Origin of the sequence: Streptomyces sp. NPDC093586 (genome assembly GCF_044764905.1) — a bacterium.
Taxonomy (GTDB): Bacteria; Actinomycetota; Actinomycetes; order Streptomycetales; family Streptomycetaceae; genus Streptomyces.
In genome coordinates, this window is record NZ_JBIWJA010000014.1 from 57,311 (window position 1) to 111,697 (window position 54,387).

Here is a 54,387-nt window from a genome sequence, read left to right on the forward strand (position 1 = left end):
AGGACGACGGCGGTCTCCCGGTACGTGGCGCCCTGACCGCCCCGCGCCTCGGGCACCAGGAGCCCGGCGAGGCCCATGCCCTCGGCCAGCGTCTTCCACAGGGCGCGGTCGTGGGGTGTGCCGGACTCGGTGCGCGCGATGACGTCCGCCGGGTCGCAGTGGTCGGTGAGCAGGTCCCGGACGGCGGCGCGCAGCGCCTCTTCCTCCTCCGAGTAGAGCAGATCGGGCTGTGCGCTCATCGGGCCAGGTCCTTCCAGGCGACGTCCTTGTCGGTGCGCGGTTCGGCGGGCAGGCCGAGGACGCGCTCGGCGACGATGTTCAGCAGGACCTCGCTGGTCCCGCCCTCGATGCTGTTGCCCTTGGAGCGCAGGTAGCGGTACCCGGCGTCGCGGCCGGTGAAGTCCACCAGCTCGGGGCGGCGCATGGTCCAGTCGTCGTACGACAGCCCCTCCTCACCGAGGAGTTCGACCTCCAGGCCGCTGATCTCCTGGTTGAGGCGGGCGAAGTTCAGCTTCATGCCGGCGCCCTCGGGGCCGGGCTGGCCGGCCGCCAGCTGCTGGCGCAGCCGTACGCCGGTGAGCCGGGCGACCTCGGCCTCGACCCACAGACCGAGCAGCCGCTGGTGCAGGTCGTGGGTGCGCAGCTCGGGGCGTTCCCGCCAGGTCGCGGCGATCTTGCCGATCATGCCGCCCTCGCGGGGGATCGGGGTACCGCCGATGGCGACGCGTTCGTTGTTCAGCGTGGTCTGCGCGACCCGCCAGCCGTCGCCGGTCTCGCCGAGGCGCATCGAGTCGGGGATGCGGACGCCGGTGAGGAAGACCTCGTTGAACTCGGCCTCGCCGGTGATCTGGCGCAGCGGCCGGACCTCCACGCCGGGGTCGGTCATGTCGCAGAGGAAGTAGGTGATGCCCCGGTGCTTGGGCACGTCCGGGTCGGTGCGGGCGATGAGGATGGCCCAGCGGGCCAGGTGCGCGCTGGAGGTCCACACCTTCTGCCCGTCGACCACCCAGTCGTCGCCGTCGCGGACGGCGCGGGTGCCGAGCGCGGCCAGGTCGGAGCCGGCGCCGGGCTCGCTGAAGAGCTGGCACCAGACCTCCTCGCCCGTCCACAGCGGGCGCAGCAGCCGGCGCTTCTGCTCCTCGGTGCCGTACTGGAGGATGGTGGGCGCGGCCATGCCGAGGCCGATGCCGATGCGCCGGGGGTCGTTGTCGGGGGCGCCCGCGGCCGCCAGTTCGGCGTCGACCACGGCCTGGAGGGAGCGGGGGGCGCCGAGTCCGCCGAGGCCCTCGGGGTAGTGCACCCAGGCGAGCCCGGCGTCGAAGCGGGCCCGGAGGAAGTCGAGGCGGTCGGTGCCGGCCGGCGGGTGGGCGGCCAGCAACTCCTGTGTGCGTCGGCGCAGTTCGTCGGCGTCGGTCATGCGGCGGCTCCCTTCTCCAGGACGACGGCCACGCGGCCGGTCGTCTTGCCGTCGGCCACCCGCTGCACGGCGTCCGCGGCACCGTCGAGCGGCACCCGCTCGCTCACCAGCGGCTTGACGGCGCCCCGCGCGGCCAGTTCGGTGAGCTGCTCGTGGCAGTGCCGGACCAGTTCGGGGTTCTTGGTGTTGTACAGGCCCCAGTGCAGGCCGAGGACGGAGTAGTTCTTCACCAGGGCGTGGTTCAGCGCGGGGCTGGGGATGGTGCCGCTGGCGAAGCCGACGACGACGATCCGGCCCTCGAAGGCGACGGTCTTGGCGGACTGGGTGTAGGCCTCGCCGCCGACCGGGTCGTAGATCACGTCGGCGCCCCGGCCGCCGGTGGCCTCCTTCACGGCGGCGACGACGTCCTCGCCGCGCCGGTCGATGACCACGTCGCAGCCCAGTTCGCGGGCGACGGCGGCCTTCGCGGCGCCGCCGACGACGCCGACGACCCTCGCCCCGGCGGCCTTGCCGAGCTGTACGGCCGCGCTGCCGACCCCGCCGGCGGCGGCGTGGACGAGCAGGGTCTCGCCTGCCTCCAGCCGGGCCCGGCGGTGCAGGCCGAACCAGCCCGTCTGGTAGCCGATGTGCAGGGCGGCGGCCTCGGCGTCGTCCAGGGCGTCCGGCGCGGGCAGCAGGGCGCGGGCGTCCGCGAGGGCGTACTCGGCGAAGCCGCCGTGGGGCAGCGCCGGGTTGGCGATGACGCGGCGCCCGTCCTCGGTCTCGGCGCAGACCTCCACGCCGGGGGTGAACGGCAGGGGCGGCCTGACCTGGTACTGGCCCCGGCACAGCAGGGCGTCCGGGAAGTTGATGTTCGCGGCCCGGACCCTCAGCAGGACCTGGCCGTCGCCGGGCGTCGGGGGCGGCACCTCGCCGAGGCGCATCACCTCGCTCGGCTCGCCGTTCTCGTGCACCTGCCATGCCTGCATGCGGGGCCTCCACGCGACTGTCGGTCCGGGTCCTTCCGCATACTAAGCGGTCGCTTGCCGATCAGGGAACAGGTGGGAACCGGCCGTCCGTCACGGCTGGGCGGGGCGTGCGCGTACGTGCATGCGCTCCCCCTGCGGACCGAACAGGCTGAGGAACTCGACCGGCCCCTCCCCCGTCGAGCCGAACCAGTGCGGCACCCGGGTGTCGAACTCGGCGGCCTCCCCCGCGCCGAGCACCACGTCGTGCTCGCCGAGCACCAGGCGCAGCCGGCCGGAGAGGACGTAGAGCCACTCGTAGCCCTCGTGGGTCCGCAGGTCCGGCTCCTCCTGGCGCTGCGGCTCCAGCACCTTGAACGCCTGGAGCCCGCCCGGCTGGCGGGTGAGGGGCCAGTGGGTGCGGCCGTGACGCACGACGGGCCGGGAGCGCACCCGGGGGTCGCCGACCGGCGGGGCGCCGACCAGCTCGTCCAGCGCCACCTGATGGGCCCGGGCGATCGGCAGCAGCAGCTCGAGGCTCGGCTTGCGCAGCCCCGACTCCAGCCGCGACAGGGTGCTGACCGAGATACCGGTCGCCTCGGACAGCGCGGCGAGGGTGACCTCGCGCTCCTTGCGGATCTGCCTCAGCCGCGGTCCGACTCCCGCGAGTACGTCGTCTGCAGTCATGGGTCCATTCTTGCAGAACCGGCAAATGCATTTGCGCATTCGGCGGTCTCGGGGCGACCTTCTGACCAGGAGGTGGTCACCATGACCGAGAAGCAGGACCTGTCCGGGACGTACGACGTGATCGTCGTCGGCGGCGGGGCGGCCGGACTGTCCGCCGCGCTCGTCCTCGGCCGGGCGCGGCGGCGCGCCCTGGTCGTCGACGCCGGCGAACCGCGCAACGCGCCCTCGGACCACATGCAGGGGTATCTGACCCGGGACGGCATGTCGCCCGCCGAGTTCCTGGCGCTCGGCCGGGAGGAGATCGCGCGCTACGGCGTCGAGCTCGTCCGGGACCGCGCGGTGGGGGTGGCCCGGGGCGAGGACTTCGCCGTGGAGCTGGCCGGCGGACGGACGGTGCGCGCCCGCCGGCTGATCGTCACCACGGGGCTCAAGGACGAGCTGCCCGGCGTCCCCGGGGTCGCGGAACGCTTCGGGCGGGACGTGCTGCACTGCCCGTTCTGCCACGGCTGGGAGGTCCGCGACGAACGCTTCGGCGTCCTCGCGACGAGCCCGCTCAGCGTCCACCAGGCCCTGATGGTGTCCGGGTGGTCGGACGACGTGACCCTGTTCCTGCACACGGTCGCCGAGGACGACCTGTCCGACGACGACCTGCGCCGTCTCTCCGCGGCCGGGGTGAAGGTGGTGCCCGGCGAGGTCGCGGGGCTGCGGGTCGAGGACGACCGGCTCACCGGCGTCCGGATGACGGACGGCTCCGTTCACGACCGCTCGGTGCTCTTCGTCGCCCCGCGCGCGGTGCCGCAGACCGGTCTGATGGAGCAGTTGGGCGCCGAGCTGCAGGAGACGCCGTTCGGTGCCTACCCCGTGGTCGACCCGACGGGCCGGACCACCGTGCCCGGCGTGTGGACGGCCGGCAACGCGCTGGGCTTCGCCGAGCAGGTCGTCCACGCGGCCAGCGGCGGCTACCGCGCCGCCTCCGCGATCGTCGGCGACCTGATCATGTCGGACCTGGACGCCCGCGCCGACGCGTAGGACGCGGGGCGCGGCGCGCACCGGTCCCGGCATGCACGGCGGGGGCGGGGGCCTCGGGAGAATCGCCCGGCGCGGGACCGGCCGGGGAGCGGGCCCCCGGGGACGCGCCGCCCCGGCCACGCCCCGAACGGCCGGCGCACGGCGCCCCGGTCCTGCGAGTCCCGCCCACCCCGCCGCCCGCCGGGCCCGGGCCACCTGTCATCCGCGCGACGGGGGGCACGCCCCGGAGACACAGGTCGCCGGGGACGGCGGAGCGGTGGCGGCCCGCGGCGAACGGCGGCCGCGAAGGCTGTACGGGTGTAGGCCCCGCCCCCTCGGTGCACCCTGACTGCATGCTGCTCGCCCGGTTGGCCCAGGTGTCCCGGGAGGTCGCCGCCACATCGGCGCGGTCCCGGAAGACCGCCCTGCTCGCGGAGTTGTTCCGGGAGGCGGAGGCGGAGGACGTGCCGGTCGTCATCCCGTACCTGGCGGGACGCCTCCCCCAGGGCCGGATCGGCGTCGGCTGGAAGGTGCTGGGCGAGCGGGTCGCACCGGCCGCCGGGCCGAGCCTGACCGTGCGCGAGGTGGACGCCCGGCTCACGGAACTCGGCGCGGTCTCCGGGGCCGGCTCGCGGGCCGAGCGGTCGCGGCTGGTCGGCGAGCTGATGGGCGCGGCCACCGAGGACGAGCAGCGCTTCCTGCTGGGGCTGCTCACCGGCGAGGTGCGCCAGGGCGCCCTGGACGCGGTCGCCGTGGAGGGGCTGGCGGCGGCGACAGGGGCTTTGGCGGCGGACGTACGGCGTGCGGTGATGCTCGCGGGCTCGCTGCAGGCCGTGGCCGGGGCCCTGCTCGCCGACGGACCCGGCGCCCTGGCCCGGTTCCGGCTCACCGTCGGCCGCCCGGTGCTGCCGATGCTGGCGCACAGCGCGTCCTCGGTCGCCGAGGCCGTCGGCAGGCTGGGCGGCTCGGCCGTCGAGGAGAAGCTGGACGGCGTCCGCGTCCAGGTGCACCGCGACGGCGGCACCGTACGGGTCTACACCCGCACCCTGGACGACATCACCGGCCGGCTGCCGGAGGTCACCGCGGCCGCCCGCGCGCTGCCCGGCGAACGGTTCGTCCTGGACGGCGAGGTGATCTCCTTCGACGGGGCCGGCCGTCCCCGCTCGTTCCAGGAGACCTCCGGACGCGTCGGCTCCCGCACGGACGTGGCCACGGCCGCCCGGGACGTCCCCGTCTCCGTCGTGTTCTTCGACGCGCTGTCCGTCGACGGCCGCGACCTGCTCGACCTGCCGCTGACCGAGCGGCACGCGGAACTGGCCCGGCTGGTCCCGGAGCCGATGCGGGTGCGCCGCGTCCTGCTGGCGGGGCCCGACGACACGCCCGCGGCCGAGGAGTTCCTCGCCCGGACGCTCGAACGCGGTCACGAGGGCGTCGTCGTCAAGGGGCTCGACGCCGCCTACAGCGCGGGCCGGCGCGGCGCGTCCTGGCTGAAGGTCAAGCCCGTGCACACCCTCGACCTGGTCGTCCTGGCCGCCGAGTGGGGCCACGGCCGCCGTACCGGCAAGCTGTCCAACCTCCACCTGGGCGCCCGCACCGGGGACGGCTCGTTCGTCATGCTCGGCAAGACCTTCAAGGGCATGACCGACGCGCTGCTGACCTGGCAGACCACGCGCCTGCGGGAGCTGGCCGTCGAGGAGCACGGCTGGGGCGTGACCGTACGCCCCGAACTCGTCGTCGAGATCGCCTACGACGGCCTCCAGCGCTCCCCCCGCTACCCGGCCGGCGTCACCCTCCGCTTCGCCCGCGTCGTGCGCTACCGCGAGGACAAGCGCCCCGAGGAGGCGGACACGGTGGAGACACTGCTCGCCGCCCATCCCGGGGTGGCCCCGTGAGGCGCAGCGCGGGCCTGCTGCTGCACCGTCCCGGCGACGAGGGCACCGAGGTGCTGCTCGGTCACATGGGCGGCCCCTTCCACGCCCGCCGCGACGCCGGGTCCTGGACGATCCCCAAGGGCGAGTACGGCCCGGCGGAGTCGGCCTGGGACGCGGCCCGGCGCGAGTTCGAGGAGGAGCTCGGGCTGGCGCCGCCCGACGGCGAGGCCCTACCGCTCGGCGAGGTCCGCCAGTCCGGCGGGAAGGTCGTCACGGCGTGGGCCGTCGAGGCCGACCTCGACCCCGCGACGATCGTCCCCGGCACCTTCCGCATGGAGTGGCCGCCGAGGTCGGGCCGGATCGGGGAGTTCCCCGAGCTGGACCGGGTGGCGTGGTTCACCCTGGAGCGGGCGCGCGAGGTGATCGTGACGGCGCAGACCGCGTTTCTCGACCGGCTGGCTGAGCACTCGCACTGACGGGACCCGTCCGCGTTGCGGCACCCACCGTCGCGGGTCAGGGTCGGAAGCACGAAAGCGCACCCAGGGAGGTCGGCCATGCCCATCGCGACGGTGAACCCGGCGAACGGCGAGACGCTCAGGACGTACGAGCCCATGGGCGAGGAGGAGATCGAGCGCCGGCTCCAGCTCGCGGAGGCCACCTTCCGCACGTACCGCACGACGGCGTTCGAGGAGCGGGCCCGGCTCATGCACCGGGCGGCCGACCTCCTGGAGGCGGACCGGGACGAGATCGGCGAGGTCATCACCACCGAGATGGGCAAGCCGGTCGCGCAGGCCCGCGCGGAGGCGGCCAAGTGCGCCAAGGCGATGCGCTGGTACGCCGATCACGCCGCGGAGCTGCTCGCCGACGAGGAGCCCGCCGAGGCGGACGTGAAGGACTCCGGCGCCTCCCGCGCCCTGGTGCGCTACCGGCCGCTGGGCCCGGTGCTCGCGGTGATGCCGTGGAACTTCCCGCTGTGGCAGGTGATCCGCTTCGCGGCGCCCGCGCTGATGGCGGGCAACGTCGGCCTGCTCAAGCACTCCTCGAACGTCCCGCAGACCGCCCTGTACCTGGAGGACCTGTTCCACCGGGCGGGCTTCCCCGAGGGCTGCTTCCAGACCCTGCTGATCGGCTCCGCCGCGGTCGACGACATCCTGCGCGACGAGCGCGTGCGGGCCGCCACGCTCACGGGCAGCGAGCCCGCCGGCCGCGCGGTCGCCTCCACCGCCGGGGAGATGATCAAGAAGACGGTGCTGGAGCTGGGCGGCAGCGACCCGTTCGTCGTCATGCCGTCCGCCGACATCGACCGGGCCGCTCAGGTCGCGGTGACCGCGCGCACGCAGAACGCCGGGCAGTCCTGCATCGCCGCCAAACGGTTCATCGTGCACACGGACGTCTACGACGCCTTCGCCGAGCGCTTCACCGAGGGCATGAAGGCGCTCAGGGTCGGCGACCCGATGGACGAGGAGACCGAGGTCGGGCCGCTCTCCAGCGAGCAGGGCGTGACCGATCTGGTGGAGCTGGTCGAGGACGCGGTGCGCGGCGGCGCGCGGGTGCTGTGCGGCGGCGAACGCCCCGACGGGCCCGGCTGGTACTACCCGCCGACCGTGCTGGCCGACATCACCCGCGAGATGCGCATCCACCGCGAGGAGGCCTTCGGCCCGGTCGCCACGCTGTACCGGGCGGCCGACCTGGACGAGGCCGTGCTGATCGCCAACGACACGGATTTCGGGCTCAGTTCCAACGTGTGGACCCGTGACGACGCCGACGTGGACCGCTTCGTCCGGGACCTGGAGGCGGGCGGGGTCTACGTCAACGGGATGACGGCGTCCCACCCGGCGTTCCCGTTCGGCGGGGTCAAGCGGTCGGGCTACGGGCGTGAGCTGTCCGGGCACGGAATCCGCGAGTTCTGCAACATCACCACCGTATGGCACGGGGCGTGAGGGTTCCGGGGCTACGATCCCTTTTTGTGACCCGCGAAGTGACCCTGCCTCTGATCGTCGACGACCGCGGCACCCTGCAGGTGTCCGCGGCCGACGTGAGCAAGCTGCTGCGCACGGTGGGCGGCCGGTGGCTGCGGCTGGTGGAGACCGGCGAGGAGGGTCTGGACGAGGACACGGTCGCGGCCCTCACCATCGAACTCGCCAAGCTGGCCGACCGCATCGACGTGGCGTGCATCGCGCACAGCAGCGGCCAGTCCTCCTGACGCCGCTCGGGCGCCGCTAGCGGATCGGCATACCCGACAGGGTCCGCGCGATGACCAGCCGCTGGATCTCGCTGGTCCCTTCGAAAATGGTGTAGATCGCGCTGTCGCGGTGCATCCGCTCCACCGGGTACTCCCGGGTGTAGCCGTTGCCGCCCAGGATCTGGACCGCCTGGGCGGTCACCTTCTTCGCCGTCTCGCTCGCGAACAGTTTGGACATCGATCCCTCGGCCGCCGTGAACGGCTTGCCGTTGACCGCCATCCAGGAGGCCCGCCACACCAGCAGCCGCGCCGCGTCGATCGAGGTGCGCATGTCGGCGAGCTGGAAGGCGACGCCCTGGTTGTCGATGATCGGGCGGCCGAACTGCTCACGCGTCACGGCGTAGTCGAGGGCGACCTCGTACGCGGCACGGGCGGTGCCGACCGCCATGGCGCCCACGGCCGGGCGGGACGCCTCGAACGTGGCCATGGCCGCGTTCTTCACGCGCTCGCCGCCCTTCTCGGCCTTCTCCCGGGCGCGGGCGAGGCGCTGGTCCAGCTTCTCCTTGCCGCCGAGCAGGCAGGAGCCGGGGACACGCACGTCGTCGAGGACGACCTCGGCGGTGTGCGAGGCGCGGATGCCGTGCTTCTTGAACTTCTGGCCCTGGGACAGCCCCGGCGTGTTCGGCGGGACGATGAAGGAGGCGTGGCCCTTGGAGCCCAGTTCCGGGTCGACGACCGCGACGACGACGTGGACGTTGGCGATGCCGCCGTTGGTCGCCCAGGTCTTGGTGCCGTTGAGCACCCACTCGTCCTTGGCCTCGTCGTACACGGCCCGGGTGCGCATGGACGCCACGTCGGAGCCGGCGTCGGGCTCGGAGGAGCAGAAGGCGGCGACCTTGACGTCACTGGCGTCACCGTACATCTGGGGGATCCAGGTGCCGATCTGCTCCTCGGTGCCGTTGGCGAGGACGCCGACGGCGGCGAGGCCGGTGCCGACGATGGACAGGGCGATGCCGGCGTCGCCCCAGAACAGCTCCTCCATCACCATGGGGATGCCGAGGCCGGTGGGGTCGAAGTACTGCTGCGCGTAGAAGTCGAGGGAGTAGATGCCGACCTTGGCGGCCTCCTGGATGACCGGCCAGGGAGTCTCCTCACGCTCGTCCCATTCGGCGGCCGCGGGGCGGATGACGTCGGCGGCGAAGCCGTGCAGCCAGTCCCGGACCTCCTTCTGTTCGTCGTTGAGCTCCATGGTGAACTCGGCCATGTCCCCTCCAGCGGCGCACGTACGTGTTACTAACGGTAACGGGAGTCTGTTACCCGCCGGTAGGAAAAGTCAACTCCCGACGGCCGTCGCCCTCCCGTTCGATGCCGACCGCCTGTCTGGTGTTAGTTTGCGCAGGCGTCACCGAAACACCACGGGTGGGGAGAGCACATGGACACCACGCAGCGGACCGATCAGCAGCGGTCCGCCGACCGCCGACGGCGCGAGCTGCTGGAGGCCGCCGACCGGGTGGTGCTGCGCGACGGCCCGCAGGCCTCGATGAACGCCATCGCCGCCGAGGCGGGCATCACCAAACCGATCCTCTACCGGCACTTCGGCGACAAGGGCGGCCTGTACGCCGCTCTCGCCCAGCGGCACACGGACGCCCTCCTCGCCTCGCTGCGGGCCGCCCTGGACGCCCCGGCGGACCGGCGCGAGCGCGTCGAGGCCACGCTCGACACCTATCTGGCAGCCATAGAGACCCGCCCGCAGGTGTACCGCTTCCTGATGCATCCGTCGGAGGCCGGCACCGCCGCGGGCGACCAGACCGAGCAGGGCTTCGACGTGGGCAGGCACTCGGCCCCGCTGCTGCGCCGCATGGGCGAGGAGCTGGGCAAGGTCATCGAGGAACGCCTCGACATGGGCCCCGGCAGCGAGCAGCTGGCCCGGGTCTGGGGGCACGGCATCGTCGGCATGATGCACGCCGCCGGCGACTGGTGGCTGGGCGAACGCCCCTGTTCCCGGGCGGAGTTGGTGACGAGTCTGGCGGACCTGCTGTGGGGGCGCCTGTCCGTGGCCGGGGACAAGGCGGGCGGCCCGGGGTTCTGACGCCCGCCCGCCGGGCCCCGCGCCCCGGCGGCCGGCGGCCGGCGGTCAGCGGTGCCAGGACGCCCGCGCCACCTGCCTCATCAGCTTCCGGTGGCGCCGTCCCGTCAACCGGTCGGCGTAGACCCGGCCCTCCAGGTGGTCGCACTCGTGCTGGAGGCACCGGGCGAAGAACCCCGTCCCGTGCACGGTGACCGGCTCCCCGGTCACCGTGAAGCCCTCGACCACCGCGTGGTCGTGGCGCTCGGTGCCCGCCTCCAGACCGGGCAGCGACAGACAGCCCTCCGGGCCGCGCACCACCACCCCGTCCGTCTCCACGAGCCGCGGGTTCACCACGTGGCCGAGGTGGCGCACGTCCTCGTCGTCCGGGCAGTCGTACACGAAGACGCGCACCGGCTCGCCGATCTGGTTCGCGGCCAGGCCGACGCCGTGGGCGGCGTACATGGTCGCGAACAAGTCCTCCACCAACGAAGCGAGTTCGGGGCCGAAGTCCGTCACCTCGTCGCAGGGGGCGTGCAGGACGGGGTCGCCGAGGAGGGTGAGTGGCCGTACGCGCCCGTGGACGCCCGGGATGGAGCCGTGTCGCATGACGCTCAGAGTAAGGTCCCTGTGTCCCCCCGGCGGCGCGCGCCCACCGTCGGGGCCGCGTGGCCGGTGCCGCGATTCGGGAGTGCGAAGGGATCTCGATAGGCTGAGGTCCACACCACGTGGCCGTCAGGCTTCACAGGCTTCAGGCGCGGCGCGTACGGCAAGGAGGATCGAGAACTGATGGCAGGCAACTCGGACCCGCTCACGCCGCGGGCCAAGCTGGCCGTGACCGCGGGCAAGGCGGTCGCGGCGGCGTCCCGCGCCGCGGGGCGCGGCAGCGGTTCGGTGATCGGCGGCCGGGTCGCGCTGAAACTCGACCCCGACCTCCTCGCCCGGCTCGCCCAGCACCTGGACGTGACCCTCGTCTCGGCGACCAACGGCAAGACCACCACCACCCGGCTCATCGCCGAGGCGCTCAAGGCGGCCGGCCCGGTCGTGTCCAACGCGCTCGGCGCCAACATGCCGGCCGGCATCACCTCCGCCCTCGCGGGCGGCGCGGACGCCCGGTACGGGGTCATCGAGGTCGACGAGAAGTACCTCGTCGGCGTCGCCCAGGCCACCGACCCGAAGTGCATCGCGCTGCTCAACCTCTCCCGCGACCAGCTCGACCGCGCCGCCGAGACCCGGATGCTCGCGGAGAACTGGCGCGAGGGCCTGGCCGGTTCCAAGGCCGTCGTCGTCGCCAACGCCGACGACCCGCTGGTGGTGTGGGCCGCGTCCTCCTCCCCCAACGTGATCTGGGTCGCCGCCGGGCAGATGTGGAAGGACGACGCCTGGTCCTGCCCGTCCTGCGGCGGTGTGATGCAGCGCCCGGGCGACGACTGGTTCTGCGGCGAGTGCGGCTTCCGCCGCCCCACGCCGAGCTGGGCGCTGTCCGGCGACCACGTCCTCGACCCGCACGGCTCCGCCTGGCCGATCCACCTCCAGCTGCCGGGCCGCGCCAACAAGGCCAACGCCGCCTCCTCGGCCGCCGTCGCCGCCGTCTTCGGGGTGCCGCCGCAGGTCGCCCTGGAGCGCATGTACCAGGTGCAGGCCGTCGCCGGACGCTACGACGTGGTGCAGTTCCAGGGCCGCGACCTGCGTCTGCTGCTCGCCAAGAACCCGGCGGGCTGGCTGGAGACCTTCTCCCTGATCGACCCGCCCCCCACCCCGGTCATCCTGTCGGTGAACGCGCGCGGCGCCGACGGCACCGACACCTCCTGGCTGTGGGACGTGGACTACACCCGGCTGACCGGCCACCCGATCTGCGTGATCGGCGACCGCAAGCTGGACCTCGCGGTGCGCCTGGAGGTCGCGAACCAGCAGTTCCAGGTGTGCGAGGACCTCGACCAGGCGGTGCAGATGTGCCCGCCCGGGCGGATCGAGGTCATCGCGAACTACACCGCCTTCCAGGACCTGCGCCGCCGCGTCGGCAACTGACCGCGTAACTTCAGGGGACTTTCGTGAGCGACAACCAACTGCGGATCGTCTGGATCTACCCGGACCTGCTCAGCACGTACGGCGACCAGGGCAACGCCCTCGTCGTGGAGCGCCGGGCCCGCCAGCGCGGCCTCGACGTGGCCCGGCTCGACGTGCGCAGCGACCAGCCGATCCCGACCTCCGGCGACATCTACCTGATCGGCGGCGGCGAGGACCGGCCGCAGCGGCTCGCGGCCGAACGGCTGCGCCGCGACGGCGGGCTGTACCGGGCGGTGGAGAACGGCGCGATCGTCTTCTCCGTCTGCGCCGGCTACCAGATCCTCGGCCACGAGTTCATCAACGACCTCGGTCAGCGCGAGCCGGGCCTCGGCCTGCTCGACGTGGTCTCGACCCGCGGCGAGGGCGCGCGGTGCGTGGGCGACGTCCTCGGCGACATCGACCCGCGCCTCGGCCTGCCCCCGCTGACCGGCTTCGAGAACCACCAGGGCGTCACCCATCTCGGCCCCACCGCCCGTCCGCTCGCCCAGGTCCGCTTCGGCAACGGCAACGGCACGGGCGACGGCACGGAGGGCGCGTACAACGACACGGTCTTCGGCACCTACATGCACGGGCCCGTGCTCGCCCGCAACCCGCAGATCGCGGACCTGCTGCTGAAGCTGGCCCTCGACGTGAACGCGCTGCCGCCGACCGACGACCGGTGGTACGAGGCGCTGCGCAACGAGCGCATCGCGGCGGCGCAGCAGCCCGCCTGACGCCTCGTGGCAGCCCGTCTGATGATGCGTCCGCACAGGTGAGCGGGTACGTCCAGTAGGCGGACGCACGGTTCGGCCCCGCCCCCCTGTACCGCTAGGGTGGCGGGGAACCGAACCGGACAGCGCGGTCCGGACCCGTGCCACGTTGAGAAGGTAATTCGGGCTATGCGCATTGGTGTCCTCACGTCCGGCGGTGACTGCCCCGGCCTGAACGCCGTCATCCGGTCCGTCGTGCACCGCGCCGTCGTCGACCACGGCGACGAGGTCATCGGCTTCCGGGACGGCTGGAAGGGCCTCCTGGAGTGTGACTACCTCAAGCTCGACCTCGACGCCGTCGGCGGCATCCTGGCCCGCGGCGGCACCATCCTCGGCTCCTCCCGGGTCCGTCCCGAGCATCTGCGGGACGGCGTGGAGCGGGCCCGCGGCCACGTCGAGGAGCTCGGCCTCGACGCGATCATCCCGATCGGCGGCGAGGGCACGCTGAAGGCGGCCCGGCTGCTGTCCGACAACGGTCTGCCGATCGTGGGCGTGCCGAAGACCATCGACAACGACATCGCGGTGACCGACGTCACCTTCGGCTTCGACACGGCCGTCACCGTCGCCACCGAGGCCCTGGACCGGCTGAAGACCACCGCCGAGTCCCACCAGCGGGTGCTCATCGTGGAGGTCATGGGCCGTCACACCGGCTGGATCGCGCTGCACTCGGGCATGGCGGCCGGCGCCCACGCCGTCGTCGTCCCGGAGCGACCCTTCGACATCGACGAGCTGACCGCCAAGGTCGGCGAGCGGTTCTCGGCGGGCAAGCGGTTCGCCATAGTGGTGGCCGCGGAGGGCGCCAAGCCGAAGGCGGGCACCATGGACTTCGACGAGGGCGGCAAGGACGTCTACGGCCACGAGCGCTTCGCCGGGATCGCCCGCCAGCTCTCCGTCGAGCTGGAGAAGCGGCTCGGCAAGGAGGCCCGGCCCGTGATCCTCGGGCACGTCCAGCGGGGGGGAACGCCCACGGCGTACGACCGGGTGCTGGCCACGCGGTTCGGCTGGCACGCGGTGGAGGCGGTGCACCGCGGGGAGTTCGGGATGATGACGGCCCTGCGCGGGACGGACATCACGATGGTGTCGCTGGCCGAGGCGGTGGAGACGCTGAAGACGGTGCCGGACGCGCGGTACGACGAGGCGGAGTGCGTTCTCTGAGTCGCAGGGCCGCTGAGAACTCGGGCCCGGAGGTCCGTCGCGGACTGCGGACCGTGACCGGTTGCTCGCGCCCGCGCGGCGGAGCCGCACATCGATACGGCCCCGCGCCCCTTCGGGGCGCTCCACCGCCCCCGGTGACAATTGTCGCCGGGGGCGGTTCTAGTCTTGGTCCGGACAGACAGCGCTCAACCCCCACGAAACAGGAGCCGGCGGATGGATCACAGCGGGCACGGCATGATGACGGATCTGCCGCCGTTCACGCTGGGGCGAGGTCTCGGCTGGTCGGCGGACCCCTTCTTCCTCATCGCCTGTCTGGTGGGCCTGGCGCTGTACGGCTGGGGTGTCGTCCGTCTGACGCGGCGCGGTGACAAGTGGCCCGTGGGGCGGACCGTCGGCTTCGTCGCCGGTGTGCTGAGCGTCGGGCTGATGATGTGCACCAGGCTGAACGACTACGGCATGGTCATGTTCAGCGTGCACATGGTGCAGCACATGGTGATCAGCATGGTCTCGCCGATCCTGCTGCTGCTCGGCGCCCCGATCACCCTGGCGCTGCGGGCGCTGCCCACGGCGGGCCGGGGCCGCAAGGGACCGCGCGAGCTGCTGCTGATGCTGCTGCACAGCCGCTACATGCGGATCATCACGCACCCCGTGTTCACCATCCCGCTGTTCATCGCGAGTCTGTACGCGCTGTACTTCACCCCGCTCTTCGACTTCCTGATGGGCTCCAAGGTGGGGCACGTCGGGATGATGGTGCACTTCCTCGCCGTCGGCCTGGTCTTCTTCTGGCCGATCATGGGCGTGGACCCGGGCCCGCACCGGCCGGGCTACCTGATGCGGATGCTGGAACTGTTCGCGGGGATGCCGTTCCACGCGTTCTTCGGCATCGCGCTGATGATGGCGTCCTCCCCCATGGTGGAGACGTTCAGGAACCCGCCCGCGTCGCTGGGCATCGACGCCCTGTCCGACCAGAACGCGGCGGGCGGCATCGCCTGGGCGTTCAGCGAGGTCCCGTCCGTCCTGGTGCTGCTCGCCCTGGTGGCCCAGTGGTACGCGTCGGACCAGCGGCAGGCCCGGCGCACCGACCGGGCCGCCGATCGCGACGGCGACAAGGAACTCGAGGCGTACAACGCCTATCTGGCCTCACTGAACACACGCGGCGGCTGAACGGCGCCCGGGTTCAGTAGCATGACGCCCGTCGGGGGAACCGCCCGGGGGGAGCGGTATGTCACGTCATGCGTCGTCGGAACCACCACGGTCCGGAGCGGGCCGCGTCGTCGCCGGCCGCTATCTGCTGCTGCGCCCGCTCGGTGACGGCGGGCCGGGCCGGGTGTGGCTCGCCCGCGACCGGGAGCGGGCCCGCGAGGTCGTGCTCGAGGCCGTCCGCGCCGGGGCCCACGTCACACCGCGGCCGCACGGCTGTCCGCACACGGTGACCGTGCACGACGTGGTGGAGCACGAGGGCCGGCCCTGGGCCGTCGTGGAGTACGTCCCGGGCGCGGTCGGCCTGCGGGAGCTGGTGGCCCGGCACGGCCCGCTGGCCCCGGCCGAGTGCGCCGGGGTCGGGCTGGCCGTGCTCGCCGCCGGGCACGAGCGGGGGGAGCCGTACCGGGGCGTGACACCGGGGGACCTCCTGCTCGCGCCCGACCGCACCGGTGCGCCGTACGGGCGGGTCCTGCTGGCGGGCCACCGCTGCGGCGGCCCGGAGGACGACGACGGGCTGTTCTCGCTGGGCCGCACGCTGTACTACGGCGTCGAGGGCCGCGATCCCTTCGACCAGGACCCGCGGACGCCGCGTCCGCCCGTGCGGGCCGGTGCGCTGCGGCCCCTGCTGGAGGGACTCCTCGCCCTCGATCCGGTGCGGCGGACCACCGCCGCCGAGGCGGAGGCGGAACTGGCGTGGATCGTCACGCCGCAGACCGAGACGGACCTCCGGCCGGGCTCCGATCCGGCATCGCAGCCGCCCTGGGCCGCGGTGCCCCCGCCCGTGACCGCTCCCGTCACGTCCGCCGACCGGCGCGCCCCCGCGGCCCACCGGCGTCGGCGCCCGCTCTCCCTGCCCCTGCGTGCCGCCCTCGCCGGGGCCCTCGGAGCGACGCTGGCCCTCGGCGGCGTCTGGTACGCCCTGGCCGACCGCGCGGCCGACGGGACGGGGACGCCGTACGGCGACGCCGTGGGGCTCGTCGCGCCGCTGGAGGACGGGGACTGCGTCCGTGCCGACTGGCCGGGAGGCGCCCGCTTCACCGGAACGCCCCGTCTCACCGTCGACAGGGTCTGCCGGGGCACGGCACCCGACGGGCAGGTGATGGCGTTCGTGCCCGTGTCCTCCGCCGAGGAGGCCCGCGAGCTGGGGCCCGCGCGGTGCGAGCAGCGGACGCAGGAGATCCGGGAGCGGCTGGCCGGCGTGCGCAGCGTCGCGGTGGTGCCGGCCGAGGGCGGTTTCGAGACCGCCGGGCGGCGCGCCGCCTGCCTGGTGCTGGGCGCGTACGGGCCGGTGTACGGGCCGCTGGGCCGGCATCGCGAGCCGGGGTCGGTGTTCGCCGACACCGCGACCATGCAGCGGCGGGACTGTCTGGACGTGCGCTCCGTGCGGGAGGTACGGCTGGTGTCGTGCGCGGGCCCGTACGACGAGCAGGTGCTCGGCTTCACGCGGCTGGCCGCCGGCGTCGCGCTCGCCGAGGCCCCCTCCGTGGCGGACAGGGCGTGCGCGCGGGACGTGCCGCCGCGCGACTACGGATTCGACCCCTCCCTGTACGAGGCCGGCTCCCGGACCTCCGCCGGTGCCTGGAAATCCGGTGCGCATCTGGCCGTATGCACCGTACGGCGGCGGAACGGGGGCACCATGGAGGGCAACGGACCATGAGGAGGGTGTCGCGATGCCCGGTTCCACGGACAGTTCCACGAAGACGATGGGGGCGCTCACCATCGGCGGCCTGGTCGCGGTGACGGCCTACACGGTGGCGCTCGGCAGCAACGGCTGGCTGTGGTTCGGCTGGGTCGTCCTGGGTCTGATCACCCTCGGGATGGTCGCGACGCGCAGCACCTGAGCCGCGCCGCTCGCCGTCATTCCCGGCCGAGCCGTCCGGCCGAGTGGACGCCCGGCTGGTACTTGGGCAGCCGGGCGGTGATCTTCATGCCGGCGCCGACGGCGGTCTCGATGACGAGGCCGTGGTCGTCGCCGTAGACCTGGCGGAGCCGGTCGTCGACGTTGGACAGGCCGATGCCGCCCGACGGGCTGACCTCGCCCGCGAGGATGCGGCGCAGCAGGGCGGGGTCCATCCCGGCGCCGTCGTCCTCGATGACGACCAGGGCCTCGGCGCCCGCGTCCTGCGCGGTGATCCGGATGTGGCACGTGCCCGAGGACACGGACTTGCCCTCCAGGCCGTGCTTGACGGCGTTCTCGACGAGGGGCTGGAGGCAGAGGAAGGGCAGGGCGACCGGCAGCACCTCGGGGGCGACCTGGAGGGTGACGGAGAGGCGGTCGCCGAAGCGGGCCCGCACGAGCGCCAGGTAGTGGTCGATGGCGTGCAGCTCGTCGGCGAGGGTGGTGAAGTCGCCGTGCCGGCGGAACGAGTAGCGGGTGAAGTCGGCGAACTCCAGCAGCAGCTCGCGGGCGCGCTCGGGGTCGGTGCGCACGAAGGACGCGATGACCGCGAGCGAGTTGAAGACGAAGTGCGGGGAGATCTGGGCCCGCAGCGCCTTGATCTCGGCCTCGATGAGCCGGGTGCGGGACCGGTCGAGGTCGGCCAGCTCCAGCTGGACCGACACCCAGCGGGCCACCTCCCCCGCCGCCCGGACCAGGACGGCGGACTCGCGGGGTGCGCAGGCGACGAGGGCGCCGTGCACCCGGTCGTCGACGGTGAGCGGGGCGACGACCGCCCAGCGCACCGCGCAGTCGGGAGTGTCGCAGGTGAGGGCGAAGGCCTCGCCGCGGCCGGTCTCCAGCGGGCCGGTGAGGCGTTCCATGACCTCGGCGCGGTGGTGGGCGCCCACGCCGTCCCAGACCAGGACTTCCTTGTGGTCGGTCAGGCACAGGGCGTCGGTGCCGAGCAGGGAGCGCAGCTTGCGGGCCGACTTGCGGGCGGTCTCCTCGGTCAGGCCGGCGCGCAGCGGCGGGGTGGCGAGGGAGGCGGTGTGCAGGGTCTGGAAGGTGGCGTGCTCGACCGGGGTGCCGAGCCCGCCGAGGTGCTGGGGCCGGGCGGTGCGCCGTCCCAGCCAGAAGCCCGCGGCCAGCAGGGGCAGCACGGCGACCACCAGGCCCGCCAGGAAGCCGCTCACGGTGTCGCCTCCTTGCGCGGTCCGTCCGCGAGCCGTTCCTCGGTGCGCCGTTCCCCGGTGCCCAGTTCCTCCGGCAGGTGGAAGCGGGCCAGGACCGCCGCCGTCCCGGCCGGCACCCGGCCCGGGGTGGCCAGGGAGACCAGCACCATGGTGAGGAAGCCCAGCGGCACCGACCACAGGGCGGGCCAGGCCAGCAGCGCGTGCAGGGCACCGCCGCCGCCCGGGAAGCCGCCCATGGTCGCGGCGACGGCGAGCAGCGCGGAGCCGCCGCCCACCAGCATCCCGGCCGCCGCGCCGGGCGGGGTCAGCCGCCGCCACCAGATGCCGAGGACGAGCAGCGGGCAGAACGAGGAGGCGGACACGGCGAAGGCGAGGCCGACAGCGTCGGCGACCGGCAGCCCGCCGACCAGGGCGCTCGCCGCCAGCGGGACGGCCATCGCGAGGACGGTGCCGAGCCGGAAGTGCGGCACCCCCCGGGACGGCAGCACGTCCTGGGTGAGGACGCCCGCGACGGCCATGGTCAGTCCGGACGCCGTGGACAGGAACGCGGCGAAGGCACCGCCCGCGACCAGGGCGCCGAGCAGGTCGCCGCCCACTCCCCCGATCACCCGGTCCGGCAGCAGCAGGACGGCGGCGTCGGCGTCGCCGGTGAGGGTCAGCTCGGGGGCGTAGAGGCGGCCGAGGGCGCCGTAGACGGGCGGCAGCAGGTAGAAGGCGCCGATCAGGCCGAGGACGGCGACGGTGGTGCGGCGGGCGGCGACGCCGTGCGGGCTGGTGTAGAAGCGGACCACGACGTGCGGCAGGCCCATGGTGCCGAGGAAGGTGGCGAGGATCAGTCCGTACGTCGCGTACAGCGGGCGTTCCGTGCGGCTCTCGGCCCGCGAGGGCGACAGGGCGTCGTCGGCGCCGCGTCCGGCGGCCGGGACGGGGCTGCCCTCGGCGAAGGTGAGGCGGGTGCCGGCCCCGATGCTGTGGGTGCCGGCGGGGAGCCGGGTCCGGATGCCTTCGAGGGCGCGGCCGTCCACGGTGCCGTCGACGGTGACGGTGAGCGGCCGGTCGAGCCTGAGCTCGAGGGTGTCGCCGACCCTGACGGACCGCTGCTCGCGGAAGGCGGCCGGTTCCTCGAAGGCACGGCCGGGCGCGCCGTCGCCCTGCCAGGCCAGGACCAGGAAGAGCGCGGGGACCAGGAGCGCGGTGAGCTTCAGCCAGTACTGGAAGGCCTGGACGAAGGTGATGCTGCGCATGCCGCCGGCGGCGACGATGGCGATGACGACGACGGCGACGACGACACCGCCGAGCCAGTCGGGCGCGCCGGTCAGCACGGTCAGCGTCAGCCCGGCGCCTTGCAGCTGGGGCAGCAGGTAGAGCCAGCCGACGCCGACGACGAAGGCGCCCGCCAGTCGCCGTACCGCCTGGGAGGCGAGCCGGGCCTCGGCGAAGTCGGGCAGGGTGTAGGCGCCGGAGCGGCGCAGCGGGGCGGCGACGAACAGCAGCAGGACCAGGTATCCGGCTGTGTAGCCGACGGGGTACCAGAGCATGTCGGGGCCCTGGACGAGGACCAGGCCGGCGATGCCGAGGAAGGACGCCGCGGAGAGGTACTCGCCGCTGATGGCGGCGGCGTTGAGGCGGGGGCCGACGGTGCGGGAGGCGACGTAGAAGTCGGAGGTGGTGCGGGAGACGCGCAGGCCGAACGCGCCGACGAGGACGGTGGCGACGGCGACGAGGGCGACGGCGGGTATCGCGTAGTTCGGGTTCATCGGTGCGTCACCGTTCTTCTCGACGCCGTTCTTCCCGACCGCGCTCTTCCCGACCGCGCTCTTCTCGGCGTCGCTCTTCTCGGCGTCGCGCCTCTCGTCGTCGCACCTCTTCTCACCGGTCCTCGACGAGGCGGACGAAGTCGCGTTCGTTGCGTTCGGCGCGGCGCACGTACCAGCGGGCGAGCAGGACGAGCGGGGCGTACAGGCCGAAGCCGAGGACGGCCCATTCGAGGCGGCGGGCGTCGGACATCACCGCGAACAGCAGCGGCAGCGGGCCGACGAGCAGCCCGAGCACGGCGAAGGCGGCGAGGCCGGCCCGCAGCTGGCTGCGCATCAGGGAGCGGACGTAGGTGTGGCCGAGGGTGGTCTGCTCGTCGATCTCGGTGCGCGGGCGGTAGTGGCCCGAGGCACGGCGACGGGTGTGCCGGGGCGGGCCGGTGACGGTGACGCGGCGTTCGGTGGGGTCCTGGGGCACGTCTCACGGCCTCCGCATGAGCAGGTCCCGCAGTTCGCGGGCGTGGCGCCGGCTGACCTGGAGTTCCTCGGCGCCGACCAGGACGCTCACCGTGCCCGCATCCAGGCGGAGTTCACCGATGTGGCGCAGGGCGACCAGGTGGCGGCGGTGGATGCGGACGAAGCCGCGGGCGCGCCAGCGCTCCTCCAGGGTGGACAGGGGGATGCGGACGAGGTGGCTGCCCTTGTCGGTGTGCAGGCGGGCGTAGTCGCCCCGGGCCTCGACGTGGGTGATGTCGTCGACGGCCACGAAGCGGGTGACGCCGCCGAGTTCGACGGGGATGTGGTCGGGGTCCGGTTCGTGCACGGGGATGCGGGGGGCGGTGGCGGTGCCGCGCTGTTCGACGACGCGGCGGACCGCCTCGGCCAGCCGTTCCCTGCGGACGGGCTTGAGGACGTAGTCGACGGCCTCGAGGTCGAAGGCCTGGACGGCGAAGTCCTCGTGCGCGGTGACGAACACGACCAGCGGCGGCCGGGCGAAGCCGGTCAGCAGCCGGGCGAGGTCCAGTCCGTCGAGGCCGGGCATCTGGATGTCGAGGAAGACGACGTCGACGGCCTCGGGGCCGTGCGGGCCGGACTCCAGGGCCCGGTTGATGCGGCGCAGCGCCTCGGTGGCGTCCCCCGCGCCCTCCACGCTGCCGATCCGTGGGTCGGCGCCCAGCAGATAGAGCAGTTCCTCCAGCGAGGGGCGTTCGTCGTCGACGGCGAGGGCGCGCAGCATGAACGTGGAGTGTAGGTGGTATCCGCGCGCCTGGACACGGGCCCGGTGCGCGCACTCGACGCCGGGCCGGGGCGGCGGGGCGGCGGCTGGCTACAGTGCGGGCATGAGCAGCAGGCCCTCGTCCTTCGACGAGCTCGACCGGAAGATCGTCACCGCCCTGATGGCGAACGCCAGGACGTCCTTCGCGGAGATCGGCGCGGGGGTCGGGCTGTCCGCGACGGCGGTCAAGCGCCGGGTGGACCGGCTGCGCGAGACCGGTGTGATCACCGGGTTCACGGCGACGGTGCGACCGTCCGCGCTGGGCTGGCGCACCGAGGCGTACGTGGAGGTGTACTGCGAGGGGGCGGCCCCGCCGAGGCGGCTGGCCCAGGTGGTGCGGGGCTATCCGGAGATCACGGCGGCGATGACGGTGACCGGCGGGGCGGACGCGCTGCTGCACGTGCGGGCGCGGGACGTGGAGCACTTCGAGGAGGTGCTGGAGCGGATCCGGGCGGAGCCGTTCATCCGGAAGACGATCAGTGTGATGGTGCTGTCGCACCTGCTGCCGGACAGTCCGGAGGCCGGGGCGAACCACCCGGCGCCCGAGGACGCAGCAGACGTGCGCTGACCTGGCCCAGAACGCAGCGATCGTGCGCCCACACGCAGGCCTCGTCGCTTGTCGCCCGTCCGGTCGCTCCATACCGTGGAGTCATCCCTCAGTCACCATCCGTGAGGAAACGGAGGCACCCCTCTGTGACCGACTCCCGTGTGCCGCGCCGGCGGCGCTTCCTCGTCTGCGAACCCAGACACTTCGCCGTGCAGTACGCGATCAACCCGTGGATGCGCTCCGGGGCACCCGTCCACGTGGGCCGTGCCCTCACCCAGTGGCGCACGCTGATCGACACCTACCGCCGCCACGGGCACACCGTGGACACCGTGGCGCCGGTCCCCGGGCTGCCCGACATGGTCTTCGCCGCCAACGCGGCGCTCGTCGTGGACGGCCGGGTCTTCGGCTCGCTGTTCCACGCGCCGGAGCGCCGCCCCGAGTCCGTGCCCTACGAGACGTGGTTCAAGGGCGCGGGCTTCGACGTCCACCTGCCCGAGGCGGTCTGCGAGGGCGAGGGCGACCTCGTGCCGGTGGGCCGCTGGATCCTGGCCGGCACCGGTTTCCGCACCACCCCCGAGGCGCACCGCGAGGTGCAGGAGTACTTCGGCCGGCCCGTGGTGTCGCTGACGCTGGTGGACCCGTACTTCTACCATCTGGACACGGCCCTGTTCGTCCTCGACGACGGTCACGAGGGAGGTGACGGGAACATCGTCTACTACCCGGAGGCCTTCTCGCCCGGCAGCCGTGAGGTGCTGGAACGGCTCTACCCGGACGCGGTGATCGCCGGCCGGGAGGACGCCATGGCGTTCGGGCTCAACTCCGTGTCCGACGGACGGCACGTGTTCGTCTCGCCCGGGGCCCGGGAGCTCGCCGCCCGGCTCGAGGGGCTCGGTTACGTCCCCGTCCCCGTCGACCTGTCCGAGTTCCACAAGGCCGGTGGCGGCATCAAGTGCTGCACCCAGGAGATCCGGGAGGCCCGTTCATGACCGCACCCGCCCGTACCCGCGACTCGGCGGAGCTCATCCGCGCGGAGGAGCCCGTCCTCGCCCACAACTACCATCCGCTGCCCGTGGTGGTGGCCCGGGCGGAGGGTGCCTGGGTCGAGGACGTGGAGGGCCGCCGCTATCTGGACATGCTGGCCGGTTACTCGGCGCTCAACTTCGGCCATCGCCACCCGGCGCTGGTCGATGCCGCGCACCGCCAGCTGGACCGGCTGACGCTGACCTCGCGCGCCTTCCACAACGACCGGCTCGCGTCCTTCGCCGAGAAGCTGGCCGCGCTGACCGGCACGGACATGGTGCTGCCGATGAACACCGGCGCGGAGGCGGTGGAGAGCGGCATCAAGGTGGCCCGCAAGTGGGCGTACGACGTGAAGGGCGTCCCGGCCGACCGGGCGACGATCGTGGTGGCGGCGGACAACTTCCACGGGCGTACGACGACGATCGTGAGCTTCTCGACGGACGAGACGGCCCGGAGCGGTTTCGGTCCCTTCACCCCCGGCTTCCGGATCGTGCCGTACAACGACCTGGCGGCGCTGGAGGCGGCCGTCGACGAGACGACGGCGGCCGTGCTGATCGAGCCGATCCAGGGCGAGGCCGGGGTCAACATCCCGGACGACGGCTATCTGGCGGGGGTGCGGGAGCTGACCCGGCGGGCGGGCTGTCTGTTCGTCGCGGACGAGATCCAGTCGGGCCTGGGCCGTACCGGGTACACCCTCGCGGTCGAGCACGAGTCGGTCGTCCCGGACCTGGTGCTGCTGGGCAAGGCGCTGGGCGGCGGCATCGTGCCGGTGTCGGCGGTGGTGGGCCGGCGCGAGGTGCTCGGTGTGCTGCACCCGGGTGAGCACGGTTCGACCTTCGGCGGCAATCCGCTGGCCGCCGCGGTCGGCACGGCGGTGGTGGAGCTGCTGGAGACCGGCGAGTTCCAGCGTCGGGCCGCCGAGCTGGGCGTGGTGCTGCGCAAGGGCCTGGAGGCGCTGGTCGGCAGGGGCGTCGTCGGCTTCCGGGCGCGGGGCCTGTGGGCGGGTGTCGACGTGGACCCGGCTCTCGGCACCGGCCGTGAGGTCAGTGAGCGGCTGATGCGGGAGGGCATCCTGGTCAAGGACACCCACGGGTCCACGATCCGTCTGGCGCCGCCGCTGACCGTGACCGCCGCGGAGCTGGAGGGTGCGCTCGGGACGCTGGAGAAGGTCCTGACCTCCTGAGCCCCGGTGTCAGGGAGCGGCCCGGCCCCGGTCGAGCCGCTCCACGTGGGTGACGTTGCCGCGGTCCTCGGCGTCCTCGCTGGGCCGGGCCGCGAACCAGGCGTCGAGGATCTCCCGCAGCAGCGGCGGGGAGGTGAGGCGCAGGCTGAGGGCGAGGGCGTTGGCGTCGTTCCAGCGGCGTGCCCCGTCGGCCGTGTACGCGTCGGTGCACAGGGCCGCCCGTACGCCAGGGACCTTGTTCGCCGCGATCGAGGCTCCCGTGCCGGTCCAGCAGCACACCACGGCCTGGTCGGCCGTGCCGTCGGCGACGTCGCGCGCGGCCCGCTCCGAGCACACCGCCCACCGCGGGTCCTCCCCGGGGCGCAGCGCGCCGTGCGTGAGCACCTCGTGGCCGCGTCCGCGCAGCTCCTCGACGAGGAGGGCGGCCACGGGTTCGTCCATGTCGGAGGAGACGGAGATCCGCATGGGCGAAGGGTACCCGGCGCGGCCGCTCACCTCATCGGCGCAACCGCATGACCGACGTCACGCCCATACCCAGCATGATCGGGGGAACGGTACGACCTGAGAAATGTACGACCGAGCAGCGCTCCGTCCCCGGAGTGTCTGCGCGTGGAAAGGCAGGCCGCCACGTCCTCCAACGAGAACGGCCCAGAACCCGACGCCGCGGCGCTCCGCCGCCACCCGGCGCTGTTCCGGGCCATCAGGCGTCGGCAGAACCCCCGGCTGCGCCGGTCGGACATCACCGTCACGGACGAGGCCGCGGTCAGGAGAGCCGTGAAGGCGGCCTCGCTCGGCAATGCCATGGAGTGGTTCGACTTCGGCATCTACGCCTATCTGGCGGGCACCATCGGCCGGGTGTTCTTCCCGTCCGGGAGCGACACCGCGCAGCTGCTGTCCTCGTTCGCCACCTTCGCGGTGGCGTTCCTGGTGCGCCCGCTCGGCGGCATGGTCTTCGGCCCGATGGGTGACAAGATCGGCCGCAAGAAGGTGCTCGCGCTGACGATGATCCTCATGGCGATCGGCACCGCCGCCATCGGGCTCATCCCCAGCTACGACGCGATCGGCTTCTGGTCACCGCTGCTGCTGATCCTCTTCCGTCTGCTCCAGGGCTTCTCCACCGGCGGCGAGTACGGCGGCGCGTCCACCTTCATCGCCGAGTACGCGCCCGACAAGCGGCGCGGCTACTTCGGCAGCTTCCTGGAGCTGGGCACGCTGGCCGGATACACCGGTGCCGCGGGCCTCGTCACCGCGCTCACGGCGTGGCTCGGCAGCGACACCATGGACGCGTGGGGCTGGCGCATCCCGTTCCTGATCGCGGCGCCGCTCGGCATCGTCGGTATCTATCTGCGGCTGAGGCTGGACGACACGCCGGCGTTCCTGAAGCTGGAGGACGCCAACGTCCACGTCTCCGAGGCGGCGAACGCCGTGGAGACCACGGCGCGGGGCGACCTCGCCAAGATCTTCCGCACGCACTGGCGGGCGCTGGTGCTGTGCATCGCGCTGGTCGGCGCGTACAACATCACCGACTACATGCTGCTGTCGTACATGCCGACGTACCTGTCGGACGAGCTGGACTACAGCGAGAGCCACGGTCTGCTGATCCTGGTGGCCACGATGGTGCTGCTGATGCTGATCATCAACCAGGTGGGCCGGCTCTCCGACCGCTTCGGCCGCAAGCCGGTGCTGATGACCGGCATGGTCGGGTTCTTCGTCCTGTCCGCCCCGGCCTTCGTGCTGGTGCGGGACGGCGGTCTGCTCGCCGTCTCGGGCGGCATGCTGATGCTCGGCCTGTCCCTGGTCTGTCTGCTGGGCACGATGTCGGCGGCGCTCCCGGCGATGTTCCCCACCAACGTCCGGTACGGCTCCCTGTCCGTCGGCTACAACCTGTCGGCGTCGCTGTTCGGCGGGACCACGCCACTGGTCATCACCGCCCTGATCAGCGCGACCGGCTCCGACATGATGCCCGCCTACTACTCGATGGCCGCGGCCCTGGTCGGTGTCGTCGCGGTGGCCTGCATGAAGGAGACGGCCCGGAAGCCGCTCGCCGGGTCCCCGCCCTCGGTGCAGACCGAGGAGGAGGCGGCCGAGATCGTGGAGGCGCAGGCGCCTGCGCCGAAGTTCTGAGCGGCCGGTCGACGCAGGCGGGGCGCCACCCCAGGGGTGGCGCCCCGCCTCCGTGTCTACGCTCCGGTGTCTGCGTCCGCGGTCAGTCGGCCGGTGTCAGCGCGACCTCGGCGCTGCCCGAGAGGGACGGCAGGCCCTCCGGCGGGGTGTCCTTGTAGCTGGCGTTGAAGACCGCCTTCAGGTTGTCCGCGCCGGCGTGACCGCCGTCCACGAACGTCTTGAACGATCCGGAGCAGCCGGTGCTCGTGGAGAGCGGGTGGCCGTGCGTGTCGTGGCCCAGGATGAACGAGACGCTGACCTTCGAGCAGTCCACCGGCTGGTCGTCGGTGACGGTGACCTTCCAGGTGACCGTGTCGCCCCAGTGGAAGGGCGTGCCGCCGTGCGGCGCGGGGTCGGTCGTCAGGGAGACGACCGGCGCCTTGTTGCCGACGACGACCGGGACCGAGGCGGCGGCCGAGCGGCCGGTGCTGTCGGTGACCTTCAGCGTGGCGTCGAAGACGGCGTTCTTCGTGAACGTGTGCTTCGGGTTGGCCTCCCTGGAGTCCACGGTGCCGTCGGCGTCGAAGTCCCAGGCGTAGCTGAGGGCGTCACCGTCGGCGTCCTTCGTGCCGGCGCTGGAGAACTGGACCGTCAGCGGGTTGGTCCCGTTCACCACGTCCGCGGCGGCCTTGGGCTCCGGGGTGCGGTTGCCCCGCGTGAAGTCGATGCGGGACAGCTGGGCCTCGGGCAGCTCCGCGAAGTACCCGGTGCCGTACTCGAGGACGTACAGCGCGCCGTCCGGGCCGAACTCGGCGTCGATGGGGCCGTCCGTGGTGATCGAGGAGAGCGCGTTCTCGATCTTGGTGACCTGGTTCTTCCGGTCCAGGGTGAGGGCGAGCATCTGGTCGCGGGTCCACTCGTAGAAGAGCGGCTTGCCGTCGAAGTACTGGGGCCAGCGGTTCTCGGCCTTGTTCCGCTTGTCGTAGCGGTACGCCGGGCCGCCCATGGGGGCGATGCCGCCCGTGCCGAGCTCGGGGAACTTCTCGGAGGCCCCGTAGCCGTAGACGATCGCCGCGTCCGTGACCGGCGGCAGCTTGCTCAGGCCGGTGTTGTGGCGCGAGTCGTTGACCGGCTTGGCGCAGTCGAACGCGCCGCTCGACTTCTTGGTGGCGAAGTCGTAGTCCTGGTACGGCATGTCCCGGGTCACGCAGAACGGCCAGCCGTAGTTGGCGGGGCGGTCGATGACCGTCCAGCGGCCGTGGCCGGCGGGACCGCGACCGGGGTCGGCCTTGTTGGCGTCGGGTGAGTAGTCGCCGACGTATATCTCGCCGGTCCTGTCGTCCACGGTGAACCGGAACGGGTTGCGCAGACCCATGGCGTAGATCTCGGGACGGGTCTTCGGCGTGCCGGGCCTGAAGAGGTTGCCGCCCGGGATCGTGTACCGGCCGTCCTTCTTGACCTTGATGCGCAGGATCTTGCCGCGCAGGTCGTCGGTGTTGCCCGCGGTGCGCCGCGCGTCGTAGGCCGGGTTGCGGTCGGGGCGGTCGTCGAGCGGGGCGTAGCCGTCGGAGGCGAACGGGTTGGAGTCGTCGCCGGTCGACAGGAAGAGGTTGCCCTTGCCGTCGAAGTCGATCTTGCCGCCGACGTGGCAGCAGATGCCGCGGTCGGCCGGGACGTCGAGGATCTTCTGCTCGGTGGCGAAGTTCAGCTTGTTGCCCTCGAGCTTGAAGCGCGACAGCCGTGTGACGCCCTTGTACTTGGCGAAGTCCGCGGCCGTGCCGTACTCCGGCGCGTCGCCCTCGTTGACGCCCGGCGTGGCCGGATCGTCCATGGGGGTGTTCAGACGGGGCGAGTAGTAGAGGTAGACCCACTTGTTCTTGCTGAAGTCGGGGTCGATCGCGATGCCCTGGACGCCTTCCTCGTCGTGCTGGTAGAGGCCGGCGGGACTCTTCTTCATGTCGGCGGCGAGGAAGTTCACCCCGCTCTTCGGGTCGTTGATCCGCACCTCGCCCGTGCGCGCGGTGTGCAGCACCCGCCGGTCGGGGAGGACGGCGAGGGCCATGGGCTCGCCCGGACGGTCGTTGAGGGTGACCTTCTGGAAGGCCGACGCGGCCGGCGGTGCCGGATCCGACGGGGCGGCTTGGACCGCGGGGACGGTCAGGAGCCCGGTGGTCCCGGCCAGCGCCGCCGCTGCCATCAGGGTGACGATCCGTCTGTTGCGCACTCAGAACTCCTTTGAGCTGGTCGACGGCCGCACAGCACCGGAGGGGCTCGTCGTCCCCGGTCGGCCGCTGCAGGTGGAACACGTGAAAACCCGTGCGGAGTGAGTCGGTTGGACGCTAGAGCGCCCACTTTCGACACGTCAAGGACAAAGACTGAACTTTCTCAGGGAAAGGCTGCTCGGTCGCGACGGCTCAACAGGGCACAAGACCCGCACATTTCGGGTGTTTCCGGGTGCGTTCCGAGCCCGCCTCGCACCACCTTGTCCGGAGCGTCTGGTGAGGGACCGTCAGGTGGCCCAGCATGGGGGCAGCAACAATCCGGGTGAGAGGGCGAACCATGTTCTACTACGTGCTCAAGTACGTACTGCTCGGCCCGCTGCTGAGGCTGGTCTTCCGCCCCCGGATCGAGGGGCTGGACCATGTGCCCGACTCGGGCGCGGCCATCGTCGCCGGCAACCACCTGTCGTTCTCCGACCACTTCCTGATGCCCGCCGTGCTCCGGCGCCGCATCACCTTCCTCGCCAAGGCCGAGTACTTCACCGGGCCCGGCCTCAAGGGACGGCTGACCGCGTTCTTCTTCCGCAGCGCCGGACAGATCCCGGTGGACCGCTCCGGCAAGGAGGCGGGGCAGGCCGCGATCCGCGAAGGGCTCGGTGTGCTGGGCCGGGGCGAGTTGCTCGGCATCTACCCGGAGGGCACGCGCTCGCACGACGGCCGGCTGTACAAGGGCAAGGTCGGCGTCGCGGTGATGGCGCTCAGGGCCGGGGTGCCGGTCGTGCCGTGCGCGATGATCGGCACCTTCGAGGCCCAGCCGCCCGGCCGGAAGATCCCGAAGGTGCACCCCGTGGTGATCCGGTTCGGCGAGCCGCTGGCCTTCTCCCGCTATGCGGGCATGGAGCGGGAGAAGGCCGTACTGCGTGCCGTGACCGACGAGATCATGTACGCGATCCTGTCGCTGTCCGAGCAGGAGTACGTCGACCGGTACGCGGCCGACGTCAAGGCCGAGGAGGCGCAGCGGGCGGCGAAGGGCCGCAGGCTCCCCCGGCTGCCGCATCGTTAGGCGACCGTCGTCTGCCCTCGGCAGAAGGCGTGGCCCGGCGGACGCGTGCGCGCCTACGGTCCCCGTATGACACGAGCTGTGGTGATCGGGGCGACGGGACAGATCGGGCGGGTGGCCGTGGGGGCGCTGGCCCGCGACGGCTGGGAGGTGACGGCCGTCTCGCGCGGCGGCGGCCGCGACGCCAACTGGCCCGGGGACGTGCGGGCGGTGCGCGCCGACCGGGAGGACGACGCGGCGCTGTCCGCCGCGGTCGGTGACGGCTGCGACGTCCTGGTGGACATGGTGGCCTTCGGCCAGGGGCACGCGCGGCAGCTGGTGTCGCTCGCCGGGCGGGTCGGCTCGGCGGTGGTGATCTCCAGCGTGTCGGTCTACGAGGACGCGAAGGGCCGGAACTTCGACACGCAGGACGAGCCCGACGGCTTCCCCGAGTACCCGGTGCCGCTCACCGAGGGCCAGCGCACGGTCCGGCCGGGTGACACCTCGTACCCCACCCGCAAGACGGCGCTGGAGCGTGAACTGCTGGCCGCGGGAGACCGGTTGCCGGCCACGCTGCTGCGCGCGGGCGCGGTCCACGGGCCGCACTGCCGGACCCCGCGCGAGCTGTACTTCGTCAAGCGCAACCTCGACGGCAGGCGCCGGCGCGTCCTCGCGTACGGCGGTGCGAGCCGTTTCCACCCGGTGAGCGTGCACACCGTCGCGGAGCTGATCCGGCTGGCCGCCGCGCGCCCGGGGGCCCGCGTGCTCAACGCCGTCGATCCGGACGCGCCGACGGTGGCGGAGATCGCGGCGGCGATCGACGCGGTGATGGGGGTGGAGGCCGAGGACGTGCTGGTGGACGGCCCGCCGCCGATGGAGGGGGTCGGGGACACCCCGTGGTCGGTTCCGGCGCCGGTGGTGTGCGACATGGCCGCCGCGGAGCGGGAGTTGGGCTATCGCCCGGTGGTCCGGTACGCCGAGACCCTGCCCGACACGGTGGCCTGGCTCGGGGAGCGGCTCGCGGGGCGGGACTGGCGGGAGGCGTTCCCGAAGATGGCGCGGAACTACGGCGACCTCTTCGCCTACGCGGCGGAGGACGCCTGGCTGGCGGCGCGCCCCGCCTGAGGACGCGCGGAGGGGGCGGCCGGTAGGACCGGCCGCCCCCTCGACTGCGTCCGCTGCGGTTACGGCTTGGGCGTGGCGTGCGGGGCGCAGGTCACGTCCCGGGCGTCCAGCTCGCCGGTGAGCAGGTAGGCGTCCACCCGCTGGTTGACGCACGGGTTGACCAGACCGGTGACGCCGTGGGAGCCGGCGTCCCGCTCGGTGATCAGGCGGGAACCCTTGAACCGCTGGTGCAGTTCGACGGCGCCCTCGTACGGGGTGGCCGCGTCACGCTCGGACTGGACGATCAGCACGGGCGGGAGTCCCTTGCCGGTCTTCACGTTCAGCGGGGTCTGCTGCTTGACGGGCCAGGTGGCGCACGGCAGGTTCATCCAGGCGTTGGCCCAGGTCATGAACGGGTGGTCGCGGTGCAGCCGGGTGTTGTCCCGGTCCCAGGTGCGCCAGTCGGTGGGCCACTTGGCGTCCGCGCACTCGACGGCGGTGTAGACGGCGTTGCCGTTCTCGTCGGAGGCGTTGCCCACGGTGTCGGACAGGTCCGGGGCGGCGGCGTCGACGAGGGCCTGGGTGTCACCGGCGACGTACTTGCTGAAGACCGCCGCCGTGGGGGCCCATGCGGAGTCGTAGTACGGGGCGCTCTGGAAGAAGGAGATCAGCTCGGCCGGGCCGACGACGCCGCCGAGGGGTGCCTTCTCGGCGGTGGCGCGCAGCTTGAGCCACTGCTCCTGGACCTCGGCGCGGGTGTCGCCGAGGTGGTAGGTCGCGTCGTTCTTGGCGACCCAGTCCTGCCAGTCCTTCCAGCGGCCCTCGAAGGCGACGTCCTGATCCAGGTTGGCCTCGTACCAGATCTTCTCGCGCGACGGGTTGACGACGCTGTCGACGACCATCCGGCGCACGTGGTCCGGGAAGAGGGTGCCGTAGACCGCGCCGAGGTAGGTGCCGTAGGAGACGCCGAGGTAGTTGAGCTTCTTCTCGCCGAGGGCGGCGCGGATGACGTCCAGGTCGCGCGCGGTGTTCGGCGTGGTCATGTGCGGGAGCATCTCGCCGCTGCGCTCGAAGCAGCCCTCGGCGTACTCGCGGGCCAGCTTGCGCTGGGCGCGCTTGTCGGCCTCGGAGCGGGGTACCGGGTCCGGCTTGGGCGCCTTGACGAACTCCTGCGGGTCGACGCAGGAGATGGGCGCGGACCTGCCGACGCCGCGCGGGTCGAAGCCCACGAAGTCGTAGGCCTTGGCCGTGTTGGCCCACACCGCGCTCTTGTTGGTGACGCGGGCCGGGAAGCGCAGGCCGGAGCCGCCGGGGCCGCCGGGGTTGTAGATGAGCGCGCCCTGGCGCTCGGACTTCGTGCCGGTGTTGCCGATGCGGTCGACGGCGAGCTTGATCTGCTTGCCGTACGGCTTGGCGTAGTCGACCGGCACGGTGACGTAGCCGCACTGGATGGGCTTCGGCAGGTTCCAGTCGGCGGGGCAGTCCTGCCAGTCGATGCCGGCCTTCGCGGCGCGGGCCGCGGCGACGGCGGCACCGCGGGCTTCCCGGTCCCCGCCCTGCCCGTGCCCCCGGCCGGTGTCCGGAGTGGCGCTCGCCGCCGGTGCCGCGACGGCGCCGGCTATCAGCGTGGCGGTGACGAGTGCTCCGGCCGAGCCGATCGCCGCGGCTCTCCGGTGCAGCCTGGTCTTCCTCAAGTGGCCCTCCCCGTACGTGGGTCGACAAGTACGGGGATCCTCGCGGCTGTGCGCTCCCTGAGAACAGGGGCGGCACCACTTCTTTGCCAATCCGATAAACGGAGAAATATGTCCGAGGGTCGGAGAAGCTCAGTCCAGGCAGGCCAGGGCCTCGTCCAGCAGCCGCCGCAGCCGCAACGCGTCCGGTGCCACGGCCGTCACCAGCACGGCCGGTCCGGCGAGCGGCATGACGGCCGCCCCCTCCCCCACCGGGCGGGCGGCCGGCGGCGCGTTCGCGAACGACGGCCGGACGACGACGGCCTGGCCGACGGCACGGTGACCGGCCAGTCCGGCGGGGCCGTCCCAGCCGCCCGGGGCGCCGGGTCCGCAGGACAGTTCCTGGTCGAGGACGCAGCGGCCCGCGATCCGTACGGCGAGTCGGCTGGTGAGCCGCCCCGGTTCCTCTCCGGACCGCCCGAGCACCTGCTCCTCGCGCAGCACGAGCCGGGCCGTGGGCGCGAGGTCCACATGTGTCGTCACGTGCAGGTCACTGCCGTGCGCGGAGATCAACTGCTCGGGCAACCAGTGCAGTTCGGCATCGTCGGCCACTCCGATCCGGACGTCGTAGCGGGCGCCCGCCTTGTCCTGACCCGGCAGTGCGAGGGTGGCGGCGGCGGATCCGATCCGCAGCCGGGCGCCCCGCACCGCCTCGGCGGTCACCGTGAAGTGGTCGCCGCCGAGCGGTCCGCTCATCGCGCCGACCAGCAGCACCCGGGCCTCGGCCCCGCTCCCCCGGGTCCGCCGCACCGCGAGGGGACCCTCGCCCTCCAGGACGGGCAGGCTGGTGCCGCCGCGTCCGTCGCCACGGGCGAGGATCCGCGCCCGCGCCCGGACGCCGCCCGGCGCCCTCACGCCGTCCACGCGGCGAGCCGGGCGCGCACCCAGTCGGCGACCTCCCGCACGCCTGCCTCGCTCCTGAGCGACTGGAGTACCACGGGCAGTTCGCCGCGCTGCGCCTCGGCGTCGGCGGCCATCCGCGCGAGGTCGGAGCCGACGTACGGGGCGAGGTCCGTCTTGTTGACGACCAGCAGGTCGGCGGTGGAGACACCGGGGCCGCCCTTGCGCGGGATGTCGTCGCCGCCCGCCACGTCGATCACGAAGATCTGGGCGTCGACGAGTCCCCGGGAGAAGGTGGCGGTGAGGTTGTCGCCGCCGGACTCCACGAGTACCAGGTCGAGCGGCCCGACCTCGTCCTCCAGGTCCTCGACGGCCTCCAGGTTGGCGGAGATGTCGTCGCGGATCGCGGTGTGCGGGCAGGCGCCCGTCTCGACGGCGCTGATCCGCTCCGGCGGCAGCACCGCCTCGCGGAGCAGGAACTCGGCGTCCTCGCGGGTGTAGATGTCGTTGGTGACGACGGCGAGGGAGAGTTCCTCGCGCAGGGCGCGGCAGAGCGCGGCGACGGTCGCGGTCTTGCCGGACCCTACGGGCCCGCCGAGCCCGATGCGCAGTGCGCGGCGGCTCCCGTCGGGCCGGCGGGCGTCGGCGGACACGGCGGCGGGACCGTCGTGGTGGTGGTCGAGGTGCATGGCAACTCCTGTGAAGCCGGGGTCGGCCGCATCAGCCCGTCCGGCGCTTGAGGACGAGGCCGTTCAGGCCGACGGGGCCCAGGGGGCGGAGCCCCCTGGCGGGGTCGAAGGGGCAGAGCCCCTGGGGGTCGGGAAAGGGAGGGGGCGGCGGGGGCGAGAACCCGCTACGAGGCGAACAACCGCACCGGCCAGGCGGCATGCGCCTCCGCCCCGATCTCGAGCAACGGCGCGGACCGCGCCGGCAGCGCGTCCACCCCCTCGCTCACGGCCAGGTGCGCCGCCTCCACGGCGTCCTGGGCCACGCGGTCCATGTCGGGCACCAGCCGTGCGAGGACGGCGGTGGCGTCGAACGGGTCGAGGCCGAGCAGCCGGACGACCGCGGTCGCCGGTCCGCTCGCCCCCTCGTAGGCGGAGCAGTACGCCGCATCGAGTGGTCCGAGCCCGGCCGCGCGGGCGGTGAGCCCGAGGACGACGGGCTGGTGGGCACCCTTGGGGAAGCGTCCGGCCAGCGCCTCCAGTGCGGGGTCCGGCCAGGTGGCGCGGGCGGCCCGCATGAACTGCCGGCCGAGCCTGCGCGCCACCGCCCGCAGGGCGGGTGACGGCGTGCGGGCGTCCGCGGCCCGGTCGAGTTCCCCGGGGTCGACGCCGAGGGCCGCGGCCGCCGCGAGGGACGCCGTCACGGCTCCGTTCGTGTGCAGCCGCCCCCGGCAGAACTCCTCCAGGCTCGCGGCGTCGGTGATGCGTCCGGCCTTGACGGCGGCTTCCGCCCCGCCGGAGTGGGCGTGCCCTCCGGCGGGGAAGCGGCCGTCCGACAGGACGAGCAGTGCTGCGCGGCTCATGATGGCGCTCAGAACAGGAAGTACCGCTGAGCGAGCGGCAGTTCGGTGGCCGGAGCGGGTTCGACGAGCTCGCCGTCGATGGTCACCGCGAAGGAGTCCGCAGCGACCTCGACCCGTGGCAGGGCGTCGTTCTCGCGCATGTCGGCCTTGGTGCGGCCGCGGGTCGAGCGGATGGGGACGAACTCCTTCCCGAGGCCGAGACGTTCCGGCAGCCCGTCCTCGATCGCCGCCTCGGCCACGAAGTTCAGCGAGTTCATGGCCGGCGCCCTGCCGAGGGCGCCGTACATCGGGCGCGGCAGGACGGGCTGCGGGGTGGGGATGGACGCGTTGGCGTCGCCCATCTGCGCGTAGGCGATCTGTCCGCCCTTGAGCACGACCTGCGGCTTCACACCGAAGAACGCGGGCTCCCACAGGACCAGGTCGGCGAGCTTGCCGGACTCGACGGAGCCGACCTCGTGCTCGATGCCCTGGGCGACGGCGGGGTTGATGGTGTACTTGGCGACATAGCGACGTGCGCGCCGGTTGTCGGCGCGGGTGTCACCGGGCAGGAAGCCGCGGCGCCGCTTCATCACGTGCGCGGTCTGCCAGGTCCGCAGGATCACCTCGCCGATGCGGCCCATGGCCTGGGAGTCCGACGACATGATGGAGATGGCCCCCATGTCGTGCAGGATGTCCTCGGCCGCGATGGTGCTGGGCCGGATGCGCGACTCGGCGAAGGCCAGGTCCTCGGGGACGGCGGGGTTGAGGTGGTGGCAGACCATCAGCATGTCGAGGTGTTCCTCGACGGTGTTGACGGTGTGCGGCCGGGTCGGGTTGGTGGACGCGGGCAGCATGTTCGGCAGCGACACCGCCGTGATCATGTCGGGTGCGTGGCCGCCGCCGGCGCCCTCGACGTGGAAGGCGTGCAGGGTGCGCCCCGCGACCGCGTCGAAGGTGTCGCCGACGAACCCGGCCTCGTTCAGGGTGTCCGTGTGGACGGCGAGCTGGACGCCGGACTCCTCGCACACGTCCAGACAGGCGGAGATCACGGCGGGGGTCGCGCCCCAGTCCTCGTGGATCTTGAAGCCGAGGATGCCGGCGCGCAGCTGGTCGCGCATCGACTCCTTGGACATGGTGCTGCCCTTGCCGAGGAAGCCGACGTTGACGGGGCTCGACTCCAGGGCCGCGTACATCCGCGCGAGGTGCCACGAACCGGGGGTGACCGTGGTCGCCTTGCTGCCCTCGGCCGGGCCCGTGCCGCCGCCGATGAGGGTGGTGACGCCGGAGGCGAGGGCCTCGTCGACGACGCCCGGCGCGATGAAGTGGACGTGCGTGTCGATGCCGCCGGCGGTGACGATCCTGCCGTTGCCCGCGACGATCTCCGTCTCGGGCCCGATGACGAGTTCCGGATGGACGCCGTCCATGGTGTCCGGGTTGCCGGACTTGCCGATGCCGGTGATGCGGCCGTCGCGGATGCCGATGTCGGCCTTGACGACGCCCCAGTGATCGATGATCACGGCACCGGTGATCACGGTGTCGGGGGCGCCCTCGGCGCGGGTGGCGCGCGACTGGCCCATGGACTCGCGCAGCACCTTGCCGCCGCCGAAGACCGCCTCGTCGCCGGAGCGGCCGGGACCGCCCGAGCGGTCCTCCTCGATCTCGACGAAGAGGTCGGTGTCGGCCAGACGGATGCGGTCGCCGGTGGTCGGGCCGAACAGGTCGGCGTAGGCGGCGCGGGAGAGTTCAGGCATCGAGGGCACCTCCGGTCGCGCCACGCAGTCCCACGACGACGCGGGCGCCCGCGAGGGGGATCAGCTCCACGTCGGCCGGGATGCCGGGCTCGAACCGGACGGCGGTGCCGGCGGCGATGTTCAGCCGCCTGCCGTGCGCCGCGGCGCGGTCGAAGTCGAGACCGGGGTTGGCCTCGGCGAAGTGGTAGTGGGAGCCGACCTGGACGGGCCGGTCGGCGGTGTTGAGCACGGTCAGGCGGATGCCCGCGCGGCCCTCGTTGAAGGCGACGGGCTCGTCGGCGAAGACGATCTCTCCGGGAATCATGGTTGTCGTTCGTTCCCGTCAGACGATCGGTTCGTGGACGGTGACGAGCTTGGTGCCGTCGGGGAAGGTGGCCTCGACCTGCACGTCGTGGATCATCTCGGGGACGCCCTCCATGACCTCGTGACGCTGGATCAGCTTGCGGCCGGACGCCATGAGCTCGCCGACCGTACGGCCGTCGCGGGCGCCTTCGAGGATGTGCGAGGTGATCAGCGCGACGACCTCGGGGTGGTTGAGCTTCACGCCTCGTGCGCGACGCTTCTCGGCCACGTCCGCGGCCACGTGTATGAGCAGTCTCTCCTGCTCGTGCGGGGTCAGTTGCACGTACCACCTCACAGGACATCACGCCGGGTCCGGACGATCCGGCTGCCGCGTCCGCCGCGGCGGCTCTAGATGTAACACACACATAGGGGCCTGAACGCCCCGTCGGATTTCAAGAAACCGCAGGTGGATCGGGGTGCAGAGTACGGCTGGAGTGTTTCTGTCACGTCACACGGTTTTGACTGACTGATGACCGGCTTGACCGGCCGATTACCGGTGTCGGCCGATGGACTTCCGCGCGCACGCACACCACCGGACATCGCGGCCCCTCCGGGCAGCCGAGAGCCGCGCCCGGCACACCCATCGCCACCCCCGGGTCAAAACCGGCCAAATGACGTACCCCCTTTCGGCGTAGGAACACCACCGGTTTCCGGCCCTGCGAGCTTGCGCGTTCCGCGCACCCGGATGGCGGAATATGTCATTCCGCCGCTGGTCCCGGGCTCGCCACGACAGTCGACGGAGAATCGAACGCCGACATGTCCACCCGAACGGCCGAGGGGTGAGTAACCACACAACAACCCGGTTCCGTTGGGATTTTCCGACTTTGATGAGACAAGATCCGTGACTGACGACAAGCCCCCGCCGCAGCGGCGGGGCGGTCCGGGCGGACGCCGAGTCCTGCCGCCGCCCGGACGACCGGTCGACAGGAGTGGATCGGCAGGAGTGGAGGACCCGAGCACGACGGGTCGCCGGAACGGACGTCTTCGCGAGAGACGCCGGGCCGAGCAGCCCTTGGGGTGAAGCCGCACTCGTGCGGCCGGGCAACTTCGCCAGCCCGAATCCGACAGGTCATCCTTCACAGGCGGCTGACGAAGGGTTGCGCATGACTGCGCTCAATCGTGTCCCGTCACTGATGGCCCGTGCCGGTACGGCTTCGGCCCTCACCATCGCCGCCGTGGGCGGCTCCCTCGTGGTCCCCGGTGCCGCCGGTGAGGCCGCGGCGGCGACCCATGCGACGAAGGCTCTCAAGATCGCGGCTTCCAAGAGGGGCGCGCCCTACGCATGGGGCGCCACCGGACCGTACCGGTTCGACTGCTCCGGGCTGACGCTGTACTCGTTCAAGAAGGCCGGCAAGAAGCTGCCGCGGACCGCCGCGCAGCAGTACAACAAGACCCGGCACATCTCCGCCAAGAGCCGTCGGGCCGGAGACCTCGTGTTCTTCCACTCGGGCCGGAGTGTGTACCACGTCGGCATCTACGCCGGGAAGGGCAAGATCTGGCACGCCCCGAAGACCGGGGACGTGGTGCGGCTGCAGAAGATCTGGACGAGCAACGTCTGGTACGGCCGGGTGAAGTGACCCGGCCGGGGCGGTGACGGCGTCCTGTCGCGCCGTCACCGTCCCGGACGTGTGCTCGCGGTGCGTGACACGGTTCCCGGCGGTCACCCGTCGCGGCGGTGGCCGGCCACCGCCGCGGCACCGCACGCGACGCGGACGCCGCTGGAGCGCGCCGTCCGCGTCACCACGCTGCCGTTCGTGGTGTCCGCCGCGACGCTGTTCACGGCCCCTGCCGCGCTGCACCGTTCGCTCTTCCAGCGGGGCGCCGGGGAACGCATCGTGCGGGTGTCCTCGCGACTCGCCACGGCCGGCACGGAGGTGCCGGGGCTCGCGTTCACCGGCTCGGTGCCGCCGGTGCGCCGACCCTGCTGGCCCGCCCCGGCCCGTGGTCGCTGCTCCCCGCCTGGCCCGGCGGACCCACGTGAGCGGTGAACGCCGCGCCGCCGAACGGCGCTCGGTGGCGGAACCGGCCGCCGGGGCCCGGGAGAGGGCGGCGCGGGGCCGCACGGCCCGGCGCACGCCGTCCGCCGCGCGCCGGGTGCCGTCCACGCCTCACCGCTGAGGCTTCCGGTGCCCCACGGCCTCGCTCCGGGGACGCTCCACGACCGTGACCGGCTCGGCGGGCGCCGACGGGCCCGGTACCGTCCAGGGCAGTTCGATGGAGACGGTCTTGCCTCCCTCGCGCGTGGGCCGCACCCTCAGCCTGCCGCCGCACTCCGCCGTCAGCCAGCGGATGATCACCATGCCCCGGCCGTTGTCCTGCTGCACGGCGGCGGGCAGGCGCTTGGGGAAGCGCGGGTGGCTGTCCGTGACGCCGATGCACAGCCGTTCGTCACAGTCGAGCACGAGGTCCACCGTGAAGGTCGGCGACTGCCCGAGCGTGTGCTGGACCGCGTTGGTGGCCAGCTCGGAGACGATGAGCCGGACGGTCTCGGACACCTCCGCGTCCGCGGGCAGACCCCACTCCGCCAGGGTGCCCACCGCATAGGTGCGCGCGACGGCCACCGAGGCGGGTTCGCTCGGCAGAGTGACGGATGCTTCCAGATGGTCTGCCATGGCGACGTCGTCCCTTTCCCGCGGGACCGCAGTCAGACACGGAGCGGATGGTTCGAGTACGGTCCCGGACTGGTGCTTCGCCGCCAGAGTGCCATCACCACCTGGTGAAGAGCGGCGATCCACCAAGATATGCATATATCTGTCGCTCGAAGCGGTGAACTCTGCGACGGCAGACCGTATGCGCGCGCCTCGATGGGAGTAAAGGAGTGGCCCATGCAGCACGGTCCGGTGGTACGTCGCCGAAAGCTGGGCGCGGAGCTGCGCGCCCTGCGCACGTCGGCGGGGATCACCAGCGGTGAGGCGGCCCGGCTGGTGGGCTGGCACCAGTCGAAGGTCAGCCGGATCGAGACCGGGACGAGCGGGGCGAAACCGGCCGACGTGCGGTTACTGCTGGACGCCTACGGCGTGGACGACCGGGAGCTGCGGGAACTGCTGGTGGTACTGGCGGGCTCCGACGACGCGAGCGGCCGGCACCACTGGTGGCACGCCTATCGCGGGGTACTGCCGCCGACGTACCGGGACTTCATCAGCCTGGAATCGCAGGCGAGCGCGATGCGTACCCTGGAGACCACCGTCGTGCCCGGGCTGCTGCAGACCCCGGAGTACGCCCGCGCGGTCACGCGGGCAGCGGTGGACGGGCTGTCGGAGGAGCGGCTGGACACGCTGGTGGAGGTCCGGCTGGCCCGGCAGGACGTGCTGCGGGCCGATCCGCCGCTCAGGCTGAACGCGGTCCTCGACGAAGCGGTGCTGCGCCGCCAGGTGGGCGGGCCTGGGGTGATGGCCCGGCAGCTGACCCGGCTGGTGGAGGCCGCGCGACTGCCCCATGTCCGGCTCCAGGTGCTCCCCTTCACCGCCGGAGCCCACATCGGCGTCACCGGTCCTTTCGTTATTTTCTCCTTTCCGAGCACTTCTGATCTCGACGTGGTGGTTCTCGACCATTTGACGAGTAGCCACCATCTCGAACGGAAAGAAGACCTAGAGGCCTACACGGAGGCCTTCAACGCCCTTCTGCTCCATGCCCTTTCGCCCGAGGACTCGTTGGACTACATCGCCGCGACAGCGGCCGGCGCGTAAGGAGGCACCATGTCCGCACTTCCTCGGAACACCCCCACGAGTACCGATCTGCACGGTGTGCGATGGCTGCGCAGCAGCTACAGCACCGGGGCCAACAACTGCGTGGAGACGGCACGGCCGTCGGCCGGCCCCTGGGCCGGCCTGCTCGCCGTACGCGACTCCAAGGACCCGGCCGGGCCCGCGCTGCTCTTCTCCCCGGGGAGCTGGGCGTCGTTCACGGCCGCGATCCACCACGGCCGGCCACGCTGATCCGGCCGGGCATCGCGCGACGCACGGCCGTGCCACGCCGACTCATGGCCGCGTTTCGCCGATCACCCGTACGGCGCGTTCGATCTGTTCCCCGGAGAGGTCCGCACGAGCGGTCAGCCTGAGCCGTGAGATGCCGTCGGGCACGGACGGAGGGCGGAAGCACCCCACGGACAGGCCGGCCGCACGGCAGTCGGCCGCCCACCGCACGGCCCCCTCCGGGGAGGGAGCACGCACCGAGACCACCGCGGCGTCCGGACGTACCGCCTCCAGACCCGCGGTGGTCAGGCGCGCGTGCAGCTCGGCCGCCACCACGCGCGCCCGGGCCGCCCGTTCGGGCTCGCGGCGCAGCAGCCGTAGGGCGGCGAGGGCCGCGCCCGTGGCCGCGGGGGCGAGTCCGGTGTCGAAGATGAAGGACCGTGCCGTGTTGACGAGGTGGTCGATCACCCGGGCGGGGCCGAGCACGGCGCCGCCCTGGCTGCCGAGCGACTTGGACAGGGTGACCGTGGCGACCACGTCCGCGTCGCCCGCGAGCCCGGCCGCGTACGGGGCGCCCCGGCCGCCGTCGCCGAGGACGCCGAGGCCATGGGCGTCGTCGACGACCAGCCCGGCGCCGTGCTCCCGGCACGCCTCGGCGAGGGCGGCCAGCGGTGCCGCGTCACCGTCCACCGAGAACACCGTGTCGGAGACGGCGACGGCGGGCCCGCCGTGCGTCGCCAGCGCCTTGCGCACCGCGTCCGGGTCGGCGTGCGCCACCACCTGGGTCGTCCCCCGGGCCAGCCGGCAACCGTCGATGAGGGAGGCGTGGTTGCCCGCGTCGGAGACGACGAGGGAGCCGTGGGGCGCCAGCGCGGTGACCGCGGCGAGGTTGGCCGCGTAGCCGGAGGAGAGGACGAGGGCGGCCTCGAAACCGCAGAAGGCGGCCAGTTCACGCTCGAGTTCGGCGTGCAGTTCGGTCGTCCCGGTGACGAGCCGGGAGCCGGTCGCGCCGCCGCCCCAGCGCCGGGCAGCCTGCGCGGCGCCCTCGGTGACCTCGGGGTGCCGGGCGAGACCGAGGTAGTCGTTGCTCGCCAGGTCCAGCAGCGGCGAGTCGGCCGGACGTGGCCGCAGCGTCCGTACGAGGCCGGCCCGGCGGCGTGCCCCGGCCTGCTCGTCGATCCAGCCGAACGCCATGAGCCGTCCTCCGGGGATTTTGTAGGCAGTGGACAGACACTAGCGGCACGACGGGTCGTGCGAGGTGTGGTGATACCCACACCACGATCTGTCACTGTTGTGCGAACTCTCCTTGGCCCCGAGTGGCCCCGTAGGACAGGATCGGCTCCCATGGATCTGCTGAACACGCTGGTGGACAAGGGGCTTCGGCGCGAGACGCCGACCCGCGAGGAAGCACTGGCCGTCCTGGCCACCTCCGACGACGACCTGCTCGACGTGGTGGCCGCGGCCGGCAAGGTACGCCGCCACTGGTTCGGCCGACGGGTGAAACTCAACTACCTCGTCAACCTCAAATCCGGCCTGTGCCCCGAGGACTGCTCCTACTGCTCGCAGCGGCTCGGCTCCAAGGCCGGGATCCTCAAGTACACCTGGCTCAAGCCCGACCAGGCGTCCGAGGCGGCCGCCGCGGGCGTGGCCGGCGGCGCCAAGCGGGTGTGCCTGGTGGCCAGCGGACGCGGTCCGACCGAGCGGGACGTGGACCGGGTCTCCGAGACGATCCGGACCATCAAGGAGGAGAACGAGGGCGTGGAGGTGTGCGCCTGCCTCGGCCTGCTCTCCGACGGCCAGGCCGAGCGGCTGCGCGAGGCGGGCGCCGACGCCTACAACCACAACCTCAACACCTCCGAGGCCACCTATGGCGACATCACCACCACCCACACCTACGCCGACCGGGTGGACACCGTGCACAAGGCGCACGCGGCCGGCCTGTCGGCGTGCTCGGGACTGATCGCGGGCATGGGCGAGAGCGACCAGGACCTGGTCGACGTGGTCTTCGCGCTGCGCGAGCTGGACCCGGACTCGGTGCCGGTCAACTTCCTGATCCCCTTCGAGGGCACCCCGCTGGCCAAGGAGTGGAACCTCACCCCGCAGCGCTGCCTGCGGATCCTGGCGATGGTCCGCTTCGTCTGCCCCGACGTGGAGGTGCGCATCGCCGGCGGCCGCGAGGTCCACCTGCGCACCCTGCAGCCCCTCGCCCTGCACCTGGCCAACTCGATCTTCCTGGGCGACTACCTCACCAGCGAGGGCCAGGCCGGCAAGGCCGATCTGGAGATGATCGCCGACGCCGGCTTCGAGATCGAGGGCACCGACCGCACCACCCTGCCCGCACACCGCACGACCGGCGGCGGATGCGGAACGCACGAGGGCGGCGGAGCCCGCACACCCGGCACGGACGCGGCAGGCTCAGAGTGCGGGAGCACCCCGGCGGCGGGTGAGGCGCGCACCGACCTGGTCACCGTGCGCCGCCGCGGCGCCGGAACGGACCTGGCACCCAATGCCTGAGCCCGCACCGACGGTGGACGAACTGCTGGCCCTGGACCGGCAGCACGTCTGGCACCCCTACGGGCCCATGCCCGGCCGGCAGGACCCGCTCGTCGTGGAGTCGGCGAGCGGGGTGCGGCTGCGCCTGGCCGGCGCCTCGGGCGAGCTGGTGGACGGGATGTCGTCCTGGTGGTCGGCGATCCACGGCTACAACCACCCGGTGCTGAACGAGGCCGCCCGCGAGCAGTTGGACCGGATGAGCCACGTCATGTTCGGCGGGCTCACCCACGAACCCGCCGTCCGCCTGGCGAAGCTCCTGGTGGACATGACGCCGCAGGGCCTGGAGCACGTCTTCCTCGCCGACTCCGGTTCGGTGTCGGTCGAGGTCGCCGCCAAGATGTGCCTGCAGTACTGGCGTTCACTCGGCCGGCCGGAGAAGCGGCGGCTGCTGACCTGGCGCGGCGGCTACCACGGCGACACATGGCAGCCCATGTCGGTGTGCGACCCCGAGGGCGGGATGCACGACCTGTGGCACGGGGTGCTGCCGCGCCAGGTGTTCGCGGACGCCCCGCCCGCCGAGTACGACGACACGTACGCCGAGCACCTGTCGACGATGATCGAGCGGCATGCCCACGAACTGGCCGCGGTGATCGTGGAGCCGGTGGTGCAGGGCGCGGGCGGGATGCGCTTCCACTCCCCCGCCTACCTGCGCGTGCTGCGCGAGGCGTGCGACGCGCACGATGTGCTGCTGGTGTTCGACGAGATCGCCACCGGCTTCGGCCGCACCGGCGCACTCTTCGCCGCCGACCACGCCGCGGTGACCCCCGACGTGATGTGCGTGGGCAAGGCACTGACCGGCGGCTACCTCACCATGGCCGCCACCCTGTGCACCGCGCGGGTGGCCGAGGGCATCTCCCGGGGCGAGGTGCCGGTGCTCGCCCACGGTCCCACCTTCATGGGCAACCCGCTCGCCGCCGCCGTCGCCTGCGCGTCGATCGGGCTGCTGCTCGACCAGGACTGGCACGCGGAGGTCAAACGCGTCGAGACCGGCCTGCACGACGGGCTCGCGCCCGCCGCCGCCCTGCCCGGGGTGACCGACGTACGGGTCCTCGGCGCGATCGGCGTGGTCCAGCTCGACCACCCGGTCGACATGCGGGCCGCCACCGAGGCGGCCGTGCGCGAAGGGGTGTGGCTGCGCCCGTTCCGCGACCTGATCTACACCATGCCGCCCTACATCACCGCCGACGCCGACGTCGCACGCATCACCCGCGCGGTCTGCGCGGCAGCGAAGGAGGGATGACATGCCCGTACTGGTGATCACCGGCACCGGCACCGAGGTCGGCAAGACCGTGGCGACCGCCGCCGTCGCCGCCACGGCGCTGGCCGCCGGACGGTCGGTGGCCGTCCTCAAGGCCGCCCAGACCGGCGTACGGCCGGACGAACCCGGGGACGTCCAGGAGGTCGCCCGCCTCGCCGGCCCCGTGACGACGGCCGAGATCGCCCGCTACCCCGAGCCGCTGGCACCCGCCACCGCCGCCCGCCGCGCCGGGCGGGCGCCCGTGCACCCGCACCGGATCGCGGAGCGGGCCGCCAAGCTGGCCACCGACCACGACCTGGTCCTGGTCGAGGGAGCCGGCGGACTGCTCGTCCGGTTCGACGCGGAGGGCGGCACCCTCGCCGACGCCGCCGCCCTGTTGGGCGCCCCCGTGCTCGTGGTGGCGTCGGCAGGGCTCGGCACGCTGAACACGACCGAACTGACCGCACGTGAACTCGCCACGCGGGGAATCGAGTCGGCGGGTGTGGTGATCGGCAGCTGGCCCGCGGACCCGGACCTCGCCTCGCGGTGCAATCTCGCGGACCTGCCGGAGGTGTCCGGGGCACCGCTGCTCGGCGCCCTGCCCGCCGGGGCGGGTGCCCTCGCACCGGCCGCCTTCCGGTCGGCGGCCCCGCACTGGCTGGCCCCCCGCCTGGGGGGCGCGTGGGACGCGGACGCGTTCCGCCTCCGGGAGGCCCCCTGAACGACCGACGTCCGGGGCCACCGCGCGGGACGCCTCGACAAACCCGCACGGCACCCCGGCCGGCCGTCAGGACGTCGCCGTGCGGAAGTGGCGTGCCGGCGAGGGGGTGCGCGGTGCCCGGGCGGGGGACAATCGCGGTAAGGCGCCACCTCGTGAGGGAGGTTCCATGCCGCTGCGACCCACTCGTTCCCGCGCAGTGCCCCCGGACGCCGTGCACCATCCGCTCTTCGCCCGCTCCTACGCCCGGTTCAGTACGAGCGCCGAGACCCGGATGGGCGTGTCGCGGGTGCGCGAGCGGCTGCTCGCCGGACTGTCCGGGCGGGTGATCGAGGTCGGCGCGGGCAACGGCCTGAACTTCGCGCACTACCCGGGCACCGTCTCGGAGGTCGTCGCCATCGAGCCGGAGCGTTCACTGCGGCGGCTGGCCGTGGACGCGGCGCTGCGCGCCCAGGTGCCGGTCGACGTGGCGCCGGGCACGGCGGAGGCGCTGCCGGTCAAGAGCGAAGCCTTCGACGCGGCCGTCGTGTCGTTGGTGCTGTGCAGCGTCCGGGACGTGCCGCGGGCGCTCGGGGAGCTGCGGCGGGTGCTGCGGCCCGGCGGCGAGCTGCGGTTCTTCGAGCACGGGCGGGGCGGCGGGCGGGTGATGACCTTCACCCAGCGGGCGCTGGACCGGACGGTGTGGCCGGCGCTGGCCGGTGGCTGCCATGTGTCCCGGGACCCGGTCGCCGCGCTGCGGGACGCCGGGTTCGTCCTGGGCCCGTACCGGCGGATGCTGCTGCCGGAGAACGGGCCGGCGCTGCCGGTGTCGTACTGCGTCCTCGGCACGGCCTGGCGCCCGCCCGCGGAGGACGCCTAGCCGCGGTGCGCCAGACGCGGTGCGCGGGCGTCACACGCTCCACTGGCGCAGTTCGTGCGCGATGTCGTCGACCGACGCCTCGCCGCTCTTGACCAGGAGGGCCAGGTCCCGCACCTGCTCGGGCGTGGTGGCGACCTTGACACCGCTGGCGACCAGGTAGGCGTAGGCGACCGCGGAGGCGAACAGGGCGTTGGAACGCTCCAGCGCGGGGACGTGGATCAGGAGCTGGAGCAGCGCGGCGGCGCGGGCGTACGGGCCGTCGTAGACGGGGACGTCGAATATCTCGGCGCGGTGGCGGGCGACGGCGGCGACGAGGGCACCCCAGTCGGTGACCTGGGGGTCTCCCGGGGTGCGCTGTTCGGCGAGCATCAGCAGCCAGGCGAGGTCGATGGTGAGATCGTTCAACGGCTCAGCGGCGGCGCTCGCCGACCTCCTCCGCGAAGACCTTCTCGTACTGCTGCATGAAGTCGGCGGCGGCCTCCACGAAGGTGCGGCCCGCCTCGCCGGTGTCCTGCCGGACCAGTTCCTCGATGTAGCGGTTGACGCTCATCCCCCGGGCCATGGCCCGTTCGCGGGCGGCCAGGGCGGTGCCCTCGTCCACCCGCACGTTCAGCTGGGCCTTCTGGGTCTTCGCCATACCTCGAAGCTAGCGCCGGAACGCTAGCAGGGGCAAGGGCGGCATCGGCGTGCTGGCGGCCGCCGCGCCCCCGATGATTGACTCGTCCGGCTCGAAGTCACTTGCATGCGAGGAGAGTTCATGTCACGTCCGTTCCGCTTCGGCGTCAACCTGACGGCCTCCGCCCCGGCCGCGGAGTGGAGTGAGAAGTGCCGGCGGGCCGAGGAGCTGGGCTACGACGTCATCCTGGTGCCGGACCATCTCGGCATGTCGGCCCCGTTCCCGGCGCTGGTCGCGGCGGCCCGGGCCACCGAGCGGCCCCGGGTGGGCACGTTCGTGCTCAACGCGGGTTTCTGGAACCCGGTGCTGCTGGCCCGGGAGGTGGCGACCACGGACGCCCTGACGGGCGGGCGCCTGGAGCTGGGGCTCGGCACCGGGTACGTACGGGCGGAGCACGACACGGCGGGGCTGCCGTTCGGTTCACCGCGCGAACGCGTGGATCATCTGCGGCGCACCGTGGAGGAACTGGAGCGGCTGCTCGGCGACGAGGAGCACCTGCCGCGGCCGGTGCAGCGGCCCGGGGTGCCGCTGCTCATCGGCGCCAACGGCGACCGGATGCTGGAGCTGACCGCCCGGCACGCCGACATCGCCGCGTTCACGGGCGCCCGTACGGTGCCGGGGAGCGCGACGGGGCAGCTCGCCCCGATCACGGCCGACGAGCTCGACGAGCGTGTCGCCCGGTACGGAGAGCTGGCGGCGGACCGCGGGGAACCGGCCGAGCTGAACCTGCTCGTCCAGATGGTGATCGTCACCGAGGACCGCGAGGCCGCCGTCCGTCCCCTCCTGGAGCACGTGCCGCACCTGACCGCCGACCAGGCGCTGGAGCTGCCCATCGTGCTGCTGGGCACCCTGGAGGAGATCACCTCACAGGTGCGGGCGCAGCGCGAGCGGTACGGGTTCACGTACCTGACGGTGCTGGAGCCGTACATGGAGGCCTTCGCCCCGGTGATGCGGGCGCTGCGCGACGTCTGACGGTCCGCGAGCCGTCCGTGAGCCGTCCGTATGCCGGAATTCGCGTCCGGGGCTCCACCGCGCGTGGTGGGATCACGGCATGGACGATCTTCGGATACGGGCCGCCGGGCCCGAGGACCTGGACGCGGTGCTGGCCTTCTGGAAGACGGCCGCCGAGGGGACGAGCATCAGCGACGACCGGGACGGCGTGGAGCGTCTGGTCGCCCGCGACCCCGGGGCGCTGCTCCTCGCCGAACGCGACGGCGTACTGGTGGGCACGGTGATCGCCGGCTTCGACGGCTGGCGGTGCCATCTGTACCGGCTGGCGGTGCGCCCCGGCCACCGGCGCCGGGGGATCGGCTCGGCGCTGCTGGACGCCGCGGAGGAGCGGTTCGCACGGCTCGGCGGGCGGCGCGCGGACGCGATGGTGCTGGTGCGCAACGAACGGGCGCAGCATGCGTGGCGGGCCGCCGGGTACGCGCCCGAGGAACAGTGGCGACGCTGGGTCAAGCCCCTCGCCGGCTGAAGGCGGCCCCACCCGGAGGCAGCCCGACCGAAAGGCAGTGAGCACCGGCGCATGAGCGAGTGTCCCGGCGCACGACATCGCGCGAACCTCCACGGCCTGTCCGATCATGGAACCGAGGTGACCCGATGACCGAAGTGCTCCTGCTGCTGGTGGCGATCCTGCTCTCACTCGCGTGCGGTGCGTTCGTCGCGGCCGAGTTCTCGCTGACCACCGTCGAGCGCGGTGAGCTGGAGCGGGCCGCCGCGCGCGGTGAGCGGGGCGCCGCGAGCGCGTTGAAGGGTGTACGGAACCTGACGTTCCAGCTGTCCGGGGCGCAGCTCGGCATCACGGTCACCAACCTGGTGGTCGGCATGCTCGCCGAGCCGTCGGTCGCGGCGCTCATCGCGGGCCCGCTGGAGGACGCCGGGATGTCCCGCTCGGCGGCCTCGTCGCTGGCGCTGGTGCTGGGCACGGCCCTGTCCACGGTCTTCTTGATGATCGTCGGCGAGCTGGTGCCGAAGAACTGGGCGATCTCCTCGCCGCTGGCCGTCGCCAAGCGGGTGGGCGGTCCGCAGCGCTGGTTCAGCTCGGCCTTCCGGCCCTTCATCACCCATCTGAACAACTCGGCCAACCGCCTCGTGCGCCGCCTCGGCGTGGAGCCCGCGGAGGAGCTCGCGTCCGCGCGGGGGCCGCAGGAGCTGGCGGCGCTCGCCCGGCACTCCGCCAAGGAGGGCGCGCTGGAGCCCGACACCGCCGAGCTGTTCGTGCGCACGCTGAACCTCGCCGATCTGACGGCGGAGAACGTGATGACCCCGCGCGTCCAGGTCGTCGCCCTGGACTGGCGGGCCACCTGCGAGGACGTGGCGAACGCGACCCGGGCGACCGGGCTGTCCCGGTTCCCGGTCTACCGGGACAGCCTCGACACGGTGGTGGGGACGGCCCACGTGAAGGACGTGCTGGCGGTGCCCGCCGAGCGCCGGCTGCGGGTGCCGGTCGCCGAGCTGATGCGCGAGCCGCTGCTCGTCCCGGAGACGCTGACCGTCGACCGGCTCCTGGACCGGCTCTCCGGGCGCCGCACGATGGCCGTCGTCATCGACGAGTACGGCGGGACGGCGGGTGTGGCCACGCTGGAGGACATCGTCGAGGAGGTCGTCGGCGAGGTGCGCGACGAGCACGATCCGCACGAGATCCCCGAGCTGGATCCGGCGGGCACCGACGAGCAGGGCCACGCGCTGTACCGGACCGACGGCGCGGCACGGGTGGACCGGCTCGCCCGCCTCGGCCTGCGGGTGCCGGAGGGCCCGTACGAGACGGTCGCCGGGCTGGTCGCGGCCCGGCTGGGCCGCATCCCCGAGGTCGGCGACACCGTCGACGTCGAGGGCTGGCGACTGGACGTGGTGGACGCGACGGGGCACCGGGCGGCCCGGGTACTGCTGCGCGCGCCGCTCGACGACGACCGGACGGGCGCCGGCGAGGACGGGGAGGCCGGACGGTGACCGCCGTACAGCTGCTGATCGGCCTGGCGACGCTCGTCGTCAACGCGTTCTTCGTGGGCTCGGAGTTCGCGCTGATCTCCGTGCGCCGCAGCCAGGTGGAGCCGTACGCCGAGGAGGGCGACCGGCGGGCGAAGATCGTGCTGTGGGGTCTGGAGCACGTGTCCGCGCTGCTGGCGGCGTCCCAGCTCGGCATCACGCTGTGCACCCTGGTCCTCGGCATCGTCGCGGAACCGGCGATCGCGCACCTGCTGGAGCCGGCGTTCCTCGCGGTGGGCGTGCCGTCGGGGGCGGGGCACGCGGTGTCCTTCGTGATCGCGCTGGTGCTGGCGACCTATCTGCACATGCTGCTCGGCGAGATGGTCCCGAAGAACATCGCGCTGGCCGAGCCGGTGCGCAGCGCGCTGCTGCTCGGGCCTCCGCTGGTGGGGCTGTCCCGCGCGCTGCGCCCGGTGATCTTCACGGTGAACACCTTGGCGAACGCGCTGCTCAAGCTGCTCAGGGTGCAGGCGAAGAACGAGGTCTCGGCGACCTTCACGGACACGGAGCTGGCCGAGATCGTCAAGGACGCCAGTGAGGCCGGACTGATCGACGACCGTGCCCAGGAGCGGCTGCACGACGCCCTGGAACTGGGCCGCCGGCCGGTGCGGGACGTGGTGCTGCCGCTGGAACGCGTCGTGCACGCGCGCGTGGGCATCACGCCGGAGCAGTTGGAGCGGCTGTCGGCCGAGTCCGGGTTCTCCCGCTTCCCGGTGGTGGACGACGGGCGGCGGATCGTCGGCTACCTGCACGTCAAGGACGCCCTGGACGCCTCCCCCCGCGACGTGCCGTTCCGGCTGCGGGACATGCGGCCCATCGCCCGGGTGCGGGAGAGCACACCGCTGGACGACGTTCTCACCGCGATGCGGCGCAGCCGTACGCATGTGGCGGCGGTCCTGGGCTCCGACGGGCGGCTGGCGGGGCTGGTGACCATGGAGGACGTGCTGCGGGAGCTGTTCGGGCAGCGCACCTGAGCCCGCCCGCCGGGGGCGACCGACCGACGGGTATGTGCCAGGGGCTACCATTTCTGTCGCCATGCAGACGAACCCCACCCACACCAGCCTCGTCGCCGTCGGCGACTCCTTCACCGAGGGCATGTCCGACCGGCTGCCCGACGGTTCCTACCGGGGCTGGGCCGACCTCCTCGCGGCGCGGATGGCCGCCCGCACCCCCGGTTTCCGGTACGCGAACCTCGCCGTGCGCGGGAAGCTGATCGGGCAGATCGTCGACGAGCAGGTGGACGTCGCGGCGGCCATGGGGGCCGATGTGATCACGTTGGTCGGCGGGCTCAACGACACCCTGCGACCCAAGTGCGACATGGCCCGGGTGCGGGACCTGCTGACGCAGGCCGTGGAGCGGCTGGCCCCGAACTGCGAGCAGCTGGTGCTGATGCGCAGCCCCGGCCGGCAGGGACCGGTGCTGGAGCGGTTCCGGCCCCGCATGGAGGCGCTGTTCGCGATCATCGACGACCTGTCCGCGCGGCACGGCGCCGTGGTCGTCGACCTGTACGGGGCGGCCTCGCTGGCCGACCCTCGCCTGTGGGACGTGGACCGGCTGCACCTGACCGCCGAGGGTCACCGCCGGGTCGCGGAGGCCGTGTGGCAGACGCTCGGCTACGAACCCGAGGACCCCGAGTGGCACGCGCCGATCCCGGCGACGCCGCCGCCGGGCTGGCTCACGCGCCGCACCTCGGACGTCCGCTTCGCCCGGCAGCACCTGCTGCCGTGGATCGGCCGCAGGCTGACGGGCCGCTCGTCCGGGGACGGCCTGCCGCCCAAGCGTCCGGAGCTGCTGCCGTACGGGGACCCGGCGTGATCCTTCCTCGCCCGAAGCGGCGTTCGTAGCTTCCGACGAACAGCCCCGCGGCGCCGACCTGCACGAATCGCCAGTAGAATCCGTACACGTGACTTCCGCTCCCGCCAAGCCCCGCATCCCGAACGTCCTCGCCGGACGCTACGCCTCCGCCGAGCTCGCCACGCTCTGGTCGCCCGAGCAGAAGGTGAGGCTCGAGCGGCAGCTCTGGCTCGCCGTGCTGCGGGCCCAGAAGGACCTGGGCATCGAGGTGCCCGACGCCGCGATCGCCGACTACGAGCGCGTCCTCGACCAGGTCGACCTGGCCTCCATCGCCGAGCGCGAGAAGGTCACGCGGCACGACGTGAAGGCGCGGATCGAGGAGTTCAACGACCTCGCCGGGCACGAGCACGTGCACAAGGGCATGACCTCCCGCGACCTGACGGAGAACGTCGAGCAGCTGCAGATCCGGCTCTCGCTGGAGCTGGTCCGCGACCGCTCCGTGGCCGTCCTGGCCCGCCTCGGCAAGCTGGCCGGCGAGTACGCCGAGCTGGTCATGGCCGGCCGCTCGCACAACGTGGCCGCGCAGGCCACGACGCTGGGCAAGCGGTTCGCCACCGCCGCCGACGAGCTGCTCGTCGCGTACGGCCGGGTGGAGGAGCTGCTCGGCCGCTACCCGCTGCGCGGCATCAAGGGCCCGGTCGGCACCGCCCAGGACATGCTGGACCTGCTCGGCGGGGACGCCGGCAAGCTCGCGGAGCTGGAGGACCGGATCGCCGGGCACCTCGGCTTCTCGCAGGCGTTCACCTCGGTCGGCCAGGTCTACCCGCGCTCGCTGGACTACGAGGTCGTCACCGCGCTGGTGCAGCTGGCGGCGGCGCCGTCGTCACTGGCGAAGACGATCCGGCTGATGGCCGGGCACGAGCTGGTCACCGAGGGCTTCAAGCCGGGCCAGGTCGGCTCCTCGGCGATGCCGCACAAGATGAACACCCGCTCCTGCGAGCGCGTCAACGGCCTGATGGTGATCCTGCGCGGCTACGCGTCGATGACCGGCGAGCTGGCGGGCGACCAGTGGAACGAGGGCGACGTGTCCTGCTCGGTGGTGCGCCGGGTCGCGCTGCCGGACGCGTTCTTCGCGCTGGACGGGCTGCTGGAGACGTTCCTGACCGTGCTCGACGAGTTCGGCGCCTTCCCCGCCGTCGTCGCCCGGGAGCTGGACCGCTACCTGCCGTTCCTCGCCACCACCAAGGTGCTGATGGGTGCGGTGCGGGCCGGGGTCGGCCGGGAGGTCGCGCACGAGGCGATCAAGGAGAACGCCGTCGCCTCCGCCCTGGCGATGCGCGAGCAGGGCGCCGAGCGCAACGAGCTCCTCGACAAGCTGGCCGCCGACGAGCGCATCCCGCTCGACCGGGCCGGGCTGGACGCGCTGATGGCCGACAAGCTGTCCTTCACGGGCGCGGCCGCCGACCAGGTCGGCGCCGTCGTCGGCCGGATCGAGGAGATCGTCAAGCAGCACCCGGAGGCCGCGGGCTACACCCCCGGAGCGATCCTCTGACCCGCTTCACCCGCGCCGAACTGGAGGCCGCCCGCGACCGTCTCGTACCGGACGTCGTCGCGGACGGCCTCCGCGTGCTGTTCTGCGGCATCAACCCCGGCCTGCTGTCGGCGGCGACGGGGCATCACTTCGCCCGCCCCGGCAACCGGTTCTGGCCGGTGCTGCACCTGTCCGGCTTCACGCCGCGGCAGCTGAAGCCGTCGGAGCAGCAGGAGCTGTTGTCGTACGGGCTCGGCATCACCAACGTCGTGGCCCGGGCGAGCGCGCGGGCGGACGAGCTGAGTGCCGAGGAGTACCGGGAGGGCGGCCGGCTGCTGGCGCTGAAGGTGGCACGGCTGCGGCCCCGTTGGCTGGCCGTCGTCGGCGTCACCGCGTACCGGGCGGCGTTCGACGACCGCAAGGCCCAGGTGGGACCCCAGGAGCGGACCATCGGGGGCACCCGGGTGTGGGTGCTGCCCAACCCGAGCGGCCTCAACGCACACTGGACGGCCGCGACCATGGCGGAGGAGTTCGCCCGGCTGCGGGTCGCGGCGGACGGGGAGTCGTAGGCCGCCGCCCGCGGCTCAGACGTCCCGGCGGCGCAGCCGCCAGGCACCCGCGAGGACGGCTGCCGCCGCCCACAGCGCGGTCACCGCGAGTCCCGTCCACGGGCCCAGAGACCCGTCGTACCTCTGGTGGAGGACCACTTGTCCGGCCCTGTCCGGCAGGAAGTCGGTGGCGCCGCCGGCCACGTCCCCGATCACGAAGGAGACGATGAGGATGAACGGGATCAGGGTGGACAGGGTCGCCACGCCGCTGCGGAACAGGGTGGTGAGACCGGCCGCGAGCAGGGCCATCAGCGTGAAGTAGAGCCCGCAGCCCACGACGCCGCGTACCTGCTCGCCCGCGGTGAGGCCGTCCGCGGCCCCGCCGAGACCCGCGCGGGCCGCGACCAGCGCGGCGAAGGCGGTGAGCAGGCCCACCACGAGCGTCGGTACGGCGACGACGGCCAGCTTCGCCGCGAACCACCGCCCGCGCCGGGGAACGGCGGTCAGGGAGATCCGGACCCCGTTTCCCTGGTACTCGGACGACACGACCACGGCGCCGAACGCGATGGCCGCGATCTGACCGGGCATGACCCCGGAAAGGGCCGTGAAGAGCGGGTCGAAGTCCGGGTCCGAGGTGTCGGAGACCCCGGCCAGCGCGGAGAACGCCGTGGTGGCGGCGAACACGGCCAGCAGGGTGCCGCACAGCGAGCGCAGGGTGAGGACCTTGAGCGCCTCGG

The 54,387-nt window shown here is 72.8% G+C and carries 57 protein-coding genes and 1 riboswitch (2 of these 58 only partly in view); of the genes, 33 read left to right on the forward strand and 24 right to left on the reverse strand.

Annotated features, from left to right (window positions below; genetic code table 11):
- The 4 genes from ACIRFH_RS16900 to ACIRFH_RS16915 all read right to left on the reverse strand — a co-directional run.
- Positions 1-239 carry the 5' end (the start) of an acyl-CoA dehydrogenase family protein gene (locus tag ACIRFH_RS16900; protein WP_403521198.1) on the reverse strand. The gene continues 844 nt to the left of window position 1, outside the view, so only the first 239 of its 1,083 coding nucleotides appear in the window; its start codon is at positions 237-239; the stop codon falls past the left edge of the window.
- Entirely contained in the window at positions 236-1,417 is a 1,182-nt protein-coding gene (locus tag ACIRFH_RS16905) for an acyl-CoA dehydrogenase (RefSeq protein WP_403521200.1), read from the reverse strand. The genes ACIRFH_RS16900 and ACIRFH_RS16905 overlap by 4 nt, the downstream gene beginning before the upstream one ends.
- Positions 1,414-2,385, reverse strand: coding sequence for an NADPH:quinone oxidoreductase family protein (locus ACIRFH_RS16910; RefSeq protein WP_403521202.1), 972 nt, complete (start codon positions 2,383-2,385; stop codon positions 1,414-1,416). Before ACIRFH_RS16910 ends, ACIRFH_RS16905 begins: the two co-directional genes overlap by 4 nt.
- A 90-nt stretch (positions 2,386-2,475) precedes the next feature.
- Complete coding sequence (locus tag ACIRFH_RS16915; protein WP_403521204.1) at positions 2,476-3,048, reverse strand: helix-turn-helix domain-containing protein; 573 nt, start codon at positions 3,046-3,048, stop codon at positions 2,476-2,478.
- Between the two features lie 81 nt (positions 3,049-3,129).
- Here ACIRFH_RS16915 and ACIRFH_RS16920 point away from each other — a divergent pair, with 81 nt between their 5' ends.
- The 5 genes from ACIRFH_RS16920 to ACIRFH_RS16940 all read left to right on the forward strand — a co-directional run bounded on the left by ACIRFH_RS16920 (position 3,130) and on the right by ACIRFH_RS16940 (position 8,130).
- Complete coding sequence (locus ACIRFH_RS16920) at positions 3,130-4,077, forward strand: NAD(P)/FAD-dependent oxidoreductase (RefSeq protein WP_403521206.1); 948 nt, start codon at positions 3,130-3,132, stop codon at positions 4,075-4,077.
- A 332-nt stretch (positions 4,078-4,409) separates the two neighbouring features.
- On the forward strand, positions 4,410-5,948 hold the full coding sequence (locus ACIRFH_RS16925) for an ATP-dependent DNA ligase (protein WP_403521208.1): 1,539 nt from the start codon (positions 4,410-4,412) through the stop codon (positions 5,946-5,948).
- Positions 5,945-6,403, forward strand: coding sequence for an NUDIX domain-containing protein (locus ACIRFH_RS16930; protein WP_403521210.1), 459 nt, complete (start codon positions 5,945-5,947; stop codon positions 6,401-6,403). The genes ACIRFH_RS16925 and ACIRFH_RS16930 overlap by 4 nt, the downstream gene beginning before the upstream one ends.
- 78 nt (positions 6,404-6,481) lie before the next feature.
- A complete protein-coding gene (locus ACIRFH_RS16935; protein ID WP_403521212.1) occupies positions 6,482-7,867 on the forward strand; it encodes an NADP-dependent succinic semialdehyde dehydrogenase in 1,386 nt (461 codons plus the stop codon).
- A 26-nt stretch (positions 7,868-7,893) separates the two neighbouring features.
- Positions 7,894-8,130 (forward strand): DUF6213 family protein, encoded by a 237-nt coding sequence (locus ACIRFH_RS16940; RefSeq protein WP_403521214.1) that lies wholly within the window; start codon positions 7,894-7,896, stop codon positions 8,128-8,130.
- A gap of 16 nt (positions 8,131-8,146) precedes the next feature.
- On the opposite strand, the gene ACIRFH_RS16945 is transcribed toward ACIRFH_RS16940, so the two are convergent.
- Complete coding sequence (locus ACIRFH_RS16945) at positions 8,147-9,373, reverse strand: acyl-CoA dehydrogenase family protein (RefSeq protein ID WP_403521216.1); 1,227 nt, start codon at positions 9,371-9,373, stop codon at positions 8,147-8,149.
- Between the two features lie 168 nt (positions 9,374-9,541).
- Between ACIRFH_RS16945 and ACIRFH_RS16950 the strand changes: the two genes are divergently transcribed.
- Positions 9,542-10,198, forward strand: coding sequence for a TetR family transcriptional regulator (locus ACIRFH_RS16950; protein ID WP_403521218.1), 657 nt, complete (start codon positions 9,542-9,544; stop codon positions 10,196-10,198).
- A 45-nt stretch (positions 10,199-10,243) separates the two neighbouring features.
- Here the strand turns inward: ACIRFH_RS16950 and def are convergent, their stop codons facing one another.
- Positions 10,244-10,783: a peptide deformylase gene (gene def, locus ACIRFH_RS16955; protein ID WP_403521220.1), complete on the reverse strand. Its 540-nt coding sequence runs from the start codon at positions 10,781-10,783 to the stop codon at positions 10,244-10,246.
- Between the two features lie 180 nt (positions 10,784-10,963).
- Here def and ACIRFH_RS16960 point away from each other — a divergent pair, with 180 nt between their 5' ends.
- The 6 genes from ACIRFH_RS16960 to ACIRFH_RS16985 all read left to right on the forward strand — a co-directional run bounded on the left by ACIRFH_RS16960 (position 10,964) and on the right by ACIRFH_RS16985 (position 17,189).
- The gene (locus tag ACIRFH_RS16960) at positions 10,964-12,202 is read left to right on the forward strand and encodes a MurT ligase domain-containing protein (protein ID WP_403521222.1); all 1,239 of its coding nucleotides are present in this window, start codon (positions 10,964-10,966) and stop codon (positions 12,200-12,202) included.
- 23 nt (positions 12,203-12,225) lie between these two features.
- Positions 12,226-12,954 (forward strand): type 1 glutamine amidotransferase, encoded by a 729-nt coding sequence (locus tag ACIRFH_RS16965; RefSeq protein WP_403521224.1) that lies wholly within the window; start codon positions 12,226-12,228, stop codon positions 12,952-12,954.
- Positions 12,955-13,119: 165 nt separating this feature from the next.
- Positions 13,120-14,145 carry a 6-phosphofructokinase gene (locus tag ACIRFH_RS16970; RefSeq protein ID WP_403521226.1) on the forward strand — a complete coding sequence of 342 codons (1,026 nt, stop codon included), beginning with the start codon at positions 13,120-13,122 and terminating at the stop codon, positions 14,143-14,145.
- Positions 14,146-14,358: 213 nt separating this feature from the next.
- The gene (locus ACIRFH_RS16975; protein ID WP_403521228.1) at positions 14,359-15,309 is read left to right on the forward strand and encodes a cytochrome c oxidase assembly protein; all 951 of its coding nucleotides are present in this window, start codon (positions 14,359-14,361) and stop codon (positions 15,307-15,309) included.
- A 58-nt stretch (positions 15,310-15,367) separates the two neighbouring features.
- Positions 15,368-17,005, forward strand: coding sequence for a septum formation family protein (locus ACIRFH_RS16980; RefSeq protein ID WP_403521230.1), 1,638 nt, complete (start codon positions 15,368-15,370; stop codon positions 17,003-17,005).
- A gap of 13 nt (positions 17,006-17,018) precedes the next feature.
- Entirely contained in the window at positions 17,019-17,189 is a 171-nt protein-coding gene (locus ACIRFH_RS16985) for a hypothetical protein (protein ID WP_189869884.1), read from the forward strand.
- 16 nt (positions 17,190-17,205) lie between these two features.
- Here the strand turns inward: ACIRFH_RS16985 and ACIRFH_RS16990 are convergent, their stop codons facing one another.
- The 4 genes from ACIRFH_RS16990 to ACIRFH_RS17005 all read right to left on the reverse strand — a co-directional run bounded on the left by ACIRFH_RS16990 (position 17,206) and on the right by ACIRFH_RS17005 (position 21,411).
- The gene (locus ACIRFH_RS16990; protein WP_403521232.1) at positions 17,206-18,420 is read right to left on the reverse strand and encodes a sensor histidine kinase; all 1,215 of its coding nucleotides are present in this window, start codon (positions 18,418-18,420) and stop codon (positions 17,206-17,208) included.
- Positions 18,417-20,177 (reverse strand): cation acetate symporter, encoded by a 1,761-nt coding sequence (locus ACIRFH_RS16995; RefSeq protein WP_403521234.1) that lies wholly within the window; start codon positions 20,175-20,177, stop codon positions 18,417-18,419. Before ACIRFH_RS16995 ends, ACIRFH_RS16990 begins: the two co-directional genes overlap by 4 nt.
- Before the next feature lie 112 nt (positions 20,178-20,289).
- A complete protein-coding gene (locus ACIRFH_RS17000) occupies positions 20,290-20,652 on the reverse strand; it encodes a hypothetical protein (RefSeq protein WP_403521236.1) in 363 nt (120 codons plus the stop codon).
- A gap of 3 nt (positions 20,653-20,655) precedes the next feature.
- Entirely contained in the window at positions 20,656-21,411 is a 756-nt protein-coding gene (locus ACIRFH_RS17005; RefSeq protein ID WP_403521238.1) for a LytR/AlgR family response regulator transcription factor, read from the reverse strand.
- Between the two features lie 103 nt (positions 21,412-21,514).
- Between ACIRFH_RS17005 and ACIRFH_RS17010 the strand changes: the two genes are divergently transcribed.
- The 3 genes from ACIRFH_RS17010 (at position 21,515) to rocD (ending at position 24,200) form a co-directional block, all read left to right on the forward strand.
- Positions 21,515-22,018, forward strand: a complete 504-nt coding sequence (locus ACIRFH_RS17010; RefSeq protein ID WP_403521240.1) for an Lrp/AsnC family transcriptional regulator — start codon at positions 21,515-21,517, stop codon at positions 22,016-22,018.
- A gap of 125 nt (positions 22,019-22,143) precedes the next feature.
- Positions 22,144-22,983, forward strand: a complete 840-nt coding sequence (ddaH, locus tag ACIRFH_RS17015; RefSeq protein WP_403521242.1) for a dimethylargininase — start codon at positions 22,144-22,146, stop codon at positions 22,981-22,983.
- The gene (gene rocD, locus ACIRFH_RS17020) at positions 22,980-24,200 is read left to right on the forward strand and encodes an ornithine--oxo-acid transaminase (RefSeq protein WP_403521244.1); all 1,221 of its coding nucleotides are present in this window, start codon (positions 22,980-22,982) and stop codon (positions 24,198-24,200) included. Before ddaH ends, rocD begins: the two co-directional genes overlap by 4 nt.
- Positions 24,201-24,209: 9 nt before the next feature.
- Here rocD and ACIRFH_RS17025 read toward each other — a convergent pair whose 3' ends face one another.
- Positions 24,210-24,665 (reverse strand): RpiB/LacA/LacB family sugar-phosphate isomerase, encoded by a 456-nt coding sequence (locus ACIRFH_RS17025; RefSeq protein ID WP_403521246.1) that lies wholly within the window; start codon positions 24,663-24,665, stop codon positions 24,210-24,212.
- Positions 24,666-24,809: 144 nt separating this feature from the next.
- Between ACIRFH_RS17025 and proP the strand changes: the two genes are divergently transcribed.
- Entirely contained in the window at positions 24,810-26,324 is a 1,515-nt protein-coding gene (gene proP / locus ACIRFH_RS17030) for a glycine betaine/L-proline transporter ProP (RefSeq protein WP_403521248.1), read from the forward strand.
- A gap of 82 nt (positions 26,325-26,406) precedes the next feature.
- Here proP and ACIRFH_RS17035 read toward each other — a convergent pair whose 3' ends face one another.
- A complete protein-coding gene (locus ACIRFH_RS17035) occupies positions 26,407-28,527 on the reverse strand; it encodes a PQQ-dependent sugar dehydrogenase (protein ID WP_403521250.1) in 2,121 nt (706 codons plus the stop codon).
- 335 nt (positions 28,528-28,862) lie between these two features.
- Between ACIRFH_RS17035 and ACIRFH_RS17040 the strand changes: the two genes are divergently transcribed.
- Entirely contained in the window at positions 28,863-29,585 is a 723-nt protein-coding gene (locus ACIRFH_RS17040) for a lysophospholipid acyltransferase family protein (RefSeq protein ID WP_403521252.1), read from the forward strand.
- A gap of 66 nt (positions 29,586-29,651) precedes the next feature.
- The gene (locus ACIRFH_RS17045) at positions 29,652-30,686 is read left to right on the forward strand and encodes an NAD-dependent epimerase/dehydratase family protein (protein WP_403521254.1); all 1,035 of its coding nucleotides are present in this window, start codon (positions 29,652-29,654) and stop codon (positions 30,684-30,686) included.
- Positions 30,687-30,745: 59 nt separating this feature from the next.
- Here the strand turns inward: ACIRFH_RS17045 and ACIRFH_RS17050 are convergent, their stop codons facing one another.
- From ACIRFH_RS17050 to ACIRFH_RS17080, 7 genes are all read right to left on the reverse strand, one after another.
- Positions 30,746-32,359 (reverse strand): alpha/beta hydrolase, encoded by a 1,614-nt coding sequence (locus tag ACIRFH_RS17050; protein ID WP_403521256.1) that lies wholly within the window; start codon positions 32,357-32,359, stop codon positions 30,746-30,748.
- Positions 32,360-32,488: 129 nt separating this feature from the next.
- Positions 32,489-33,259 (reverse strand): urease accessory protein UreD, encoded by a 771-nt coding sequence (locus tag ACIRFH_RS17055; RefSeq protein ID WP_403521257.1) that lies wholly within the window; start codon positions 33,257-33,259, stop codon positions 32,489-32,491.
- The gene (gene ureG, locus ACIRFH_RS17060) at positions 33,247-33,924 is read right to left on the reverse strand and encodes an urease accessory protein UreG (RefSeq protein WP_403521259.1); all 678 of its coding nucleotides are present in this window, start codon (positions 33,922-33,924) and stop codon (positions 33,247-33,249) included. The genes ACIRFH_RS17055 and ureG overlap by 13 nt, the downstream gene beginning before the upstream one ends.
- Positions 33,925-34,088: 164 nt before the next feature.
- Positions 34,089-34,763, reverse strand: coding sequence for an urease accessory protein UreF (locus ACIRFH_RS17065; RefSeq protein ID WP_403521261.1), 675 nt, complete (start codon positions 34,761-34,763; stop codon positions 34,089-34,091).
- 8 nt (positions 34,764-34,771) lie between these two features.
- Complete coding sequence (locus tag ACIRFH_RS17070) at positions 34,772-36,493, reverse strand: urease subunit alpha (RefSeq protein ID WP_403521263.1); 1,722 nt, start codon at positions 36,491-36,493, stop codon at positions 34,772-34,774.
- Positions 36,486-36,797 carry an urease subunit beta gene (locus tag ACIRFH_RS17075; RefSeq protein WP_403521265.1) on the reverse strand — a complete coding sequence of 104 codons (312 nt, stop codon included), beginning with the start codon at positions 36,795-36,797 and terminating at the stop codon, positions 36,486-36,488. Before ACIRFH_RS17075 ends, ACIRFH_RS17070 begins: the two co-directional genes overlap by 8 nt.
- Positions 36,798-36,815: 18 nt before the next feature.
- On the reverse strand, positions 36,816-37,118 hold the full coding sequence (locus tag ACIRFH_RS17080; protein ID WP_403521267.1) for an urease subunit gamma: 303 nt from the start codon (positions 37,116-37,118) through the stop codon (positions 36,816-36,818).
- Between the two features lie 596 nt (positions 37,119-37,714).
- Positions 37,715-37,935: riboswitch (cyclic di-AMP (ydaO/yuaA leader) on the forward strand.
- A 3-nt stretch (positions 37,936-37,938) separates the two neighbouring features.
- Between ACIRFH_RS17080 and ACIRFH_RS17085 the strand changes: the two genes are divergently transcribed.
- Positions 37,939-38,412, forward strand: a complete 474-nt coding sequence (locus tag ACIRFH_RS17085; protein ID WP_403521269.1) for a C40 family peptidase — start codon at positions 37,939-37,941, stop codon at positions 38,410-38,412.
- A gap of 60 nt (positions 38,413-38,472) precedes the next feature.
- Positions 38,473-38,823 (forward strand): DUF6328 family protein, encoded by a 351-nt coding sequence (locus tag ACIRFH_RS17090; RefSeq protein WP_403521271.1) that lies wholly within the window; start codon positions 38,473-38,475, stop codon positions 38,821-38,823.
- A gap of 120 nt (positions 38,824-38,943) precedes the next feature.
- On the opposite strand, the gene ACIRFH_RS17095 is transcribed toward ACIRFH_RS17090, so the two are convergent.
- A complete protein-coding gene (locus ACIRFH_RS17095; protein ID WP_403521273.1) occupies positions 38,944-39,447 on the reverse strand; it encodes an ATP-binding protein in 504 nt (167 codons plus the stop codon).
- 213 nt (positions 39,448-39,660) lie between these two features.
- Between ACIRFH_RS17095 and ACIRFH_RS17100 the strand changes: the two genes are divergently transcribed.
- Both ACIRFH_RS17100 and ACIRFH_RS17105 read left to right on the forward strand, forming a co-directional pair.
- A complete protein-coding gene (locus tag ACIRFH_RS17100) occupies positions 39,661-40,521 on the forward strand; it encodes a helix-turn-helix domain-containing protein (protein ID WP_403521275.1) in 861 nt (286 codons plus the stop codon).
- Positions 40,522-40,530: 9 nt separating this feature from the next.
- Positions 40,531-40,770, forward strand: a complete 240-nt coding sequence (locus tag ACIRFH_RS17105) for a DUF397 domain-containing protein (protein ID WP_403521277.1) — start codon at positions 40,531-40,533, stop codon at positions 40,768-40,770.
- A gap of 42 nt (positions 40,771-40,812) precedes the next feature.
- Here the strand turns inward: ACIRFH_RS17105 and ACIRFH_RS17110 are convergent, their stop codons facing one another.
- Positions 40,813-41,940, reverse strand: coding sequence for an 8-amino-7-oxononanoate synthase (locus tag ACIRFH_RS17110; RefSeq protein ID WP_403521279.1), 1,128 nt, complete (start codon positions 41,938-41,940; stop codon positions 40,813-40,815).
- Positions 41,941-42,090: 150 nt separating this feature from the next.
- Here ACIRFH_RS17110 and bioB point away from each other — a divergent pair, with 150 nt between their 5' ends.
- The 4 genes from bioB (at position 42,091) to ACIRFH_RS17130 (ending at position 46,113) form a co-directional block, all read left to right on the forward strand.
- Positions 42,091-43,260, forward strand: a complete 1,170-nt coding sequence (gene bioB, locus ACIRFH_RS17115) for a biotin synthase BioB (protein WP_403521281.1) — start codon at positions 42,091-42,093, stop codon at positions 43,258-43,260.
- Positions 43,253-44,539, forward strand: a complete 1,287-nt coding sequence (locus ACIRFH_RS17120; protein ID WP_403521283.1) for an adenosylmethionine--8-amino-7-oxononanoate transaminase — start codon at positions 43,253-43,255, stop codon at positions 44,537-44,539. The genes bioB and ACIRFH_RS17120 overlap by 8 nt, the downstream gene beginning before the upstream one ends.
- 1 nt (position 44,540) lies before the next feature.
- On the forward strand, positions 44,541-45,257 hold the full coding sequence (bioD, locus tag ACIRFH_RS17125; protein WP_403521285.1) for a dethiobiotin synthase: 717 nt from the start codon (positions 44,541-44,543) through the stop codon (positions 45,255-45,257).
- Positions 45,258-45,423: 166 nt separating this feature from the next.
- Complete coding sequence (locus tag ACIRFH_RS17130) at positions 45,424-46,113, forward strand: class I SAM-dependent methyltransferase (protein ID WP_403521287.1); 690 nt, start codon at positions 45,424-45,426, stop codon at positions 46,111-46,113.
- A 30-nt stretch (positions 46,114-46,143) separates the two neighbouring features.
- Here the strand turns inward: ACIRFH_RS17130 and ACIRFH_RS17135 are convergent, their stop codons facing one another.
- Together ACIRFH_RS17135 and ACIRFH_RS17140 are read right to left on the reverse strand one after the other, a co-directional pair.
- Positions 46,144-46,518 carry a fic family toxin-antitoxin system, toxin component gene (locus ACIRFH_RS17135; protein WP_403521289.1) on the reverse strand — a complete coding sequence of 125 codons (375 nt, stop codon included), beginning with the start codon at positions 46,516-46,518 and terminating at the stop codon, positions 46,144-46,146.
- Between the two features lie 4 nt (positions 46,519-46,522).
- Positions 46,523-46,750: a toxin-antitoxin system HicB family antitoxin gene (locus tag ACIRFH_RS17140; RefSeq protein WP_403521291.1), complete on the reverse strand. Its 228-nt coding sequence runs from the start codon at positions 46,748-46,750 to the stop codon at positions 46,523-46,525.
- Between the two features lie 120 nt (positions 46,751-46,870).
- Between ACIRFH_RS17140 and ACIRFH_RS17145 the strand changes: the two genes are divergently transcribed.
- From ACIRFH_RS17145 to mug, 7 genes are all read left to right on the forward strand, one after another.
- On the forward strand, positions 46,871-47,761 hold the full coding sequence (locus ACIRFH_RS17145) for an LLM class F420-dependent oxidoreductase (protein WP_403521293.1): 891 nt from the start codon (positions 46,871-46,873) through the stop codon (positions 47,759-47,761).
- A gap of 79 nt (positions 47,762-47,840) precedes the next feature.
- Positions 47,841-48,266, forward strand: coding sequence for a GNAT family N-acetyltransferase (locus tag ACIRFH_RS17150; RefSeq protein WP_403521295.1), 426 nt, complete (start codon positions 47,841-47,843; stop codon positions 48,264-48,266).
- 125 nt (positions 48,267-48,391) lie between these two features.
- A complete protein-coding gene (locus ACIRFH_RS17155) occupies positions 48,392-49,741 on the forward strand; it encodes a hemolysin family protein (protein ID WP_403521297.1) in 1,350 nt (449 codons plus the stop codon).
- The gene (locus ACIRFH_RS17160) at positions 49,738-50,751 is read left to right on the forward strand and encodes a hemolysin family protein (RefSeq protein ID WP_403521299.1); all 1,014 of its coding nucleotides are present in this window, start codon (positions 49,738-49,740) and stop codon (positions 50,749-50,751) included. The genes ACIRFH_RS17155 and ACIRFH_RS17160 overlap by 4 nt, the downstream gene beginning before the upstream one ends.
- A gap of 61 nt (positions 50,752-50,812) precedes the next feature.
- Positions 50,813-51,592: an SGNH/GDSL hydrolase family protein gene (locus ACIRFH_RS17165; RefSeq protein ID WP_403521300.1), complete on the forward strand. Its 780-nt coding sequence runs from the start codon at positions 50,813-50,815 to the stop codon at positions 51,590-51,592.
- An 88-nt stretch (positions 51,593-51,680) separates the two neighbouring features.
- On the forward strand, positions 51,681-53,123 hold the full coding sequence (gene purB / locus ACIRFH_RS17170; RefSeq protein ID WP_403521302.1) for an adenylosuccinate lyase: 1,443 nt from the start codon (positions 51,681-51,683) through the stop codon (positions 53,121-53,123).
- On the forward strand, positions 53,120-53,671 hold the full coding sequence (mug, locus tag ACIRFH_RS17175; protein ID WP_403521423.1) for a G/U mismatch-specific DNA glycosylase: 552 nt from the start codon (positions 53,120-53,122) through the stop codon (positions 53,669-53,671). Before purB ends, mug begins: the two co-directional genes overlap by 4 nt.
- Positions 53,672-53,686: 15 nt before the next feature.
- On the opposite strand, the gene ACIRFH_RS17180 is transcribed toward mug, so the two are convergent.
- On the reverse strand, positions 53,687-54,387 hold the 3' portion of the coding sequence (locus tag ACIRFH_RS17180) for an ABC transporter permease (protein WP_403521304.1). It continues 25 nt past the right edge of the window; 701 of the gene's 726 nt are visible here — the last part of the coding sequence; its start codon lies off the right edge, out of view; it ends in the stop codon at positions 53,687-53,689.

Excerpts from the sequence above, each read along its gene's own strand:
- ACIRFH_RS16905 (WP_403521200.1), bottom strand. The coding sequence starts at position 1,417 with ATGACCGACGCCGACGAACTGCGCCGACGCACACAGGAGTTGCTGGCC.
- ACIRFH_RS16910 (WP_403521202.1), bottom strand. The coding sequence starts at position 2,385 with ATGCAGGCATGGCAGGTGCACGAGAACGGCGAGCCGAGCGAGGTGATG.
- ACIRFH_RS16915 (WP_403521204.1), bottom strand. The coding sequence starts at position 3,048 with ATGACTGCAGACGACGTACTCGCGGGAGTCGGACCGCGGCTGAGGCAG.
- ACIRFH_RS16920 (WP_403521206.1), top strand. The coding sequence starts at position 3,130 with ATGACCGAGAAGCAGGACCTGTCCGGGACGTACGACGTGATCGTCGTC.
- ACIRFH_RS16925 (WP_403521208.1), top strand. The coding sequence starts at position 4,410 with ATGCTGCTCGCCCGGTTGGCCCAGGTGTCCCGGGAGGTCGCCGCCACA.
- ACIRFH_RS16935 (WP_403521212.1), top strand. The coding sequence starts at position 6,482 with ATGCCCATCGCGACGGTGAACCCGGCGAACGGCGAGACGCTCAGGACG.
- ACIRFH_RS16945 (WP_403521216.1), bottom strand. The coding sequence starts at position 9,373 with ATGGCCGAGTTCACCATGGAGCTCAACGACGAACAGAAGGAGGTCCGG.
- ACIRFH_RS16950 (WP_403521218.1), top strand. The coding sequence starts at position 9,542 with ATGGACACCACGCAGCGGACCGATCAGCAGCGGTCCGCCGACCGCCGA.
- def (WP_403521220.1), bottom strand. The coding sequence starts at position 10,783 with ATGCGACACGGCTCCATCCCGGGCGTCCACGGGCGCGTACGGCCACTC.
- ACIRFH_RS16960 (WP_403521222.1), top strand. The coding sequence starts at position 10,964 with ATGGCAGGCAACTCGGACCCGCTCACGCCGCGGGCCAAGCTGGCCGTG.
- ACIRFH_RS16970 (WP_403521226.1), top strand. The coding sequence starts at position 13,120 with ATGCGCATTGGTGTCCTCACGTCCGGCGGTGACTGCCCCGGCCTGAAC.
- ACIRFH_RS16975 (WP_403521228.1), top strand. The coding sequence starts at position 14,359 with ATGGATCACAGCGGGCACGGCATGATGACGGATCTGCCGCCGTTCACG.
- ACIRFH_RS16980 (WP_403521230.1), top strand. The coding sequence starts at position 15,368 with ATGTCACGTCATGCGTCGTCGGAACCACCACGGTCCGGAGCGGGCCGC.
- ACIRFH_RS16985 (WP_189869884.1), top strand. The coding sequence starts at position 17,019 with ATGCCCGGTTCCACGGACAGTTCCACGAAGACGATGGGGGCGCTCACC.
- ACIRFH_RS16995 (WP_403521234.1), bottom strand. The coding sequence starts at position 20,177 with ATGAACCCGAACTACGCGATACCCGCCGTCGCCCTCGTCGCCGTCGCC.
- ACIRFH_RS17005 (WP_403521238.1), bottom strand. The coding sequence starts at position 21,411 with ATGCTGCGCGCCCTCGCCGTCGACGACGAACGCCCCTCGCTGGAGGAA.
- ACIRFH_RS17010 (WP_403521240.1), top strand. The coding sequence starts at position 21,515 with ATGAGCAGCAGGCCCTCGTCCTTCGACGAGCTCGACCGGAAGATCGTC.
- rocD (WP_403521244.1), top strand. The coding sequence starts at position 22,980 with ATGACCGCACCCGCCCGTACCCGCGACTCGGCGGAGCTCATCCGCGCG.
- ACIRFH_RS17025 (WP_403521246.1), bottom strand. The coding sequence starts at position 24,665 with ATGCGGATCTCCGTCTCCTCCGACATGGACGAACCCGTGGCCGCCCTC.
- ACIRFH_RS17040 (WP_403521252.1), top strand. The coding sequence starts at position 28,863 with ATGTTCTACTACGTGCTCAAGTACGTACTGCTCGGCCCGCTGCTGAGG.
- ACIRFH_RS17045 (WP_403521254.1), top strand. The coding sequence starts at position 29,652 with ATGACACGAGCTGTGGTGATCGGGGCGACGGGACAGATCGGGCGGGTG.
- ureG (WP_403521259.1), bottom strand. The coding sequence starts at position 33,924 with ATGCACCTCGACCACCACCACGACGGTCCCGCCGCCGTGTCCGCCGAC.
- ACIRFH_RS17065 (WP_403521261.1), bottom strand. The coding sequence starts at position 34,763 with ATGAGCCGCGCAGCACTGCTCGTCCTGTCGGACGGCCGCTTCCCCGCC.
- ACIRFH_RS17070 (WP_403521263.1), bottom strand. The coding sequence starts at position 36,493 with ATGCCTGAACTCTCCCGCGCCGCCTACGCCGACCTGTTCGGCCCGACC.
- ACIRFH_RS17075 (WP_403521265.1), bottom strand. The coding sequence starts at position 36,797 with ATGATTCCCGGAGAGATCGTCTTCGCCGACGAGCCCGTCGCCTTCAAC.
- ACIRFH_RS17085 (WP_403521269.1), top strand. The coding sequence starts at position 37,939 with ATGACTGCGCTCAATCGTGTCCCGTCACTGATGGCCCGTGCCGGTACG.
- ACIRFH_RS17095 (WP_403521273.1), bottom strand. The coding sequence starts at position 39,447 with ATGGCAGACCATCTGGAAGCATCCGTCACTCTGCCGAGCGAACCCGCC.
- ACIRFH_RS17100 (WP_403521275.1), top strand. The coding sequence starts at position 39,661 with ATGCAGCACGGTCCGGTGGTACGTCGCCGAAAGCTGGGCGCGGAGCTG.
- ACIRFH_RS17105 (WP_403521277.1), top strand. The coding sequence starts at position 40,531 with ATGTCCGCACTTCCTCGGAACACCCCCACGAGTACCGATCTGCACGGT.
- ACIRFH_RS17110 (WP_403521279.1), bottom strand. The coding sequence starts at position 41,940 with ATGGCGTTCGGCTGGATCGACGAGCAGGCCGGGGCACGCCGCCGGGCC.
- bioB (WP_403521281.1), top strand. The coding sequence starts at position 42,091 with ATGGATCTGCTGAACACGCTGGTGGACAAGGGGCTTCGGCGCGAGACG.
- ACIRFH_RS17120 (WP_403521283.1), top strand. The coding sequence starts at position 43,253 with ATGCCTGAGCCCGCACCGACGGTGGACGAACTGCTGGCCCTGGACCGG.
- bioD (WP_403521285.1), top strand. The coding sequence starts at position 44,541 with ATGCCCGTACTGGTGATCACCGGCACCGGCACCGAGGTCGGCAAGACC.
- ACIRFH_RS17130 (WP_403521287.1), top strand. The coding sequence starts at position 45,424 with ATGCCGCTGCGACCCACTCGTTCCCGCGCAGTGCCCCCGGACGCCGTG.
- ACIRFH_RS17140 (WP_403521291.1), bottom strand. The coding sequence starts at position 46,750 with ATGGCGAAGACCCAGAAGGCCCAGCTGAACGTGCGGGTGGACGAGGGC.
- ACIRFH_RS17145 (WP_403521293.1), top strand. The coding sequence starts at position 46,871 with ATGTCACGTCCGTTCCGCTTCGGCGTCAACCTGACGGCCTCCGCCCCG.
- ACIRFH_RS17150 (WP_403521295.1), top strand. The coding sequence starts at position 47,841 with ATGGACGATCTTCGGATACGGGCCGCCGGGCCCGAGGACCTGGACGCG.
- ACIRFH_RS17155 (WP_403521297.1), top strand. The coding sequence starts at position 48,392 with ATGACCGAAGTGCTCCTGCTGCTGGTGGCGATCCTGCTCTCACTCGCG.
- ACIRFH_RS17165 (WP_403521300.1), top strand. The coding sequence starts at position 50,813 with ATGCAGACGAACCCCACCCACACCAGCCTCGTCGCCGTCGGCGACTCC.